57 protein-coding genes (1 of these 57 cut by a window edge) are annotated in these 56,716 nt (G+C 70.6%); 28 read left to right on the top strand and 29 right to left on the bottom strand.

The genetic code is table 11. The features are described from left to right. The 4 genes from AB0I28_RS28405 to AB0I28_RS28390 form a co-directional block, all read right to left on the bottom strand. Positions 1-90, bottom strand: partial view of a carbohydrate ABC transporter permease gene (locus AB0I28_RS28405; protein WP_357498780.1) — the 5' end (the start) only. Its footprint begins 720 nt before the window's first position; only the first 90 of its 810 coding nucleotides appear in the window; the start codon lies at positions 88-90; its stop codon lies beyond the left edge, outside the window. Positions 91-206: 116 nt separating this feature from the next. Then, positions 207-488, bottom strand: a complete 282-nt coding sequence (locus tag AB0I28_RS28400; protein ID WP_357498369.1) for a hypothetical protein — start codon at positions 486-488, stop codon at positions 207-209. After that, positions 485-1,423, bottom strand: a complete 939-nt coding sequence (locus AB0I28_RS28395) for a sugar ABC transporter permease (RefSeq protein ID WP_357498367.1) — start codon at positions 1,421-1,423, stop codon at positions 485-487. Before AB0I28_RS28395 ends, AB0I28_RS28400 begins: the two co-directional genes overlap by 4 nt. A gap of 89 nt (positions 1,424-1,512) precedes the next feature. Then, positions 1,513-2,844 (bottom strand): extracellular solute-binding protein, encoded by a 1,332-nt coding sequence (locus tag AB0I28_RS28390; protein WP_357498365.1) that lies wholly within the window; start codon positions 2,842-2,844, stop codon positions 1,513-1,515. A 379-nt stretch (positions 2,845-3,223) separates the two neighbouring features. Between AB0I28_RS28390 and AB0I28_RS28385 the strand changes: the two genes are divergently transcribed. From AB0I28_RS28385 to AB0I28_RS28350, 8 genes are all read left to right on the top strand, one after another. Then, the gene (locus AB0I28_RS28385) at positions 3,224-6,217 is read left to right on the top strand and encodes a glycoside hydrolase family 48 protein (RefSeq protein ID WP_357498363.1); all 2,994 of its coding nucleotides are present in this window, start codon (positions 3,224-3,226) and stop codon (positions 6,215-6,217) included. A 107-nt stretch (positions 6,218-6,324) separates the two neighbouring features. Next, complete coding sequence (locus AB0I28_RS28380) at positions 6,325-8,847, top strand: glycoside hydrolase family 9 protein (protein WP_357498778.1); 2,523 nt, start codon at positions 6,325-6,327, stop codon at positions 8,845-8,847. Positions 8,848-8,990: 143 nt separating this feature from the next. Beyond that, positions 8,991-9,734 (top strand): hypothetical protein, encoded by a 744-nt coding sequence (locus AB0I28_RS28375; RefSeq protein ID WP_357498361.1) that lies wholly within the window; start codon positions 8,991-8,993, stop codon positions 9,732-9,734. Then, a complete protein-coding gene (locus tag AB0I28_RS28370) occupies positions 9,694-10,128 on the top strand; it encodes an NUDIX hydrolase (protein WP_357498359.1) in 435 nt (144 codons plus the stop codon). Before AB0I28_RS28375 ends, AB0I28_RS28370 begins: the two co-directional genes overlap by 41 nt. A gap of 32 nt (positions 10,129-10,160) precedes the next feature. Beyond that, a complete protein-coding gene (locus AB0I28_RS28365; RefSeq protein WP_357498357.1) occupies positions 10,161-11,423 on the top strand; it encodes a glycosyltransferase 87 family protein in 1,263 nt (420 codons plus the stop codon). Continuing rightward, positions 11,377-11,751, top strand: a complete 375-nt coding sequence (locus AB0I28_RS28360) for a zf-TFIIB domain-containing protein (protein WP_357498355.1) — start codon at positions 11,377-11,379, stop codon at positions 11,749-11,751. Before AB0I28_RS28365 ends, AB0I28_RS28360 begins: the two co-directional genes overlap by 47 nt. Positions 11,752-11,859: 108 nt before the next feature. Next, positions 11,860-12,435: a WHG domain-containing protein gene (locus AB0I28_RS28355; RefSeq protein ID WP_357498353.1), complete on the top strand. Its 576-nt coding sequence runs from the start codon at positions 11,860-11,862 to the stop codon at positions 12,433-12,435. A gap of 114 nt (positions 12,436-12,549) precedes the next feature. Next, positions 12,550-13,323 carry an alpha/beta hydrolase gene (locus AB0I28_RS28350; protein WP_357498351.1) on the top strand — a complete coding sequence of 258 codons (774 nt, stop codon included), beginning with the start codon at positions 12,550-12,552 and terminating at the stop codon, positions 13,321-13,323. Between the two features lie 39 nt (positions 13,324-13,362). Here AB0I28_RS28350 and AB0I28_RS28345 read toward each other — a convergent pair whose 3' ends face one another. Further along, entirely contained in the window at positions 13,363-14,028 is a 666-nt protein-coding gene (locus AB0I28_RS28345) for a TetR/AcrR family transcriptional regulator (protein WP_357498349.1), read from the bottom strand. Between the two features lie 70 nt (positions 14,029-14,098). Here AB0I28_RS28345 and AB0I28_RS28340 point away from each other — a divergent pair, with 70 nt between their 5' ends. The 3 genes from AB0I28_RS28340 to AB0I28_RS28330 all read left to right on the top strand — a co-directional run bounded on the left by AB0I28_RS28340 (position 14,099) and on the right by AB0I28_RS28330 (position 15,030). Beyond that, on the top strand, positions 14,099-14,485 hold the full coding sequence (locus AB0I28_RS28340; protein WP_357498347.1) for a DUF1761 domain-containing protein: 387 nt from the start codon (positions 14,099-14,101) through the stop codon (positions 14,483-14,485). Positions 14,486-14,522: 37 nt separating this feature from the next. After that, positions 14,523-14,810 (top strand): DUF1905 domain-containing protein, encoded by a 288-nt coding sequence (locus tag AB0I28_RS28335; RefSeq protein WP_357498345.1) that lies wholly within the window; start codon positions 14,523-14,525, stop codon positions 14,808-14,810. Positions 14,811-14,907: 97 nt separating this feature from the next. Next, positions 14,908-15,030 (top strand): hypothetical protein, encoded by a 123-nt coding sequence (locus AB0I28_RS28330; protein WP_357498343.1) that lies wholly within the window; start codon positions 14,908-14,910, stop codon positions 15,028-15,030. A 57-nt stretch (positions 15,031-15,087) separates the two neighbouring features. Here the strand turns inward: AB0I28_RS28330 and AB0I28_RS28325 are convergent, their stop codons facing one another. From AB0I28_RS28325 to AB0I28_RS28315, 3 genes are all read right to left on the bottom strand, one after another. After that, positions 15,088-15,489 carry a hypothetical protein gene (locus AB0I28_RS28325; RefSeq protein WP_357498341.1) on the bottom strand — a complete coding sequence of 134 codons (402 nt, stop codon included), beginning with the start codon at positions 15,487-15,489 and terminating at the stop codon, positions 15,088-15,090. Positions 15,490-15,596: 107 nt separating this feature from the next. Continuing rightward, positions 15,597-16,379, bottom strand: coding sequence for a hypothetical protein (locus AB0I28_RS28320; RefSeq protein WP_357498339.1), 783 nt, complete (start codon positions 16,377-16,379; stop codon positions 15,597-15,599). A gap of 161 nt (positions 16,380-16,540) precedes the next feature. Continuing rightward, positions 16,541-17,746 (bottom strand): UvrD-helicase domain-containing protein, encoded by a 1,206-nt coding sequence (locus AB0I28_RS28315; protein WP_357498337.1) that lies wholly within the window; start codon positions 17,744-17,746, stop codon positions 16,541-16,543. A gap of 187 nt (positions 17,747-17,933) precedes the next feature. On the opposite strand from AB0I28_RS28315, the gene AB0I28_RS28310 reads away from it, so the two are divergent. The 4 genes from AB0I28_RS28310 to AB0I28_RS28295 are packed head-to-tail and all read left to right on the top strand — an operon-like array spanning position 17,934 to position 22,972. Continuing rightward, positions 17,934-20,090, top strand: coding sequence for a (Fe-S)-binding protein (locus tag AB0I28_RS28310; protein ID WP_357498335.1), 2,157 nt, complete (start codon positions 17,934-17,936; stop codon positions 20,088-20,090). A 9-nt stretch (positions 20,091-20,099) separates the two neighbouring features. Beyond that, positions 20,100-20,564, top strand: coding sequence for a hypothetical protein (locus AB0I28_RS28305; RefSeq protein WP_357498333.1), 465 nt, complete (start codon positions 20,100-20,102; stop codon positions 20,562-20,564). Positions 20,565-20,588: 24 nt separating this feature from the next. Continuing rightward, positions 20,589-21,944 carry a hemolysin family protein gene (locus AB0I28_RS28300; RefSeq protein WP_357498776.1) on the top strand — a complete coding sequence of 452 codons (1,356 nt, stop codon included), beginning with the start codon at positions 20,589-20,591 and terminating at the stop codon, positions 21,942-21,944. Next, the gene (locus tag AB0I28_RS28295; RefSeq protein WP_357498331.1) at positions 21,941-22,972 is read left to right on the top strand and encodes a hemolysin family protein; all 1,032 of its coding nucleotides are present in this window, start codon (positions 21,941-21,943) and stop codon (positions 22,970-22,972) included. Before AB0I28_RS28300 ends, AB0I28_RS28295 begins: the two co-directional genes overlap by 4 nt. On the opposite strand, the gene AB0I28_RS28290 is transcribed toward AB0I28_RS28295, so the two are convergent. From AB0I28_RS28290 to AB0I28_RS28235, 12 genes are all read right to left on the bottom strand, one after another. After that, the gene (locus tag AB0I28_RS28290) at positions 22,969-23,946 is read right to left on the bottom strand and encodes a hypothetical protein (RefSeq protein ID WP_357498329.1); all 978 of its coding nucleotides are present in this window, start codon (positions 23,944-23,946) and stop codon (positions 22,969-22,971) included. The two genes, AB0I28_RS28295 and AB0I28_RS28290, sit on opposite strands and share 4 nt — an antisense overlap. Positions 23,947-23,950: 4 nt before the next feature. After that, entirely contained in the window at positions 23,951-24,280 is a 330-nt protein-coding gene (locus tag AB0I28_RS28285) for a metalloregulator ArsR/SmtB family transcription factor (RefSeq protein WP_357498774.1), read from the bottom strand. Positions 24,281-24,480: 200 nt separating this feature from the next. Continuing rightward, positions 24,481-25,023 (bottom strand): orotate phosphoribosyltransferase, encoded by a 543-nt coding sequence (gene pyrE, locus AB0I28_RS28280; RefSeq protein WP_357498327.1) that lies wholly within the window; start codon positions 25,021-25,023, stop codon positions 24,481-24,483. 23 nt (positions 25,024-25,046) lie between these two features. Beyond that, the gene (locus AB0I28_RS28275) at positions 25,047-25,877 is read right to left on the bottom strand and encodes an SDR family oxidoreductase (protein ID WP_357498326.1); all 831 of its coding nucleotides are present in this window, start codon (positions 25,875-25,877) and stop codon (positions 25,047-25,049) included. Between the two features lie 89 nt (positions 25,878-25,966). Then, entirely contained in the window at positions 25,967-26,542 is a 576-nt protein-coding gene (locus AB0I28_RS28270) for a hypothetical protein (protein ID WP_357498324.1), read from the bottom strand. Between the two features lie 17 nt (positions 26,543-26,559). Then, on the bottom strand, positions 26,560-27,126 hold the full coding sequence (locus AB0I28_RS28265; RefSeq protein WP_357498322.1) for a hypothetical protein: 567 nt from the start codon (positions 27,124-27,126) through the stop codon (positions 26,560-26,562). A gap of 27 nt (positions 27,127-27,153) precedes the next feature. Next, positions 27,154-27,759 (bottom strand): hypothetical protein, encoded by a 606-nt coding sequence (locus tag AB0I28_RS28260; protein ID WP_357498320.1) that lies wholly within the window; start codon positions 27,757-27,759, stop codon positions 27,154-27,156. Further along, positions 27,756-28,391, bottom strand: a complete 636-nt coding sequence (locus AB0I28_RS28255) for a hypothetical protein (RefSeq protein WP_357498319.1) — start codon at positions 28,389-28,391, stop codon at positions 27,756-27,758. The genes AB0I28_RS28260 and AB0I28_RS28255 overlap by 4 nt, the downstream gene beginning before the upstream one ends. Before the next feature lie 81 nt (positions 28,392-28,472). After that, entirely contained in the window at positions 28,473-29,225 is a 753-nt protein-coding gene (locus AB0I28_RS28250; RefSeq protein WP_357498317.1) for a hypothetical protein, read from the bottom strand. 135 nt (positions 29,226-29,360) lie between these two features. After that, positions 29,361-29,588, bottom strand: coding sequence for a hypothetical protein (locus tag AB0I28_RS28245; protein ID WP_357498315.1), 228 nt, complete (start codon positions 29,586-29,588; stop codon positions 29,361-29,363). A gap of 81 nt (positions 29,589-29,669) precedes the next feature. Next, a complete protein-coding gene (locus AB0I28_RS28240; RefSeq protein WP_357498313.1) occupies positions 29,670-30,641 on the bottom strand; it encodes a hypothetical protein in 972 nt (323 codons plus the stop codon). Positions 30,642-31,588: 947 nt separating this feature from the next. Further along, the gene (locus tag AB0I28_RS28235; protein ID WP_357498311.1) at positions 31,589-32,350 is read right to left on the bottom strand and encodes a hypothetical protein; all 762 of its coding nucleotides are present in this window, start codon (positions 32,348-32,350) and stop codon (positions 31,589-31,591) included. A 255-nt stretch (positions 32,351-32,605) separates the two neighbouring features. Here AB0I28_RS28235 and AB0I28_RS28230 point away from each other — a divergent pair, with 255 nt between their 5' ends. From AB0I28_RS28230 to AB0I28_RS28200, 7 genes are all read left to right on the top strand, one after another. Next, on the top strand, positions 32,606-32,881 hold the full coding sequence (locus AB0I28_RS28230) for a hypothetical protein (protein WP_184790620.1): 276 nt from the start codon (positions 32,606-32,608) through the stop codon (positions 32,879-32,881). 87 nt (positions 32,882-32,968) lie between these two features. After that, positions 32,969-33,331, top strand: a complete 363-nt coding sequence (locus tag AB0I28_RS28225) for a hypothetical protein (protein ID WP_357498309.1) — start codon at positions 32,969-32,971, stop codon at positions 33,329-33,331. Positions 33,332-33,624: 293 nt separating this feature from the next. Beyond that, positions 33,625-36,825, top strand: a complete 3,201-nt coding sequence (locus tag AB0I28_RS28220; RefSeq protein WP_357498772.1) for an ATP-binding protein — start codon at positions 33,625-33,627, stop codon at positions 36,823-36,825. Next, on the top strand, positions 36,803-38,602 hold the full coding sequence (locus AB0I28_RS28215; protein WP_357498307.1) for an MFS transporter: 1,800 nt from the start codon (positions 36,803-36,805) through the stop codon (positions 38,600-38,602). Before AB0I28_RS28220 ends, AB0I28_RS28215 begins: the two co-directional genes overlap by 23 nt. A 30-nt stretch (positions 38,603-38,632) precedes the next feature. Beyond that, complete coding sequence (locus AB0I28_RS28210) at positions 38,633-39,172, top strand: hypothetical protein (protein WP_357498305.1); 540 nt, start codon at positions 38,633-38,635, stop codon at positions 39,170-39,172. Further along, entirely contained in the window at positions 39,172-40,284 is a 1,113-nt protein-coding gene (locus tag AB0I28_RS28205) for a M23 family metallopeptidase (RefSeq protein ID WP_357498303.1), read from the top strand. The genes AB0I28_RS28210 and AB0I28_RS28205 overlap by 1 nt, the downstream gene beginning before the upstream one ends. 56 nt (positions 40,285-40,340) lie before the next feature. After that, the gene (locus AB0I28_RS28200) at positions 40,341-41,228 is read left to right on the top strand and encodes a DUF2268 domain-containing putative Zn-dependent protease (protein ID WP_357498301.1); all 888 of its coding nucleotides are present in this window, start codon (positions 40,341-40,343) and stop codon (positions 41,226-41,228) included. Positions 41,229-41,511: 283 nt separating this feature from the next. Here AB0I28_RS28200 and AB0I28_RS28195 read toward each other — a convergent pair whose 3' ends face one another. Genes AB0I28_RS28195 through AB0I28_RS28175 form a run of 5 tightly spaced genes read right to left on the bottom strand, consistent with a single transcriptional unit; the run spans position 41,512 to position 45,004 of the window. After that, a complete protein-coding gene (locus tag AB0I28_RS28195) occupies positions 41,512-42,012 on the bottom strand; it encodes a hypothetical protein (RefSeq protein ID WP_357498299.1) in 501 nt (166 codons plus the stop codon). Positions 42,013-42,048: 36 nt separating this feature from the next. Beyond that, positions 42,049-42,816, bottom strand: a complete 768-nt coding sequence (locus AB0I28_RS28190) for a carbon-nitrogen hydrolase family protein (protein ID WP_357498297.1) — start codon at positions 42,814-42,816, stop codon at positions 42,049-42,051. Then, positions 42,789-43,553 carry a class I SAM-dependent methyltransferase gene (locus AB0I28_RS28185; protein WP_357498295.1) on the bottom strand — a complete coding sequence of 255 codons (765 nt, stop codon included), beginning with the start codon at positions 43,551-43,553 and terminating at the stop codon, positions 42,789-42,791. The genes AB0I28_RS28190 and AB0I28_RS28185 overlap by 28 nt, the downstream gene beginning before the upstream one ends. A 36-nt stretch (positions 43,554-43,589) precedes the next feature. Next, entirely contained in the window at positions 43,590-44,351 is a 762-nt protein-coding gene (locus AB0I28_RS28180; RefSeq protein WP_357498293.1) for an NAD(P)-binding domain-containing protein, read from the bottom strand. Next, positions 44,348-45,004 (bottom strand): GntR family transcriptional regulator, encoded by a 657-nt coding sequence (locus AB0I28_RS28175; protein WP_357498292.1) that lies wholly within the window; start codon positions 45,002-45,004, stop codon positions 44,348-44,350. Before AB0I28_RS28175 ends, AB0I28_RS28180 begins: the two co-directional genes overlap by 4 nt. 24 nt (positions 45,005-45,028) lie before the next feature. Here AB0I28_RS28175 and AB0I28_RS28170 point away from each other — a divergent pair, with 24 nt between their 5' ends. Next, positions 45,029-45,973 carry a pyridoxal-phosphate dependent enzyme gene (locus tag AB0I28_RS28170; RefSeq protein WP_357498290.1) on the top strand — a complete coding sequence of 315 codons (945 nt, stop codon included), beginning with the start codon at positions 45,029-45,031 and terminating at the stop codon, positions 45,971-45,973. 10 nt (positions 45,974-45,983) lie between these two features. On the opposite strand, the gene AB0I28_RS28165 is transcribed toward AB0I28_RS28170, so the two are convergent. Beyond that, on the bottom strand, positions 45,984-46,541 hold the full coding sequence (locus AB0I28_RS28165; protein WP_357498288.1) for a DUF664 domain-containing protein: 558 nt from the start codon (positions 46,539-46,541) through the stop codon (positions 45,984-45,986). 68 nt (positions 46,542-46,609) lie between these two features. On the opposite strand from AB0I28_RS28165, the gene AB0I28_RS28160 reads away from it, so the two are divergent. Beyond that, the gene (locus AB0I28_RS28160) at positions 46,610-47,572 is read left to right on the top strand and encodes a WYL domain-containing protein (protein ID WP_357498286.1); all 963 of its coding nucleotides are present in this window, start codon (positions 46,610-46,612) and stop codon (positions 47,570-47,572) included. On the opposite strand, the gene AB0I28_RS28155 is transcribed toward AB0I28_RS28160, so the two are convergent. Continuing rightward, positions 47,569-48,804, bottom strand: a complete 1,236-nt coding sequence (locus AB0I28_RS28155; protein WP_357498284.1) for an MFS transporter — start codon at positions 48,802-48,804, stop codon at positions 47,569-47,571. The two genes, AB0I28_RS28160 and AB0I28_RS28155, sit on opposite strands and share 4 nt — an antisense overlap. Before the next feature lie 385 nt (positions 48,805-49,189). Here AB0I28_RS28155 and AB0I28_RS28150 point away from each other — a divergent pair, with 385 nt between their 5' ends. After that, positions 49,190-49,765 (top strand): hypothetical protein, encoded by a 576-nt coding sequence (locus AB0I28_RS28150; RefSeq protein ID WP_184790613.1) that lies wholly within the window; start codon positions 49,190-49,192, stop codon positions 49,763-49,765. On the opposite strand, the gene AB0I28_RS28145 is transcribed toward AB0I28_RS28150, so the two are convergent. Beyond that, positions 49,766-50,314 carry a hypothetical protein gene (locus AB0I28_RS28145; protein WP_357498282.1) on the bottom strand — a complete coding sequence of 183 codons (549 nt, stop codon included), beginning with the start codon at positions 50,312-50,314 and terminating at the stop codon, positions 49,766-49,768. 73 nt (positions 50,315-50,387) lie between these two features. Continuing rightward, on the bottom strand, positions 50,388-51,041 hold the full coding sequence (locus tag AB0I28_RS28140; protein WP_357498280.1) for a GNAT family protein: 654 nt from the start codon (positions 51,039-51,041) through the stop codon (positions 50,388-50,390). 294 nt (positions 51,042-51,335) lie between these two features. Between AB0I28_RS28140 and AB0I28_RS28135 the strand changes: the two genes are divergently transcribed. The 3 genes from AB0I28_RS28135 to AB0I28_RS28125 all read left to right on the top strand — a co-directional run bounded on the left by AB0I28_RS28135 (position 51,336) and on the right by AB0I28_RS28125 (position 56,488). After that, entirely contained in the window at positions 51,336-51,752 is a 417-nt protein-coding gene (locus AB0I28_RS28135; protein ID WP_357498278.1) for a hypothetical protein, read from the top strand. Between the two features lie 702 nt (positions 51,753-52,454). Then, positions 52,455-54,287, top strand: coding sequence for a hypothetical protein (locus AB0I28_RS28130; RefSeq protein ID WP_357498276.1), 1,833 nt, complete (start codon positions 52,455-52,457; stop codon positions 54,285-54,287). 434 nt (positions 54,288-54,721) lie between these two features. Beyond that, entirely contained in the window at positions 54,722-56,488 is a 1,767-nt protein-coding gene (locus AB0I28_RS28125; protein WP_357498274.1) for a hypothetical protein, read from the top strand. Positions 56,489-56,716 lie beyond the last annotated feature (228 nt).

The raw sequence follows: 56,716 nt of genomic DNA, 5'->3' as shown, positions 1-56,716 counted from the left end.
CGAGGCGGTCCGGCTGGCGATGACGACCATCCAGTAGAGCGGCATCGCCGACAGGATGATCGCGGCCCCGAGCGCGATGCGCGTGAGCATCGAGGCCCGCCAGAGGTGGCGGGTGGCGCCCCCGCGCCGGAACCGCTCCGCGTCGGTGGGAGTCGGTGCCGGACTCGGGGGCTTGCCGCTGGTCGCGCGGCTGGCGATCGTGCTGGTCAACGCGGGCTCCGGTGGGTCTCGGTGGCGAAGGCGGTCGACAGACGGCGAAGCATCGCGTCGAAGCCGCGCGGAAGGGCGAGGAAACCGGGGCGCGACGGACGATCGGCCGCGCCGCCGCCACCGTCGTCGTCGCGTCCCGGAGAACCGCCGGCGGGATCCGGTCGCCGGAGCGTCACCTCCGAGAAGGGGAACCGGATCCCACCGGCCACCAACCGCGGTCCGTTCCAGGTCGCGGTGCGCCTGCGGCCGGCGGTCCCCAGCCGTGCCACGGCGCTCATCGCGACCCCCGGATGCGGTTGACGAACAGGTAGTTGATCAAAGCCACGATCAGGATCATCAGGAACAGCAGCCACGCCGCCGCGGCGGCCAGGCCGTAGTTGTTGCGCTGCCTGAAGGCCTGCACGATGTACATCGCCACCGTCTGGAACTGCCCCGCCGTACCGCCGCCGTAGAGGCCCGAGCCGAACATCGTCGGCTCCGCGAACAGCGTCAGCCCACCCATGGTGGACACGAAGACGGTGAAGATGATGATGGGCCGCAACTGCGGCACGGTGATCTGCCAGAACTGCCGCCGGGGCGAGGCGCCGTCGATCGCCGCGGCCTCGTAGAGGTCGCGCGGAATGGTCTGCATCGCCGCCAGGAAGATGATCGCGTTGTAGCCCGTCCAGCGCCAGTCGATCATCGACGAGATCGCGAACCACGACGGCAGCTTGTCGGCGCGCCAGTTGATGTTGTCCACACCGACCAGGTTCAGCAGCCAGTTGAACAGGCCGAACTCGGTCCCGTACAGGTGACTGAACACCACCGCCACGGCGACCACCGAGGTCACCATCGGCAGCAGGATCCCCAGCCGGATCGCCAGCCGAAAGCGCATCCGCTTGTTCAGCGCGCTCGCGATCGCCAGCGCCAGCAGCAGCTGCGGGATCGTCGACATCACGAAGATGCCCAGGGTGTTGCCGGTGGCGTTCCAGAAGCGCTCGTTGGTCAGCAGGAACGCGTAGTTGTCGAAACCCACCCACTCCTTCTCACCGGCCAGGCGCCAGCGGTGCAGCGACACCCAGAGCGTGAAGCCCAGCGGGAAGAGTCCGAAGACCGCGAAGAGCAGGAAGTACGGCGAGATCAGGGCGTAGGGCATGCCGCGCTGTTCGAAGCGCAGCAGCCGGCTGCGGGCCGGTTTCGGCACCGCTGGAACGGGCGGGGCGGCGGTGGTCATTGGCAGACTTGCCTTTCACGCAAGGAACGGACGTGGTACCGCCCAGCCCGCCGGAGTCGATGTCACGGCGGGCCGGGCGGCCGTATCGGTCAGCCGCCCATCTCGTCGACGACCTGCTTGCCCTGCTTGGTGAACTCGTCCCAGCCCTCGGCCTGCGTGTAGGTGCCCTCGACGATCCCGAGGATCACCTCCTCGACGACCGCGCGCACCGCCGAGTGGTACTTGCCGAAGTAGACCGGCTTGAACGACGCCACCGAGTTACCGAAGATCTCCCCGGTCGGGGCCTCGCTGAAGTAGGCGTTCGCCGCGGTCTTGACCTCGGGGTCGGTCGAACCCGACACCGAGCTCGGGAAGTTCCCGCCCTTCTTGAAGGCGCCGATCTGGCCCTGCTTGTTGGTCAGGAACTCGACCAGCTTCGCGGCCTCCTCGGGGTGCTCGCTCTGCGTCGGAACACCGAGCCAGGAACCGCCCCAGTTGCCGCTGCCGCCGGGAACCGCGGCCACGTCCCAGTTGCCCTTGTTCTCCTCACCGGAGTTGCCCTGGATAACGCCGAGCATCCACGAAGGACAGCCGATGGTGGCGAAACCGCCCGAGCGCATGCCCGCGTTCCACTCGTCGCTCCAGTTGCGCAGACCCGCGAGCAGGCCCTTGTTCTGCAGCTCCATGACGTAGTCGAAGGAGGTCTTCACCGCGGGGGTCTTGTCGAGGACGTAGCCGCCCTGCTTGTCGAAGTAGGTCAGGCCGTCGGCGACGCCCGCCTCCTGGATCATCCGCACGTTGTAGATCGTGTTCGGGCTGTCGATGAACTTGGCGTCACCGGCCTTGCCCTTGAACGACTCCCCGATCTTGGTGAACTCGTCCCAGGTCGGCCACAGGGCACTGACCTCGTCGCGATCGGTGGGCAGACCGGCCTTCTCGAAAAGGTCCTTGCGGTAGCACATGGCCATGCCGCCGACGTCGGTCCCGAGCGCGGCGAGCTTGCCGTCGGCGTCGAGGCCGAGGTTCCACTTCCACTCCGGGAAGTCCGACTTACGGGCGTCGAGGCCGTACTGGGCCAGGTCGGTCCAGTACTCGGGCAGCGCCATCAGCTCGCCGATGCCCTGCTCCTCGATGCCGACCACGTCGCCGGCGCCGCTTCCGGCCTCCAGCCACTGAAGGAGCTGCGGGCGGAACTGGTCGTCGAAGCGTTCCGACACGATCCGGTAGTCCACCTTGATGCCGGGGTTGGCGGCCTCGAACTCGGGAATCACGTCGTCGTAGGCGAACGCGGCACCGCCGCCGAAGGTGTTGAGCACGAGGGTGACGTCGCCGCCGGCGTCGCCGCCCTTGTCGTCTGAGCAGGCGACGGTTCCCGCGGCGATCGTCGCCGCGAGGGTCGCCGCGAGCAGCGCTCGCCGACTGCGGCCGAAGTTGGTCTGCATGGCTTGTTCGTCCTTTGTCGATCCGTTGCTGGGCAGGGGAAACAGCGCCTCCGACCGAGCGGCCGGGGGCGCGTCATGGATCTCATCAGGTGCGTGGGAGCGCTCCCAAACAACGTAGACCGCCGAAACGAAAAGGTAAAACCCCGAAGCCTTGATCGTTACCCTTCTGTGATTGATCCCTTAACTACCTGGGTCTTTACCAGTGGGTAGTCAAGACGCTGATTTCCGCGTAACTGACCCTTGACAGTCGCGTTACCGATCTGAAACCCTGCTGGGAGCGCTCCCACACGGACGGGCGTCAACGTCGGCCTTCGGCACCGGCTTTGGCCGCCGCGGGCGCCCGTCCGGCTAATCCCCAATCCTGTGAAGGGAACCAGCCGTGAGACGTACCCCAAAACGTGCTGGGCGCGGTGGCTTAACCGCCCGCCTGTCGCGGTTCCGCAAGTGGAGCGGAACCCGCATCATCGCGGTCATCGCCGTCATCCTCGGCACGACGACGCTGGCGGCGGCACCGGCGGCCGCAGCACCGGCCTGCGCGGTCGACTACAAGATCCTCAACCAGTGGTCCGGCGGTTTCGTCGCCGAACTCACCGTCACCAACAAGGGCGACGCGTGGAGCGGCTGGCGCCTCTCCTACGGCTTCCCCGACGCCGCACAGCGGCTCAGCAACGGCTGGAGCGCGACCTGGGCGCAGAGCGGGCAGACCGTCACCGCCGACGCCCTCGACTGGAACCGCAACCTCGCCACCGGCGCCTCGGTGACGATCGGCTTCCAGGGCACCTTCGGCACGGCCAACCCCAAGCCCACGGCCTTCTCGGTCAACGGGACCTCCTGCGGCGGCGCCGGCACGGCACCGACGGTCGCCATCACCTCCCCGGCCGACGACTCCACGTTCACCGCCGGACAGGCGATCCCGGTCGCGGCCACGGCGGCCGACGCCGACGGCACGGTCGCCGGCGTCTCGTTCTACGCCGGTAACACCCTCATCGGCACCGACAACTCCGCGCCCTACCAGGCGACCTGGTCCGGCGCGCCGGTCGGCGCGCACGTGCTGGTCGCACGGGCCACCGACAACGCCGGCAACACCGGGGCGTCGTCCCCTGTGGACATCACCGTCACCGCGAACACCGGTCCGTCCATCGTGGTCAGTCCGGCGGCGGTCAACGTCGCCGAGGGCGCCTCGGCCGCCGTCAACGTGCACCTGTCGGCGCAGCCGGCCGGCAACGTCACGGTCGCGGTCGCGCGTTCGGCCGGGGACACCAACGTGACGGCCACGCCGGCGTCGCTGACGTTCACCACGGCGACCTGGAGCGCCAACCAGGCGGTGACGCTACAGGCGGCCGAGGACGCCGACCAGGTCAACGGCACGGCCGACTTCGCCTTCACCGCGAGCGGCCACACCGCCGGGACGGTCAAGGCGACCGAGCTCGACAACGACCAGGCCCAGTACGCACAGCGCTTCCTGGACCTCTACGCGAAGATCAAGAACCCCGCCAACGGGTACTTCAGCTCGCACAACCCGCCGATCCCCTACCACTCGGTGGAGACCCTGATCGTCGAGGCGCCCGACTACGGGCACGTCACGACCTCGGAGGCCTTCAGCTACTGGCTTCTCCTGGAAGCCTCCTACGGCAGGGTCACGCAGGACTGGACGCGCTTCAACGAGGCCTGGGCCTCGATGGAGAAGTACATCATCCCGTCGGCGGCCGACCAGCCGGGCGCGGCGACCTACAACCCCTCGGACCCGGCGACCTACGCGCCCGAGTTCGACCAGCCCAGCGAGTACCCGACCCCGCTGGACAACGGCGTGGCCGTGGGCTCCGACCCGCTGATGAACGAGCTCAAGTCCGCCTACGGCAGCTCCGACATCTACGGCATGCACTGGATCCTCGACGTCGACAACCGCTACGGCTACGGGCGTTGCGGTGACGGCACGACCAGCCCGTCGTACATCAACACCTTCCAGCGCGGTCCGCAGGAGTCGGTCTGGGAGACCGTTCCGCACCCCTCGTGCGAGACCTTCACCGACGGCGGCACCAACGGCTTCCTCGACCTGTTCACCGATGACGCCGCCTACGCCAAGCAGTGGCGCTACACCAACGCCCCCGACGCCGACGCGCGCGCCGTCCAGGCCGCCTACTGGGCGCTGGAATGGGCCAAGGCGCAGGGCAAGGAGTCGTCGATCTCCTCGACGGTCGGCAAGGCCGCCAAGATGGGCGACTACCTGCGCTACTCGATGTTCGACAAGTACTTCAAGAAGATCGGCGACTGCGTCGGCCCGACCACCTGCCCGGCCGGCACCGGCCGCGACGCCTCGCACTACCTGCTGTCCTGGTACTACTCGTGGGGCGGTGCCACCGACGGCGGCTGGGCCTGGCGCATCGGGTCGAGCTACAACCACTTCGGGTACCAGAACCCGCTGGCGGCCATGGCGCTGTCGACGGTTCCCGAGCTGAAACCGAAGTCGGGCACCAACGCCGTCAACGACTGGACCGCCAGCCTCAAGCGGCAGCTCGAGTTCTACCGCTGGCTGCAGACCTCCGAGGGCGCCATCGCCGGTGGCGCGACCAACAGCTGGGCGGGCCGCTACGGCACTCCCCCGGCCGAGGTGCGGACGAACACCTTCTACGGGATGTTCTTCGACTGGCAGCCGGTCTACCACGACCCGCCGAGCAGCGAGTGGTTCGGCATGCAGGCCTGGTCGATGGGCCGGGTCGCCGAGTTCTACTACGCCACAACGGATGCCACCCTCAAGGCGCAGGCCAAGACGGTCCTCGACAAGTGGGTCGCCTGGGCCATGTCGGAGACGACGATCAACGCCGACGGCACCTACGCGGTTCCGTCGACGCTGACCTGGACCGGTGTCCCGGACAAGTGGAACGCCGCAAGCCCCGGCACCAACGCCAACCTGCACGTCGACGTGACCGCCACGACACAGGACGTCGGCGTCACCGCGGCCTACGCCAAGACCCTGACGTTCTACGCGGCGGAGTCGGGCAACACGGCGGCGGCGACGATGGCCAAGGCGCTCCTGGACGGCATGTGGAACAACTACTCCGACCCCATCGGGATCGCGCTTCCCGAGCAGCGCAAGGACTACAACCGCTTCGACGACGTGTGGTCGTCCTCCAACCAGCAGGGACTGTTCATCCCCAGCGGCTGGAGCGGAACCATGAACAACGGCGACCCGATCGCCCCCGGCTCGACCTTCGAGTCGATCCGTTCGTGGTACCACGACGATCCGCAGTGGTCGAAGGTGCAGAACTACCTCGACACCGGACAGGTGCCCGAGTTCACCTACCACCGGTTCTGGGCGCAAGCCGACATCGCGGTCGCACTGGCCGAGTACGCCCGGCTGTTCCCGTCAGCCTGACCTGATTCGCACCTTCGGGGCGCGGCGGCGAAGCCTCTCCCGCCGCCGCGCCCCCCACCCCCGAGGAGTCCGTTGTGGGTAAAGCGATCCGGCGCCTGGCCGCGGTGGTGGCCGCCGCGCTCTTAGCGTCCGTCCTGTCCGTCATCACCGGCACCGCCCCGGCACGGGCCGCCGGCGACTACAACTACGCCGAGGCACTGCAGAAGTCGCTGCTCTTCTACGAGGCGCAGCAGGCCGGCGAGCTCCCGTCGTGGAACCGGGTGGGCTGGCGCGGGGATTCGGCACCGGCGGACGGATCCGACGTCGGGCTCGACCTGACCGGCGGCTGGTTCGACGCCGGCGACCACGTGAAGTTCGGTCTCCCGATGGCGTTCTCGGCGACGATGCTCGCCTGGGGCGCCGTGGAGTACCCGCAGGCCTACACCAACTCCGGCCAGGCGACGCACCTGCGCAACAACCTGCGCTTCGTCGCCGACTACTTCGTCAAGGCGCACCCCTCGCCGAACGTCCTTTACGGACAGGTCGGCAACGGCGGCGCCGACCACGGCTGGTGGGGCCCGGCCGAGGCGATGCGGATGGCCCGCCCGGCGTACAAGATCGACGCGAGCTGCCCGGGCAGCGACCTCGCCGGTGAGACGGCGGCGGCGCTGGCGGCGATCGCGATCGTGTTCAAGCAGAGCGATCCGTCCTACTCGGCGACCCTGCTCACCCACGCGCGGCAGCTCTACACCTTCGCCGACACCTACCGCGGCAAGTACAGCGACTGCATCACCGACGCCGGCGGCTACTACCGCTCCTGGAGCGGCTACAACGACGAGCTCGTGTGGGGCGCGATCTGGCTGCACCGCGCGACCGGCGAGTCGTCCTACCTGGCCAAGGCCGAGGCGGGCTACGCCAACCTCGGAACCGAGCCGCAGCAGCCGATCAAGTCGTTCAAGTGGACGATCGCCTGGGACGACAAGAGCTACGGCGCCTACGTGCTGCTGGCGAAGCTGACCGGCAAGCAGGCCTACGTCGAGGACGCCAACCGCTGGCTCGACTACTGGACCGTCGGCGTCAACGGCGCCCGCGTCCCCTACTCTCCCGGCGGGCAGGCGGTTCTGGACACCTGGGGATCGCTGCGGTACGCGGCCAACACCGCCTTCGCGGCCCTCGTGTACGGCGACTGGACCACCGACGCCGCACGCAAGGCCCGCTACCACGACTTCGCCGTCGGGCAGATCGACTACATCCTCGGCGACAACCCCCGCAACTCCTCGTACCTCATGGGATTCGGCGCCAACCCGCCGAAGAACCCCCACCACCGCACCGCCCACGGGTCGTGGAGCGACAACATCAACGAGCCCGTGCAGTCGCGCCACAATCTCGTCGGGGCGCTCGTCGGCGGGCCATCGGCGGCCAACGACCAGTACACCGACTCGCGCGACAACTACGTCATGAACGAGGTCGCCACCGACTACAACGCCGGTTTCACCAGCGCCGTGGCCCGGCTCTACGGCGAGTACGGCGGAACACCGCTGACGAACTTCCCGGTCGCCGAGACCCCCGACGGGCCCGAGATCTACACGCAGGCCTCGGTGAACGCGGCGAGCAGCGGCTTCACCGAGATCAAGGCCTACGTCGTCAACCGCTCGGCCTGGCCCGCCCGCGCGCTGGTCGCCGGGAAGTTCCGGTACTACTTCACCCTCGACGGATCGACCACGGCCGCGCAGATCACGGTCACCGCGAACTACAACCAGTGCTCCCCGCCGACCGGCCCGACCTTGCAGGCCGGGAAGGTGTACTACGTCGAGATCGACTGCTCGTCGCGGCTGATCTCGCCGAGCGGGCAGTCCCAGCACCGGGCCGAGGTGCAGTTCCGGATCGCCAGCAGCGGCACGTGGGATCCGTCGGACGACTGGTCCTACCAGGGCGTCGCGACCACGCCGGGCACCACGCCCGTCACGGTGCAGCGGATCCCGCTCTACTCGGGCGCCGAGCGCATCTGGGGCACCGAGCCCGGCCCGTCGGCCCCCGACGCCTCGCCCCCGACCACGCCGGGCACGCCGTCGGCGTCCAATGTGGGGAGCACCGGCGCGACCCTGACGTGGGCGGCGTCCACGGATGACGTCGGCGTCACCGGTTACGACGTCTTCCGCGTCGCGGCACCGCCGGTGAAGGTCGCCTCGGTCGGCGGCACGTCGGCGATCCTCACCGGGCTGACCCCGGCGACGGCCTACCAGTTCCACGTCGTGGCGAAGGACGCGTCGGGCAAGACCTCGGCCGCGTCGGCGCCCGTCGCGGTGACCACGCTCGACGGCGGTGGCCCCTCAGGTGGCTGCACCGTGGGCTACACCGTCGTGAACCAGTGGGCCGGCGGCTTCACCGGGTCGGTGACGGTCACCAACAACGGGGCCGCCTGGACGAACTGGTCGCTGGGCTTCTCGTTCCCCAGTGGACAGTCAGTGAGCAGCGGCTGGAACGCCGCCTGGTCGCAGTCGGGGAGCGCGGTGACCGTCAGCGGTCTCGACTGGAACCGCGCGGTCGCCACGGGCGGAAGCGTCACCGCCGGATTCAACGCGACCTTCAGCGGCACGAACACCCCGCCGTCGGCCTTCACCGTCAACGGCGCGGTCTGCACTACCGGGTAGAGAGACCACCGGGCGGCGGGATCACCCCGCCGCGCTGGTGGCCCGGTGGGCGCGGCGAACGTTGGGCTAGCCGCGCCCGCCGGGCATTGTGTGTCCTCGATCCGACACGGCCGCTTTGTCGGTGTACAGGGCTTTCGACGGTCGTGCGAGCGGTGAAAGGCCCGGGCCTCGCCGATCGCGTCCTGACCGCACTGGGCAGGGCCCGCGCGCTGTACGGCGGCGGGCGGCTGCTCGCGGCCCTCGACGCGGATGTCCGCTCGTCGGCGGATCCGTCCCTGTTCGACCGCCGCTCAGCCTGGTACACCCTGCTCGACGGCCGCTCCGGCGCCGATCCGGTCGAGGATCGGCAGATCCGCTTGGCCCGCGGGATCGTCGACGCCTGCTACAACGAGATCGTCGCGGCCTCTCTGGGCGCCTCGGGAAGCGAGACGGAACTGCCCGACCGTGAGACGGCCCTGGCTGTGGCCCGCCCGGGCTCCGGGCACACCGTCGGCGCGCGGGCGACGAACCTGGTCGAAGAACCCGGCTTCGGGGAGTGGCTGACCTGGTCACGCGTCGACGCGATCATGGGCCGGATGCGGCACCTGACGCTGCCACAGTCCCGTTATCGGTACCTCGTGGGCCGCTATCGCAAGCACGTCGTGCCGCAGCGAGCCGAGGAGATGACCGGGCGGCGACAGCTGTGGGCGCACATCACGGCGGCGCCCGCGAACATGGTCGGCACGGTCGGCGGCCGCCGCCGAGCACGCCACCGCCGAGCGGCTGCACGCAGCGGGACGGCCGGCGGAACTGGCGCGCACCGGTGTCGTCTACGAGGACCAGTACCTGACCCTGCTGCGCGACGCGGTGCGCTTTCCCGACGGGACCCTGGGCACCTACATCCGTGACGTCGCGGCGGTCTCGGCGCCCGGCCAGGCGGTCCTCCCGGTAGTCGGCGGCCGGATCGTGCTGGTCGAGCACTTTCGGCACGCGGTGCGCGGCTGGAGCCTGGAGATCCCGCGCGGCTTCGGGGAAGCGGGCTTCTCGGCGGAGGAGAGCGCCCGGGTGGTGTGTCTCACTCCGTTGGGATCCCTGCACGTGGACGCGGGGATGTCGGCGGATCCGGTCTCGCTCTTCCACGCCGAGATCGACGGCGTCGGCGCGTTCGACGCGGCCGAAGGAATCGGCGCGGTGCGGCTGGCGGCGCCGGCGGAGCTCGCGGAGCTGATCTCGTCGGGAGCGGTGACCGACGGGTACACGATGGCGGCGTATCTACGGGCGTCACTGCGCGGCCTCCTCTGAGCGCCGAGCACCCCCTTGGCAGACTGGCCCCCGTGTGGAGACTCGAAACCCGGCGCGGACTACCCGTCGACCTCATCCTGTACGGCGTATCGGCACTGTTCGCCGGCTATACCGCGCTCTTCTCCACGCTGACGCCGCACCGGGTGTGGGGCGGCATCGCCTTCGGCGGCTACCTCCCGGCGGCGATGGTGACGGCGCTGCTGCTGGCGCGGCCGACGATCGCGCTGAGCAGCCGCATCTACATCGTCGCCGCGACCTACGCGGCCACGACCTTCTTCCCGCTGATCGCCGAGGCGGTGTCGCGGGCCGACGGGACGGCCGGGCGCGCGCAGGAGGAGGTGCTGGTCGTCGAGCAGTCGGGGGTCCGGCTCTTCGACCTGGGCACGCCCTACCTGGGCCGCGACGACATCGCCGCGCTGCCCGACCAGCTGCTCGGCTACAACCCCTACCAGCCGGGGATGGCGGTCTTCGGCGTCCCGCGCGCGATCCTCGGCGACGGCGCCTGGCTCGCCGACGCGCGGATCTGGTTCGCGCTGGCGACCCTGGCGGCGGTGCTGGTCGCGCTGAGGTTGCTGTACCGGGAGGGCGCGGCGACGTCGGGCCTGATCCGGGCGGCCCAGGCCGTGACGGTGCTGCCGATCTGCGCGCTGACGCTGGCGACCGGCGGCGACGACCTGCCGGTGCTCGCGCTGTCGCTGCTGGCGCTGGTCCTGGCGTCCACCGGCCGGTGGGTGTGGGCGGCGGCGGTCATCGGCGTCGCGGCGGCGCTGAAACTGCTGGCGTGGCCGATCCTCGCGGTGCTCGTGGTCTACGCGATCGTGAGCGGCCGCTGGCGGCGGTTCGTGCCCCTGGCGGTGGGAATCCCCGTCCTCGTACTGCTTCCGGCCGTGCTGGTCGACGCCGCGGCGGTCGGCGAGAACCTCATCGCCTTCCCGACCGGCCACGGGCTGGTGGAGTCGCCGGCCGCGAGTCCCTTCCCGGGGCACCTGATCGCGTCGGCGTTCGACGGCGGCCGGGTGGTCGCGTTGGTGCTGCTGGGTTGCGCGGCGGCCGGTATGGCCGTGTGGATGTGGCGGCGGCCTCCGCGCGACGGGGCCGCGGTGAGTCTGATGATCGCGGTCGGGCTGCTCGCGGCGATCTTGCTGATGCCCGCGACGCGATTCGGATATTTGTTGTATCCGGCCGCATTTGCCGTGTGGTGGATCCCACTGCGATCAATTCTCAGCGTCGACCAGGTACCGTCGTGGGATGGAGATGACCTGCCCCAAGTGCCACGGCCGGATGCGCCAGTTTGAGCGCAATGGCGTCCACATCGACCAATGCACCGAGTGTCGTGGGATCTTCCTGGACCGCGGTGAACTAGAGCACCTCATGGACGCCGAGAACCGGCTCAACGCGGCCCCGCCGCGGCCCGCCGGCGCGTCGGCTCCGCCTCCCCCGCCTCCGCCGCCCCCCGGGCAGGCGTACCCGGCGCAGCCCTACCCGCAGCACGCCCCGCCCCCCGCGCCCGGTTACGGGTACGGGCAGCCCCAGTACCGGCACGGGCGCGCCGGTTACCGGCACGGGCACCACGGGCAGCACGGGTACAAGCGCAAGAGCATCTTCCGGGAGCTGTTCGACTAGGCACCCACGTTCCGCAGACCCCCGTCCCTCTTGGGACGGGGGTTTTTCGTGTGCCCGCATCCCGCAGCCTATGTATATTAGGCGCCACCCTAGGAAGGTTAGGAAAGCATGCCCCGCGAGAGGATCACCCCCGACGCCCTGGTGTCGGCCGCCGCCGACCTCGCCGACGAGATCGGCTTCGACCACCTGACGCTGGCGGCGCTCGCGAAACGCTTCGGCGTCCGCGACGCCAGCCTCTACACCCACATCCGGGGTCTCGCCGACCTCCAGGAGCGCGTGGCACTGCTGGCGCTCGCCGAGTGGGCCGACGCCCTCGGCGGTGCCATCGCCGGGCGATCGGGCTACTCCGCCCTGTGCGCCTTCGCCGACGCCTACCGGGCGCACGCGACCGGGCATCCCGGCCGCTACGCCGCCACCCGGCACCCGGTTTCGCCCGAGCGACTCACCGAGTCGGGAGCCGCCGCGCGCATCATCGGCGTCTGCTACGCCCTCCTGCGCGGCTACGACCTCGACGAACCCGAGGCCACCGACGCGGTCCGCCTGCTGCGCAGCACCCTGCACGGCTTCAGCGACCTGGAGGCCACCGGCGGGTTCACCGCCGACCACAGCCTCGCCACCTCATGGCGGCGGGCGGTCGACATCCTCCACCACGCCCTCACCAACTGGTCGAACATCCCGCGATAGGAGAGACCCATCCACACCGCGACACTCACCCTCAACGGCACCCCCATCGACTACCGCGAACTGGGCGACGGCCCACCCCTGCTGCTCCTTCCCGGCGGCGCCGGCCACGCAGCCGTGCTCGACGCGCTCGCCGCGCGCCTCGCCGAGCGCCACCGCGTCGTGAGCATGTCGAGCCGACTGGCCTCGGCGCCGCCCGGGTCCGAGCACGGTGAGCAGAGCCCGAAGGTCTACGCCGAGGACACCGTCGGGCTCATCGAGGCTCTCTTCGACGAGCCGCCGACCGTCTTCGCGTTCAGCGCCGCCGCCATCACCACGCTCGAACTGCTGACGCGATACCCCGACCACCTGCGGCTGGCGATCGTCCACGAGCCGCCCGTGCTCGGCCTCCTGCCTGACGCCGAGCGGCAGCGCACCGCGATCGAAGCCGTCCGCACTGCCGCCCGCGCCGAAGGCCCCGGCGAGGCCGCCCGGCTCATGACCGAGATCATGACGACCCTGGCGCCCATCGCCGACGCCCCACAGCTGCGCCACCCCGGCGACTGGTTCGAGGGCTACGCGGAGACCAGCCCCGAGCCCCCGACTCCGGAACTGCTGGAGGTGTTCGCCGGACTGAGCGCGCTGCAGCCGGTGTTCCTGGAACGGATCCTCGTTCCCTTCACCACCAACGACGTCGACCTCGCGGCGCTGCGCGCGGTGGCGCCGAGGCTCGTGCCCGTCGCGGGTATCGACTCATGCGGGCAGCTGCCCTACCGCGCGGCGGCGGCGCTGGCCGTGGGGTTGGGGGTGCCGCTGACGGAGGTTCCGGGCGGGCACCTCGGGCCGGTGGAGCGGCCGGGGCAGTTCGCGGCGGCGCTGGAGACGTTGGAGGCGCTGCCGGCGGGGGGTTAGGGGTGGGCGAGCGCAGGGCGGGGCCATGGCGGCTCGCCATCACTCCCCCGCCCCGAACCTCCCCAAGAACGTCGCCACCGCCTCCGCCGCAACGGCCTCCAGCTCCCCGCCGTCCCTGCCCCCGCCGACCGTCCGGCCCCCCTGCAGCGTCAGCCGGTTCAGCGGGGCGGCGATGGCCAGCCAGGTCAGTTGCTCGGCGGCCACCGCGGCCCCATCGGCGTCGGCGACCCGCAGTTCCCCTCGATCGCCCAGCTCCCGCAGCGCCTCGGCGAGCATGTGCTGGTTGCGGTTCCAGCTTCTCTCCAAGTAGTCCGCCGCGACTTCGGGGAAGCGTTCGGCTTCGTTGGCGACCAGTTTGCGCATCTGCAGCACCGGCGGACTGAGGATTCCCGCCTGCATCACGCGAGCGAGCCTCACCAACCCTTCGGCGAGGCCGGGGGCGTCGAGGAGGGCCTGGACGTGGGGCCGCATGCGGTCGTGTCCTTGATCGACCCAGTCGCGCACGACGGCGGCGTACAGCACGTCCTTCGAGGGGTAGTGGCGGTAGAGGGTCTGCTTGGAGATCTTGGCGCCGGAGGCGACGGCGTCCATGGTGGCGCCGGCGTAGCCGCTCGCGAGGAACACCTGCCGGGCGACGGCCAGGAGCTCGGCGCCGCTGCTGCCGCCGGGGCGCCCGCGGGTGCGTGCAGCGGAGATCGGGGACATCGCCTAATAGTACTGGACAGTACGCAAAACCCAGGGTTATAGTACTGCCACGTACTAAAAAGGAGTCCCCATGATCGTCCTCGGCATCGGACTGTCCGCGGTAGCCGCCTTCGTCGCCAGCAGCGTCTACTACGCGATCGCCTCCCCGGTCGAGCGCAAGGTCCTCGGCGACAAGGCCCTCGACCGGGGCCGGCCGACGGCGTGGAAGATCCTCGCCGAGCTGGTGCGCACGACGCTCGTCGCCGCGGTCTTCGCCTGGGTCGCGGCTCAGGCCGACCGGCTGTCCCTCCCCGACGCCCTGCCGCTGGCGCTCGTGCTCTGGGCGGGTTTCCCGCTCGCCCTTCTCACCGGCTCGATCGCCTGGGAGAAGGTCGCACCGGTCACCGCCGCGATCCATGCCGGCGACTGGCTGCTCAAGCTCCTGCTCATCGCCGCCATCGTCGGCGCCCTGCACTGACCCGACCGCCGCACGCCACGAAGGGAAGTCTTCCGAGATGTCACCGACCACCGGCCCGATCGACCGCCGATTCACCGCCACCCTGCAGCAGAGCCCCGCCAAGGGCGGCTGGACCTACGTCGTCATGGACGGCTCCGCCGAGTACTTCGGCACACGCGGACGGGTGAAGGTCTCCGGAACCGTCGACGGAGTCCCCTTCACCACCTCCTTCATGGCCCTCGGCGACGGCACGCACAAGCTGCCGGTCAACGCCGAACTCCGCACCGCGATCGGCAAGAACGCCGGGGACGACGTCGACGTCCACCTGCGCGAGCGGCTCACCTGAACAGCGCGCCGGAGCCCCGCCACCGCGCCCTCACAAGCGGTAGCCTGCGCTATGGCCACTGTGGACAGCGCGCCCGACCGCACCGCCGGAGGCCGCCATGCCTGAGAACAACGCCGGCACCCCTCGCCCCGGCTGCGCCGGCCCCGTCGTCAGCGTCGCCGCCGCGATCGTCGTCGGGCTGCTCCTCGTCGCCGCTCTCGTCGTGGCGCTCGTCGACTAGGTGCACGAAAAACCGCCCGCCCCGCGAAGGGGCGAGCGGTCGTCGAAATCCGGTCCGCTAGCTGGTCACGTCCGAGCACTTCGTCGTGATGGTGCCGGCCTGCGTCGGGATGTCGCCCGCGAGCTTGGTCATCTCCTCGGCCTCCGCCGGCGTCAAGGAGGCGGGGGCGTTGGCCGCCTTCTCCTGGAGTTCGGCGAGGCGGTCGAAGTGGTCGGCGAGCGTGTTCACGGCCTCTTTGAGTTCGGCGTCACCGACGTCGGCCGCCTGTTCGCGCAGTTTGGTCGCCTGGTCCTTGAGAGCAGCGGGATCTCCGGCGATGCTGCCGATGCTCTCGGTGACGGTTCCGGTGAGGTTCGCGCAGTCCACCGCCTGTTCCGCCGCGCCACAGGCGGCCAGGGTGGGGAGGGCGAAGGCGCCCGCCGCCACGATCGTCGCGATCCGGCGCGTCATGCGGTTCATGAATCTCTCTCTTTCGGGGCTTTGTGGGTCTTCCCTGAACTCTACGGACAAGCCGTATACGAGAAACCGCCACCGCGACTTCGCGGTGGCGGTTCCTCGAAGCGGTTCTAGTCCCGGTAGATCTCGGCGCAGAGCGTCACGTCGAAGGTCTCCCCGATGGGGCTTTGGACCTTGTACCAGAACTCGGTACGGGCCGTGTCGCACTCCTTCTCGTCGTACACGCCGTCGATGCGGTCGAAGACCACGTAGACGTCCTTGCCCTCCTTGCACGACGACATCAGCTCGGCGTCGTAGCCGGAGCCGTCGTCGAGTTCGACCGCCTGGAGGCAGTCGCCTTCCTGCGCGAGGACGGGGTCGCTGGTGTCAGGGGGAGGAGTGGTCTCCTCGTCCGGCGTGGTCTCCTCGTCGGTGGGCGTCGGGGAGGCCGAAGTGCCGGTGTTGGCGGTGTTGTTGCCGTCGTCGTCGCCCTGGGAGGCGAAGAACCAGATCGCGCCGCCACCGAGGACCAGCACGACCAGGACGATGAGTCCGGCGATGAGGGGCCCGGAGCTGCTGCTCTTCTGCGGGGGCATCGGGGCGGGCGGCTGCCACGGCTGTCCGGGGGCGCCGAAGGGGGGCGCGGAGGTCGGACCGTATGGCGGCGCCGAGGCCGGTGACGGGTTGTAGGGGTCGGGCTGCCCGTAAACGGGGGGCTGACCATAAGGGTCGGGCTGCTGCACCGGCTGCCCATACGGGTCGTGCGGCGGCTGCTGGGGCTGACCATAAGGGTCTTGGGGCTGGCCATAGCCCCCTCCGGCGGGCGGCTGCTGCCCGTACGGCGGCTGCTGCTGGCCGTACGGGTCCTGCGGCTGGCCATAGCCACCACCAGGTGGCGGTCCGTACGTGGACATCTGCCGTCTCCTTCGAGGGGATCGTCTTGCGGACACGGTAACTCGTGAGGGCAAGTGTGCCATCTACCGGCGTGAATCCGCCCAGCCAGTGGGCGTGATCGTTCGGCGTCGACCGTTCTATCGACGACTATTCGATAATTCCGATACTCCCCGATACGCGGCTACAGCAGCCGCGGCTGCTCCCCTTTGGCCTGTTCATCGGGAACGTGCCCGTAGACGCGCACGAGCCCGGAGTGCATCTCCGACAGCAGCGGCGAGGGGTTTCCCACGTGGGTGAGGTAGGCGAGGTCGCGCGCCCTGGTCAGGGCGACGAAGAGCCGGCGGCGGTTGGCGGTGTCGACGGGGACCGCCTCGGCGTCGACGCCGGGCACGATGACCACCCGGAACTCGCGCCCGACGGCGTCGGCCAGGCGCAGCGAGGTGGCGCCGGTGATCTGCTTCGGGTCGCCGAACCAGAGCACGCCGATCTCAGGGGCCGGGACACCGAGGCGCGACAGCCTGGTGACTATGTCGGCGACGACGCCGGCCTCCTCGGCCTCGTCGGCGGCGGCGTAGCGCTGGACCGGCGGCGACGCGGGGGTTTCCCGCCGGACCGGCTGGAGCAGGCGCGAGCGGGCGACCGCGACCGGCGAGACGAGCAGCCCGGCGGTCGCCAGGATCGTCTCCAGGCTGCGGTAGTTGCGGGTCAGCCGGAACACGCGCGTGTCGGTGTGCTCGGTGGTGAAGCGTTCGAGCAGGTCGGGCTGTCCCTCGGTGAGGGTCTGGTCGGCGTCGCCGGTGGCCGAGACGAGCTGCCCGTCGCCGCCGAGCTCGCGCAGCTGGCCGTACTCGGCCTCGGTGAAGTCGTGGAGGTCGTCGACGAACAGGTGCCGCCACGGCTCGGCGCCGGCCAGCGCGCCCAGCGGAGCGGCGGTGACCTCCTTGGCGCGTTCGCCGAGGAGTGCGGCGAGACGGGTGCGCAGTTCCGCCGCGGCGCGAGGGCTGCGGGTGACCGCGACGCACTCGCGCGCGGGCACGTCGAGGTCGGCGATGAGGTAGGCGATGCGATGGGTGAGGGTGTGGGTCTTGCCCGTGCCGGGACCGGCGTTGATGAGCAGCGGCCCGGGCGGGGCGGAGGCGGCGACGCGCTGCATCATGTCGAGCCGGTCGAGCAGACCGGTGCCGACCTCCTCCATGCCCGACAGCGGTGGCCCGACGGGCGCGGCCACCGAGCGCTGCGGCATGAGGACCGGGTCGGGCACGGGAGCGTAGGTGATCTCCGGCCGCGATCGGCGCGCCGGACTGCGCCGTCTGCGTACGACCCGCGCGCCCTCGGGCAGGGCGAACAGGCCGTCTGGTTCGTTGGTGCCGGCGGCAACGGGTTCCACAGGCAAATCCTGCCATTACCAAGGCGCCCAAGTGGACAAGGAGCCGACGACGCGAGAACGATCCTCGTCACCTTCGGCATGAAATACCGCACCGCGGGAGAGGATAAGGTGCGCACGGCGCCTGAACACCTACGCTACTGGCGGGTAACATGAGTCGCGCCCCACAGCCTCACCGAGGAGGACCCGGATGGACGCCCTGAACATCGTGGCGCTGGCGATCGTGGCGGTGGTCAGCGCGGCCGCCGTCGTGATGGTGGTTCGCACGGCACTGCGCATGGTCGCCGTCATCCGCCTCGGCGCGAGCGACAAGACCCGCACCGACCGTGCCGGCAAGCGCGTCGCGACCATGGTGAAGGAAACCCTCGGGCACACCCGCATGCTCCAGTGGGGTGTCGTCGGCGCGGCGCACTGGTTCGTCTTCATCGCCTTCGGCGCGCTCCTGCCGACCCTGGTCGAGGCCTACATCCAGGTCGTCGACCCCGAAGCCGCGATTCCGTGGTTCTCGCACTGGCCGGTGTGGACACTCGCCTCGGAGCTCATCGCCATCACGATGCTCATCGGCATCCTGACGCTCATCGTCATCCGCCAGTTGAACCTGCCCTCCCGGCGCCCCAAGTCCCGGTTCGAGGGCTCGCGGATGTGGCAGGCGTACTACGTCGAGATCACCATCGTCGCCATCGGAGTGTGCGAGTTCCTGCTGCGCTCGCTGGTGATCGCCGAGGGCGCCGACATTCCCGCGTGGGCCTCGCCGATCGGGTACGGCCTGTCGAAGCTCTACACCGCCGGCGACGGGGTCCTGGCCGCGATCACCATCGTCGCCATGGTCAAGATCCTCGTCTCGATGGCGTGGTTCATGGTCATCGCCCGCAACATCACCATGGGCGTGGCGTGGCACCGCTTCACCGCGTTCTTCAACATCTACTTCAAGCGCGACCCCGAGAGCGTGGCCCTCGGCGCGCTCAAGCCGATGACGGTCAACGGCGAGAAGCTCGACTTCGAGACCGCCGACCCCGAGAAGGACCCCTTCGGCGTCGGGCAGGTCGAGCAGTTCACCTGGAAGGGCCTGCTCGACTTCACCACCTGCACCGAGTGCGGCCGCTGCCAGTCGCAGTGCCCTGCCTGGAACACCGACAAGCCGCTCTCCCCGAAGCTGCTCATCATGAATCTGCGGGAGCACGCCTACGCCAAGGCCCCGTACCTGATGGCCGGCGGCGGCAAGGACGCCCTCGGCGAGGAGACCGCCACCGCCGATCAGCTCGCCGGCGTGAACGTGCTGGCCATGGCCGAGGCCGAGCGCCCCCTGGTCGGACCGGTCGCCGACGGCGGGGTCATCGACCCCGACGTCCTGTGGTCCTGCACGACCTGCGGCGCCTGCGTCGAGCAGTGCCCGGTCGACATCGAGCACGTCGACCACATCATCGACATGCGCCGCCACCAGGTGATGATCGAGTCGGCCTTCCCCGCCGAGGCCGGCACGATGCTGCGCAACCTGGAGACCAAGGGAAACCCCTGGGGCGCCAACCCCAACACCCGCGACGACTGGACCAAGGGCCTCGACTTCGAGGTGCCCCGCGTCGACGACCCCAGCACCGAATGGGACTACCTGTTCTGGGTCGGCTGCGCCGGAGCCTTCGACGACCGCGCCAAGAAGACCACCCGCGCGGTGGCCACGCTGCTGCACGAAGCGGGCGTCAAGTTCGCCATCCTCGGCAAGGGCGAGGGCTGCACCGGCGACCCGGCCCGCCGCATCGGCAACGAGTTCCTCTTCACGATGCTCGCCGAGGCCAACGTCGAGACACTGAACGAGCTGGGCCTCAACGAGTCGACCAGCACCAAGATCGTGGCGACCTGCCCGCACTGCCTCAACTCGCTGGGCAACGAGTACGGCCAGCTCGGCGGGCACTACGACGTCGTCCACCACACGCAGCTGCTGGCGACCCTCGTCGCCGACGGGAAACTCACCCCGGTGTCCAAGGTCGACGGTGGCGTCACCTACCACGACCCCTGCTACCTCGGCCGCCACAACCGCATCTTCACCCCGCCCCGCGAGGTCCTCGGCGCCGTCGCCGAGGAAGGCCTCACCGAGATGCCCCGCAACGCCGAACGCTCCTTCTGCTGCGGCGCCGGCGGCGCTCGCATGTGGATGGAGGAGACCATCGGCACGCGCATCAATATCAACCGCACCGAAGAGGCCCTCGACACCGGCGCGCGCACCATCGCCGTCGGCTGCCCCTTCTGCGCCACGATGCTGGGCGACGGCGTCAACGCCAAGGAGGCGTCCGAACGGGTCGAAGTCGTCGACGTGGCACAGGTGCTCTTGCGTACGGTGCGTGGGGCTGATTAACCTTCCGCTGTGGCCGACGCGGGAAAGAAACCCTTCTGGCGAACCAAGAAGGGGCTGCTCATCATCGGCGCCCTCATCATCGCCGCCGTGCTCTACTCGCGTGCGAACGCACCGAAGTTCCCGCCCGACGCCGACTGCGGAACACCGAAGATCCACATCCTCGACAAGCGCGTCGACATCGGCAAGGACGTCCTGTGGGTCGTCACCGGCCCCGACGGCGGCCAGTACTCGCTCACCCTCGGCGTGGCCAAGCTCGAACGCGGCACGCCCTCGTCGATGAAGGTCGAGAAGGCCGAGGAGGACGCCGGCAAGAAGGCCGCCATCCTCGGCGACAACCTCGTCATCACGGGTTGCCGGATCGCCGGGCAGGTCCCCATGGCGCTGCCGTACGGTGAGTACACCCTGCGACTGTGGGACACCACGGGCGCGGACCCGGTGCAGGTCGCCGAGACGACCATCACCAGCCGTGGATAAGCCCCGCCGCAAGAGGTGGTCCCGATAGACGAGCCGTGGCTCACCGCGATACCCCTGCTGGTCTTCGTGCTGCTCACCGTGGGAAACGCGTTCTTCGTCGCCGCCGAGTACTCCCTCGTCACCGTTGACCGCCCCTCCATCGAGGCCGCCGCCGAAGCCGGCGACCGGCGCTCGCGCTCGGTGTCGGCGGCGCTGCGCAGGCTCTCCTTCCAGCTCTCGGGCGCGCAGCTCGGCATCACCATCACCGCGCTGCTCACCGGTTACCTGGCCCAGCCCGCCCTCGCGCGGCTCCTCGAACCCGTCCTCGGTTTCCTCGGCGACGCCGGCCCAGCCGTGGCCTCGGGTCTGGCCATCGTCATCGCCATGCTCGTCTCGACCGTCTTCGGCGAGCTCGTCCCGAAGAACGCGGCCCTGGCGCGGCCCATGCCGATCGCGCGCGCGACGGCCGGCCCGCAGCGGATCTTCTCGCTGGTCTTCGGCTGGCTCATCACGATCCTCAACGGCAGCGCGAACTGGCTGGTCCGCCGGATGGGCATCGAGCCGCAGGAGGAACTGGCGACGGCCCGCAGCCGCCATGAGCTCGGCCTGCTCGCGGTCACCTCCGCTCGCGCGGGCACGCTGTCGCCGGAGATGGCGCGGCTACTGCGGCGCACGGTCCGCTTCAACGAGAAGCGCGCCGCCGAGGCGATGACCCCGCGCGTCGACGTCGAGGCGCTCAACGCCGAGGCGACCGTCGCCGACATGCTCGCCTCGGTCGCCGAGACCGGGCACAGCCGCTTCCCCGTCTACCTCGACACTCTCGACAACGTCGTGGGCGTCGTGGCGGTCAACGACGTCTTGTCGGTGCCCCCGTCCGACCGGGCGACGACGCTGGTGCGGGCCGTGGCGCGCGAACCGGTGTTCGTGCCCGAGCACCTCGATCTCGACAGCCTCCTGGCACGGCTGCACGAGATGGGCAGCGACATCGCGGTCGTCGTCGACGAGTACGGCGGGACCGACGGCGTGGTCACCATCGAGGACCTGGTGGAGGAACTCGTCGGGGAGATCGCCGACGAGCACGACTTCGACGAGCACGACACCGTCGACGACGCCGACACCGACGTCGACAACTATCTGTCGTCCTCGGCCGAGCCCTACGAGGTCGACGGCGTGCTCCGCGCCGACGAACTGGCCGAGCAGACCGGTTTCCGGATGCCCGACGGCCCCTACGAGACCCTCGCCGGTTTCCTGATGTCCTCCCTCGGGCACATCCCCGAAGCCGGGGAGGCCCTGGAGCACGAGGGCTGGGAGTTCCACGTCGTCGAGGTCGAGCGCCACCGCATCGAGCGGGTCGTGGTCGTCCCGCCGCCCGACACCGACGGCGAAGGCGAGGACTCGTGAGCCTCGTCCTGACCGCCGTTCTGCTGCTGGGCAACGCGTTCTTCGTCGGCGCCGAGTTCGCGCTGATCGCCTCGCGCCGCACCGCGCTGGAGGCCCACGCCGACTCCCGCCGGGTGCGGTGGGCGCTGTCGGCGATGGGGCAGCTCCCGTTGATGATCGCCGGCGTCCAGCTCGGCATCACGATCTGCACGCTGGGCCTGGGCGCCGTCGCCGAACCGGCGATCGCGCACCTCCTGGAGCCCCTCGCGCACGCCGTCGGGCTGCCGGAGGACTTCGTGCACCCCGTCGCGCTGATCATCGCGCTGACCTTCGTGACCTACATGCACACCGTGTTCGGCGAGATGGTCCCGAAGAACCTGGCGCTGGCCGGACCCGAGAAGGCCGTGGTCTGGCTCGGGCCGCCGATGCTGGCCTTCTGCGCCGCCACGCGCCCGCTGCTGCTGGCGATGAAGGCGCTGTCGTCGTGGATCCTGAAACTGTTCAAGATCGAGGCGGCCGAGGCCGTCAAGAACACCTACACCGTCGACGAGTTCGCCGGGCTCATCAGCGAGTCGCAGGCCGGCGGCCTGCTGGAGGAGAGCGACGGCGCGCGGCTGTCGGCGGCCATCGAGCTCGGCCAGCGCCACGCCAGCGACGCCATGCGGCCCTGGGCGGGCGTCACGACCATCACCGACGACACCACCAACGAGAAACTTGAGGAGCTTGCCTGCGCGTCAGGGCTCTCGCGTTTCCCGGTGATCGCGCGTCAGGGCCGGCGCATCCGCGGGTTCATCCACATCAAGGACGTCATCGGCGTCGACCCCGCCGACCGCGCCCGGGCGATCGATCCGGGCCGGATCCGGCCGCTTCCGGCGGTGCCGCCCGACAAGAGCCTCGGCGACCTGCTGCTCCAGATGCGGCGCGCGGCCGTGCACATCGTGCTCGTCGCCGACTCCGGTTCCCCGGTGGGCATCGTGACCCTCGACGACATCCTCGCCGCCCTCATGGGCCGCCAGGACGTGCGCGGCGGGTCACCGGACAAGCCCTAGTCCCTCTCGTTCAGGGCCGCCGTGACCGCCGCCGTGGTGAGCACCGGCTGGTACTCGTCGGGCGGGAGCAGTCCCAGCCCGGTGAGGCGGGCGAGGTTCTCCTCGTCGTCGAGGACCGCCAGGAACTTCTCGGCGGCCTGGCTGAGCAGGCCGGACAGGTCGGCGCGCATCGCGTAGGGGAAGTCGAGACCGGTGACGGCCGGCGTGGTCTCCAGCAGGACCCACGGCTCGTCGGGGTGGGCGGCGTTGTGGGCGTCGACGTCGAGGCGCGACATCGGGATCGCCTTGTAGCCCTTGGGGAACTTCCCGGGCGCGAGCTTCTCGTCGACCTTCACCGCGGTGGCCGCGCCGACGTTGTCGAAGGCCGCCAAGGCCGCCAGCGCCGCCACGTCACGCCGGGGGTCGCCCACGCACACGGGCAGCTTCTCGGGATCCCAGGCGTCCAGGGCCAGGCTCGGGAAGAAGCTCTCGGCGTCGCCGTGGGCGGCGGCCAGGCCGATGGGGCTGAACGCGACCGACGGCTGGTGGGCGCCCAGGATGGCGCCACCGCCGTCGACCGCGCCGTCGACGCGCAGGCTCCACGCCCGCGACTCCGGCACCCACACGTGCGGCAGCGCGGCCGCGGGCGCCGACTCCTCGCCCGTGCCGATGTCGATCTCGCCGCCGCGTGCCTTGACCAGGGCCTCGGCCACGGCGGCGGAGTCGACCTCGGTGACGGTCACCGAGACACAGGTGGAGTTGACGCGCAGGTCGCCGCGCTTGAGTGAACCGGCGACGTCGCGCAGGGCGGGCGCGACGGGCGGTGCTGCGGCGACCTCCAGGTCGAGGATTTCGGAACATTCTTGCGCGCGGTCGATGACGACCCGCAGGGCGAACCCGGTCAGGGGGACGAGCAGGGCGAGCAGGGCGCAGCCGATGAGGATGCGCCTGGTCCTGCGTCCTAGTCGCGGGGGGCGACGGTGCCGGATCGCCATAGGCTCACCTGCGGCGGGGGGCCAGGCTTCCCCCACGGCTCTGGCGACGCTGCTTGGGGGGCGTTATGGAACCGGCGATGATGGTGAGCGCCTCCGGCACGAGCCGGAAGTACGCCCACACACCGCGTTTGTCGCGTTCCAGAAGCCCGGCGTCGGTGAGGATGCGCAGGTGGTGGCTGATCGTGGGCTGCGAGAGTCCGAGCGGTTCGGTCAGTTCGCAGACGCACGCCTCTCCCGCGGGAGAGGCCTGGATGAGGCTGATCAGCCGGAGCCTGTTGGCGTCGGCGAGCGCTTTCAAGACCGAGGCGAGCCGCTCGGCCTCGGGATGCTCCATGGGTTCACCGTCTAGCGGTGATGTGGAATAGGTGGTGTCGACGATCGCGCGTGGCACGGGTGTTTTCCTTTCACCATCTCTGTCGATCGCGCCAGCGGCCTCCCCACCGTGAGGATGGTGGGGATGGCCGTTAATGGCGACAAATGGCCCAGTATGAACGTGTTCTGAGTTGGGGATTGATCGAAGAGGGGTGTTCGGGTCTACAGTCCGAGATCGTCGAGGTCGTACGCGGCCCGGTAGGGCAGTCCGGCGGCCTCCACGGCCTCCCGGGCTCCCCGGTCCACGATGACGGCGACGCCGACGATCTCGGCGCCGGCTTCGCGCAGCGCGTCGACCGCGGTGAGCACGCTGCCGCCCGTGGTGGAGGTGTCCTCGACGGCGAGTACCTTGCGTCCGGACACGTCCGGACCCTCGATGCGCCGTTGCAGGCCGTGCGTCTTCTCGCTCTTGCGCACCACGAACGCGTCCAGGGGGGTGAGCCTGGACGGCGTGGCGTTCGCCGCGTGGAGCATCGCGCCGGCCACGGGGTCGGCGCCGAGGGTGAGACCGCCGACGGCGTCGTAGTCCCAGTCGGCGGTCAACTCGTTCATCACCGCGCCGACCAGCGGCGCGGCGGCATGGTGCAGGGTCACACGGCGAAGGTCGATGTAGTAGTCGGCCTCACGCCCACTGGAAAGCACCACACGGCCTCGCACCACGGCGAGGTCGTGGATGAGGGTGCGCAGCTGGTCGCGCTCTGACATGCCTGACAGGGTACGTGGCGTGGTCAGTCGATTCCGCCGCGCCCCGACCGCTTCTGCAGGCGCCCGGCCAGCCGATACAGCAGGGATCTCGGCGCGTGTCTGACCACTTCGGACACAATGCGGTACCGGGCGGTGGGCACGCTGACGAGTCGGGAGCGGTCCAGATCGCGCAGCGCGGCCGCGACGACGTCGTCGGCGTCGAGCCATAGAGGGTCGGGAATGCCGGTGGTCTCGATGCCCGCGCGCTGGTGGAATTCGGTGCGCACGTAGCCGGGGCACAGGGCCATGACCCGCACGCCCTTCCCTTGCACCGCTTGGCCGATGGACTCCGAGAAGTTGGTGACGTAGGCCTTGGAGGCGTTGTAGGTGGAGCCCGGTCCGATGGGCCCGAAGCCGGCCACGGAGGAGACGTTGACGACCGCGCCCCAACCTCTGTCCATCATGGACGGTACGGCGGCGTGGGTGAGGCGGAGGACGGCCCGCACGTTCAGCCGCAACTGGCGTTCCTCGTCGTCGACGGGTGAGCCGAGGAAGCCGCGCGCCAAGCCCATGCCGGCGTTGTTGACGAGGAAGTCGACCCGGCGCGCCGCGTCGGATACCCGACCCTCCACGACTTCGCAGCCCTTGTCGTCGACGAGGTCGGCGGCGAGGGCCTCGACCTCGACACCGTAAGTCTCGTGCAGGAGTTCGGCCGCGTCGGTGAGGCGTTCGGCGTCCCTGGCGACCAGGACGAGGTCGTAGCCGTCGGCGGCGAGCCGGCGCGCGAAGGCGGCGCCGATGCCGGCGGTGGCGCCGGTGATCAGAGCCCGGCGGGCCCCGGGGTGGGCCGCTGGCCCGAAGATGGCGGATTCCATGGCCTCACTGTGTCATTGGCCGATCGCGGCCGACGGGTCAGGTCGGCTGGTCGGGGGCCGTGAGCTGGGCGATGATCACCCGCGCGGGCTCAGGTGGCCGCCGGGACGCCCTTGCGGGCGGCTTCGGGCACGGCGCGGAACCACTGGTTGGCCGGCGGGGTCGCCAGCAGCACGATGATCGCCAGGTAGGCCGCGAAGGTCAGCGCCTGCACGACCACGTTCGCCCCCGACCACCAGCCGGGCGTCGCCGCGTCGAGGGCCTGTTCGACGCGCTGCGCGGTGGCGGCGTCGGCGCCGTAGCCGCTCGGTGAGCCCTCGCCGACGAGCCCGCAGACCCCGCACAGGACGAGCGGCCCGGCGACCGCCCAGGTGCACGTGCGGGCCCAGCGCCTGCCGGCGAGGTAGAAGCGGGCGAGGGCGGCGAAGGCCAGCGAGCACAGCAGCCACAGGCCGATCACGGTGTAGGAGGCAAGGCGGGTGGTGAACACCGCCGTCTCGCGCTGGGCCTCCATGGGGAACTCCTCGGCGAGCGCGTCGGGGAGTACGGCGAGGAGTCTGCCGGTGAGCAGGACGCTGAGGACGGCCCCGGCGAGCGCGAGCGCGGCGGTGGCGTACTGGACGCGGGCCGCGACGGTCACCACCGTCGGCTGCAATATGGGGCGCATCGCCCCAAACTAGTACATCACGACCACTGGGTCGGGTAGTTCTGCGCGGGGTAGGCGGTTTTCGCGGCGCGGACGGCGGCGAACCAGGCGGCGGCTCGGCCGGTCGCCAGCATGATCACGATGACCACGTTGGCGATCAGGACGAGGCCCGTGACGATGGCCAGGATCGCGAAGTAGCCGGGGCCCAGCGAGTAGTTGTAGGCGTAGTCGCTGAGCTGACTGCTGACCGTCGCGCTGGAGATGACCGAGAAGCCGTCGCACAGGGCGGCGGCCCCGGCGACGCAGAACACGGCGACGCGCGGGCCGTGCTGGCCGCGCAGGACGAAGACCGCCAGCACGCCGACGGCGATGTGCAGCATCGGGCCGAGGCAGCCGGCGAAGGCGGGACCCACGCTCTGGGAACTCATGTGGCCGGCGTCGGAGACGAGGCTGATCATCATCAGCACGCCGATGAACCCGATGGCGAACATCAAGACCGCGGCGGTCAGCACCTGCGAGGGCCGCTCGGGCACGACTTGCCGGCCGGACGCCTGATAGGCGGCGTGCTGGTACGGGTTGGCGGGCCCTTGGGGCGGGTAGGTCACGGGTGGGCTCCCGGTTGCTGGGGTGGGTCAGCGCGGAACCGCGAAGCCTCCACCGCCGGTCGGCGGCTGCCGACGGGTGAAGTGCTCCCCCGACGCCGGCAGCACGAACAGGAAACCGGCCGGCGTGAAGGCGACGATGCCGAGCACGTTGTGCGCCAAGGTATACGAGGCGTACCAGTCGGGCAGGGCGGCCGTGACGTCCTCGGTGTCGACGGCCGAAACGGCGGTGTCGGCGGTCAGCGCCAGGATGTTCTGGAGCGCGCCGCCGTAGACCACGCACAGGATCGACACCGCCAGCAGGAGGCCGCACAGGCCGAGCGCGACCCAGTAGCCCATCGGGCGGCCGCGCAGCAGGCTCGCACCGGCGACCGCCGACACGGCGGCCAGCAGCAGCCAGATGAGCCCGAGGCCCACGACGGTGGCCGTGACCTGGACGTCGAGGCGGTCGCCGGTCGCCTGAAGCTCGGCGCGCAGGGCGTCGGGAAGACCGATCGCGGCGGCACCCGACACCAGCGCCCACAACGCGGTCAGCGCCGCACCGGCGAAGAAGAAGGCCGCGGCCAGGCGCACCGTCGCCGGTGGCCGGCCGCGGCCGTCGGGGATCCCGAAGCCCCCGCTGGGGATCTCGGTCACAGCTTCCCCGGCGGCTCGTAGGGCAGGTAGATCTGCGGCTGCACGGACTGGCGCGCCGGCCGGAAGTACTCGTGCGCGGCCGGGAGCAGCAGCAGGATGACCACGGCGGCGTACATGCCGGTCGAGACGATGTTCTGGATCACCGAGTAGGCCGTGAACCAGCCCGGCATCAGCGACTGGACGTCGATCTCCTGCGCCCAGGCGTATTCGCCCCCGCCGGTGGTGTTGCTCGTCGTCAGCGTGCTCTGCAGGCCGGAGGTCAGGACGCTGAACAGGCCGCAGAGGACCGCGATGCCGCCGAGGATCCAGGTCGTGATGCGCACGCCGTTGACACCCCGCAGGGTCCAGATGCCCAGCAGCGCGAAGGCCCCCGGCCAGATCAGCAGGCAGAAGTAGACCACGCCCATGGTGATCGCCATGAGGTTGGCGAACTCCTCGGCCTCGGCGGCGCTCGGCGCGCCGGAGGACAAGAACGCCTCGGACAGCTCCGGGATCAGCGACTTGGCGACCAGGTAGCTGACGATCGCGTTGACCAGGGCGAACGCGAAGACCGCGAACTGGAGGTAACCCGCGATGGAGACGACGCCCGGGCGTGGCGGCTTGGCGGGTACGGCGAACTGTGGGGCGGCCACGGGGCACCTTTCGGCGTGGGGCGAACATGACGGAGGCGGCGCCTTGACGGCGCCGCCTCGAAGTTACGGGGTCCGCGCCGGTTACGCCATACCGGCGGCGCGGGCGGACTTGTGCGCGTTGAACCAGTCCTTCGACGGTCCCATCGCCAGCGTGACGATGATGCCGATGCCGCAACCGATCAGCAGGATGCTGAAGATCAGGTTGAGGGTCATGTACCAGCTCGGGTAGGCCGACACCAGGGTGTCGGAGCTGCTCAGCGCCGCGTTGGAGATCAGGCCGATGCCCCAGCACGCGAGGAAGATGCCGTAGAGCACGAAAGCGGCGATCCGGGCGCCGTTGCGGCCCCGCAGCACGCCGAGCGCGATGGCCGTGAAGCCCGCCGCGACGATGATGTAGATGACCGCGCTGATGATCGAGAAGGACGGCACGCTGCCGACCACATCGCCCATCGCCACGAAGGACAGGATGCCGCTCAGGAACGACAGCGCCACCGTGGCCATGATCAGCATCGCCGCGATCGTCACGATCTGCGGACGCTCGCCGGGAGGCTGCACCTGCCCGAAGGCGGGCTGGCCGTAACCGGGCTGCTGGCCGTAGGCGGGCTGACCGTAGGCGGGCTGCTGCTGGCCGTACGGCGCACCCGAGGCGGGCTGCTGGCCGTACGGGTCGGGCTGGCCGTAAGGGGCCGGTGACTGCGGCTGGCCGTAGGGAGCACCTGAAGCGGGCTGCTGGCCATACGGGGCACCCGACGCCGGCTGCTGGCCGTAAGGGTCAGGTTGCTGCCCGTACGGATTCTGCTGCCCGCCGGGAGGCTGCTGTGGTGGATAGGTCATGACGGGTGTCCTCTTTCCGTACAGGGTCGATCGAGCGCCCACCATACCTTCGCAGTGCGACAAGGGGGCGTTTCCGACCGCAACGCACGCCGAGGGAGACCGTACTGTGACCTTTCGGCCGCCCAGGGCGACCGTTCAGGCGCGACCGTCACGCTCGTCGAGGGCGGCACCGAGCAGTCCGTACTGCTCGGCCGCGGCCTCGCGCAGCCAGCCGGGATCGACATCGGTGCCCTCGGGGCGGATGCCGGTGTGAATGCGGTCGTAGGCGATCTCGCTGAGCAGGACCGACACCTCTTCGAGCAGGGCCGGCGCCAGCGGTGGCCGGGAGTCGGGACGGGACGCGTCACGCGGGATGTCGTTCATGCCGCCGTCACTCTCCTCAAGCCACGATCGGCTAACTCGGCGTCACACCAGTATGCCCCAGGCGCAAGGGGGCGCCAACTCTCACCGGCTCGCCCTGGCGTCGGATTCGGGCAACTGCGCGCGCACATAACGCGTCAGCCGCTCCATCAGCGCACGGTTCCCGATCACCTGGAAACCCTTGCCCCCCAGCAGTTCCGGCAGGACCTGGCGCAGGGCACCGCCGACGGTCGCGCCGTCGGCGACCAGCGCCGCGCAGTCACCGATCAACCGGTCGGTGTAGTCACGGACCAGGCCCGGATCGGGCGGATCGATGGTGAGCCGGCCGTCGCCGGTCGAGGGGCCCTGTTCGAGGCTGACCGTGTCGATCCGCCGCCGCCGGCCCAGCGGACGCTCCACATACGCCTCGTACCAGGACATGCGCTCACCCTCGACCGAGACGTGACCGCTGCGCGCGCGCATCACGGCCAGGACCAGCAGGATGTCGTCGTGCAGGGCGGCGAGGCGGCTCGGCCCGTGCTGGGTCTCGCCGGTGACCTCGGCCTTCTCGGCCAGCCAGCGGCGGTAGGGCCAGATGTCGGCCGGTACCGGTCCGTGGAAACCGACGTAGGCGAGGATCAGCCGCGCCAGATGGCGCTCCCAGTCCGTCGCGCACGCCCCGTAGATGCGGCCGACGACACCACGGGAGTCGGTGCGCGCCAGTGCGCCGACCTCCACCCGCATACGCCGAAACCGGTCCAGCATCAGGCATTCGGCGACACGGAAGGCCCACCCGTCGGGGTCGGCGACCGAGTCGCGGTGGTCGTCGAAACGGCGGCACGTCAGGCACAGGATCTCGCCGTGCTCACTGACGCACTCGGCGCAGGTCGCCGACGCGGTCGTGCCGCGCGGGTCGTCGGGAGAGTAGGGGGCGATCTGGGTCGGGCACCACCACTCCACGCCTTGCGTGCGGTGGAGCGCGTGCCGCAGCGGTGCGGTGGCGTGCCAGACGACGCGCGCGAACTGCGGGTACCAGGCGGCCGAAGTCGCCCGGCGAGCATTGTCCAAACGGGACATCGCGACCTCCGGGAATCACTTTTGGGGAAGGGAGGTGCGGGCGACGCTGCCCAGAGGGTCGAAGCGGTGTGCGCGCGGGTGGTGCGGGGTGACGAGGGGTGGTGGGCGCGGTGCGCCGGTGGGCGCGGGTGGTGCTGCGCTGCGCTGCACTGTGCTGCCGGGGTGTGGGAGCGCCGATGCTTCGGACCCGGAAGGGTGGAACTTAGGGGTCGTTAAGGTGGTGGGTCTCCAGCATGCCAAGATCCATAGAGGACAGTCCAGAGGGTTGGGTTGTTTTTTGGGGTTTGGGTTTGGGTTTGGGTTCGGGTTCGGCCCTGGGGTTCGGGTTCGGGTTCGGCTTGGGGCCGGGACAGGGCCGGGGGACGCGTCGGGTCGGGTTCCGCGCGTCGGGCGCCGCTGCCGGACTCCGGCGCCTGCGCCTGCGCCTGCGCCTGCGCCTGCGCACGTATCTATCTGTGTTCACCGCCCTCCTGCCCGCGGCCCGCGGCTCGCGGCTCGCGGCTCGCGGCTCGCGGCTCGCGGCGGGCACGGTATCGCCCAACACCCCCACCAACCTGCCATCGGCCATCGGCCCTCGGCCACCGGCACCGGCACCGGCACCAGGCAGGGCAACCGAGCACCGAGCCGGAGCACCGAGCCGGCGCCCAGTCCGGAACCGGCCATCCCGCAGCCCTCACCCGGCCTCACACTCCGAGCTCACACTCCGAGCTCACACTCCGAACCCACAGCCCGGCCCACGCCCCAACTCCACTCCGGACCCACGCCCGAGCCCCGCCGCCCCACCTAGGGTGTGTCCTGGTGGTCTTGTGGGTGCGAGGCGGGGCTCGTTTTTCTTCTGGCAAGCCGTTCTTTCGCCCTGGTACCGGTGTTGTACCTGGGCGAAAGAACGGTGCCGCCAGGGGGAAAACGAGTCCGCCGCAGCCCCGCAGTGATCACCAGGACACGCCCTAGTCCATCGGCCACACGCTGATCTCGATCGACCCCGCCAGCCTCAACGGCTCCCGCACCGACCCGTACGGCGCCAGCGCGAAGTCCGCCAGCCTCACCAGCCGCCGCCCCTCGTCCTCGGGCGTGTCGATGTCGATCACCAGCAGGAAATTCCCATCGGCGTCCTGGTACACCCACCCCGGTTCGGCGTCGGCGGGGATCGCCAGTTCAGGCTCGTCCCAGGGCCGGATCCGATCGCGAGAGGTTGACGCGTAAGGGATCGAGGAGGTGGGCAGGGACGTATTGTGGGGCCCGGTAGCCGTTGGAGAGGGCTCGTTGGTGGCACCCGTGATGGAAGTAGTGGCAGGCTGGGCTTGTGGCGCAGCCACAATGTCACTGCGTCCTGCGATCATGGGAGGAGACTCCCCACGGGGTGTGATCGCGATGTACGCGGGAGATGGCGTTGAGATGAGGGCTTTAAGCTCGACCTGGGAGGCGAGGCGGACGGCGATGCCGGCCGCGATCGCACACAGGAGCACGCCCGCGCCCACCACCCCGAAGATCCACATGAGGCCTTCGGTGGGGGCGAGGGTCGCGGCGGCGGCGCCCGCGGCGCCGATGAAGATCGTGCCGGCGACGATGCCGGCGAGCGCCGGTCCCCGGCCCATCTTGGGGCGGCGGGCCGAAGGCCATTTCGCGGAGGCCCGGGCTATGCCGAGCTGCACCGCGGAAAGACCCGTCAGGACTATGCCCACGACGACCAGCGCGCCGGCCAGGATCACTGTCCGTTCCATCGGTGCACCTCCTCGAACTTCGAGGCTATGCGATGAACACCGATCCCGCCCGTCGCGAAACTCCGAGCGGCCCCGATGCTCCACTCACGACACCTGGGCCACGTACAGTCCGATATACGACAGAGCGGTGATTGTGGAGCGTTTCGCCATGCGTAATGAAACCCATCGTCACGGCGGACCACCATATTGTGAGGTTCACGTGCAACTTGACCAGGCGCGAGAGATCGAAGGAGGCGCGGACCGATGCTGAGGACGGCACTGCACGACATCGCGCCGATGCTCGCCGGGGCTGAGGCGGACATCAACACCAAGGGAGTCATCGACTTCTTCCTCAGCAAGATCGCCCCGATCCTGCTGGGCGTGCTGGGGCTGATCTTCATCGGCCGCGCGAACAAGGGAGAGATCTCCAAGGTCATGACATCGTCGGCGATCGCGATCGTCGGCCTGGCCTTCATCGCCGGAGCGGTCACGCTGGTGTTCCTCGGTGGAACCCTCGTCGACCTGTTCTTCACCGACTAGAAGGCTCAGCGAGCGGCGCCGCAGGGCGTCGACGGGGTACGCGTTTGGGAAGGACGCGGACCTTGGGAACGACGGCAGGAGTTGGCATTGAGGCTACGTACGGACGATGACATCTATCGTGCGCGGCTGCTCTACCTGGGGCCGCCTGGATACACGCTGCCCATTCACCTGCCGTACGCACAATATGGAGTGTTCGCGGCGTGCCTCGCCCTCTACATGTTCTTGTACTGGGCCTTCTTCCAGGACGTGAATCTCTTTCCAGCCTGGGAGATCGCGCTGGCCATGGTGACCACCTCGCTGATCTTCCGCAACGTCGATCCCGACCGCCCTGCCAGGGCGGTGCTGCGCACGGTCGTCACCGACTGGCGCTCGACCCGGGAACCGAATCAAGAACAGCGCGACCAGCGCCTCGTCGCGCGTGCCGTGCGCATCCGTGAGGTTGTCCAGTGACTGAACCCCAACGCCCCGACGACGAGCGGTCCGGCAACGGCTCCCCGCAGGGACAGAAGGGTCCCATCGCGGTCTTCCGCGCGCCGAAGAAGCCGCGCGGGGAGGGCACCGAGAAGGACTCGCGGATCGCCGAGGCCCTCGACGGTGAGGAGCCGCCGCAGCCGGTGCCCCCGCGCCCCGCGGGCGCCGTGACGCCCCCTCCGCCTCCGCGCGAGCGCACGAGGCGCCCGGACTGGCCGACCGAGCCGCTCGACACCGCCATCGCCGACGCCGTGTTCGGCCCGCGCGTGCCCATGGTCGCCGAGGAGCCCTCCCAGCGGCCCCCGGAGCGTCCTTCGGAGGCCCGCGCGACCGAGCAGCCGAGCAGCGAGGCGCAAAAGGAGCGCGAGGTCCAGACCGCGCGCAACGAGCAGCGCGGCCGGGAAGAGCAGCGTCGCGCCGACCAGCGCGGCCGCGAGGTGCAGCGCCGCCAGGCGCAGGCCGAGCAGCGGGCCGCCCAACAGCCCGCCAGGCAGCCCGCCCAGCAGCCCGAGCAGAAGCCCGCGCCCCCGCGCGCGCCGGAGCGCCAGGCGCCGCCCGTCGCCCAGCAGCGGACCCAGGAGCCGGCCCGCCCGGTCGCCCCGCCGCGTCCGCCGGTGATGAAGCCGCCGCCGCCCGGGCCGCCCGCCGCGCCCTTTGCGCAGCCCCCGGCCCCTCCCGTGCAGGCCGCTCCCCCGGCCGTGCCGGGACGCCAGCTCGAACCGATGCCGCAGCGTCTGCCGGTCCCGCAGCAGGAGTACGACCCGAGGCTGCGCACCGCGCCGCCCGGGACGCGCCCGGCCGAACCGCGCCCACTGTCCAAAAAGGAGCAGAAGCAGGCCGAGAAGGAGGCCAAGCGCGCGCAGCTGTTCCGGCAGTCGAAGCCGCCCCGCTTCAAGGACCGCAGCCCGGTGCAGGAGCTCGCGCTCACCGAGATCGCCGGGCACCTGACCTTCACGCCGATCTCGGTGACGGCCTGGTACCGGCTGCCCGAGGTCCGCTGGGCCTTCCGGCCCGACACCGAGCGCGAGGCGCTGATCTCGGCGATCGCCGAGCAGTACTCGGGCATGGCCGGCTTCCGGCTGCACCTGCGCCGCACCAACCGGCCCTTCCCGGCCGCCGACTGGGCGCGCACGGTCGACCGCAACACCGCGCGACCGCTGCCGACCGTCCCGGGAGCCAACAGCTGGGCCGACCACCTCGTCGCCGCCCAGCAGCACCTGCACGACATGAGCCACGCCGAGGGCCAGACCTACCTCGGGATCAGCTTCGCGCGCCGGACGCTGGCCGACACCGTCGGCGAGCGCTTCAACCGGCTTCGCGGGCGCGGGACGCTCGACGTCGAACGCCGTCGTCTCGACCGGATGACCGAGCAGTTCGACGAGGTCCTCGGCGCCTACGGCGTTCGCGGGCGGCGCGTGACGCCGCACGAGCTGGAGTGGCTGATCTACCGCTCGGTGGCGCTGGGCGCCTCACCGCCGGAGGAGCTGTCGCCGGTGTCGGACACCGGTTGGGCGCCGGGCGATCTGCTGGCGCTGACCGAGCAGATCGAGCGGTACCGGACGCCGTACGGGTCGACCGTGAAGCTCGTCAACCGCCTGACCGGCGAGGAGACGCACACCGCGATCCTCACCGTCGGGCGCATGGAGGAGCTGGAGATCCCGGAGCGGCACGAGCCGTGGCTGCACTTCCACGAGCGACTGCCGTGGCCGATGGAGATCTCGTCGCGGGTCGACGTCCTCGGTCCGGGTGAGGCCTTCCGGAACCTGGAGCACCGGCTGCGGATGATCCGTTCGCAGCAGCACGACTACGACGAGCACTCGATGGACGCGCCGCCGGAGCTGGAACGTCTGGCGCAGCGTGCCCTGGGAGTCGGCGACGAGATGACCACCGGTCTGCCCACCGACGCCTCCCGAATCCATGGTTGGCACCGGATCGCGGTGTCGGCGGCCTCGCGCGAGGAGTGCCTGGAGCGCGCTCGGCGGCTGATCAAGATGTACGGCCGCGAGATGCGCATCTCCCTGCAGCACCCGAAGAACCAGGACTGGCTGGCCCGTGAGTTCATTCCGGGCGAGCCGATCGCCAACACCGGATACGTGCGGCGCATGCCGGTGCGGTTGTTCGCCGCGGCGCTGCCGCAGGCGGCGTCCACTGTGGGCGATCGACGCGGCGACCTGATCGGCCGCACGTCGGGCACCTGCCGGCGTCCGGTGTTCCTCGACCTCCACTTCCCCATGGAGGTAAGGGAAAGGTCCGGTCTGGCGGTCTTCGTCGCCGAGCCCGGCGGTGGTAAGTCCACATTGCTCGGCGCACTCGGCTACCTCGCCGCCCGCCGCGGCGTCCAGGTCACGCTCCTCGACCCGTCCGGGCCGCTGGCGCGACTGTGCGAGATGCCCGAGCTCAAGCCCTACGCGAGGGTCATCAACCTCACCGGCCAGCAGTCGGGGACCCTGGCGCCCTACGCGCTGATCCCCACGCCCCGCCGCGAGCACTGGGGCGAGGGCCCGGAGGCCGACCGCGACTTCGAGATCGCGGTGTCCAACGCGCGCGCCGAGCGGCGCATGCTCGTCCAGGACATCTGCTCGATGCTCGTACCGCCCCAGGTCGCGCGTGAGGCGGGAACAGCCCGGCTCCTGCGGCACGCCGCGCGGGCCGTCCCGGCCGAGGAGACCAGCACCCTCGAAGACGTCGTCGACGTCCTCCAGGACGAAGGCGACGAGGGCGCCGAACTGGCCGCGCTGCTCCTCGACACCGCCGAGATGCCGCTGGCGATGCTGTTCTTCGGCTCCCCGCCGCCCGACACGCTCGGCGACGAGGCCGCCCTGACCGTCATCACCATGGCCGGGCTGCGCCTGCCCGACCTCAAGATCGAGCGCGAGTACTGGTCGGCCGAGGAAGCCCTCGCCCTGCCGATGCTGCACACCGCGCACCGCCTTGCCGTCCGACGCTGCTACGGCGGCGACATCAACCGCCGCAAGCTCGTCGGCCTCGACGAGGCCCACTTCATGGAGGGCTGGCGCTCCGGGCGCTCCTTCCTCGTGCGCCTCGCGCGCGACTCCCGAAAGTGGAACCTCGCCGCCCTGGTCGCCTCCCAGAACCCCAAGGACATCCTCGGCCTCGACGTACAGAACCTGGTCTCCACCGTCTTCGTCGGCCGCATCGCCGAAGACGCCGAAATCGCGCAGGAGGCCCTCCGCCTTCTGCGGGTACCCACCGATGTCGGATACGAGCAAACCCTTGCCGCACTGTCCTCTGTGGACGCATCATCGGCGGAAAGGTTGCCGTACCGGGAGTTCATCATGCGCGACGTCGACGGACGGGTCCAGCGGATCCGCGCCGACATCTCCTACGCCGCGCGCCTGCTGGAGTTCCTGGACACCACTCCCGGTGTTCCCGGACCGGTCGGTGGCGCCGCCGCCGGCGGACCTCACGCGAAGTCCATGGTGGAGGGTGATGGGAATGTGGCGCGTCGGTAAACACAAGCTCGCCGCGGCGGTGCTCGCCGTGGGCGTCGCCGCGCTCGCGGTGATGTTCGTGCCCGGGATCGCCGGAGCCGAGGAGGAGGATCCCAAGGACCCGAGCGGCAAGTGCGCGCTCTCGGTCTGGCAGGAGGATCCCGTCGGCTGCGCCAACGCTTTGCCACCGGTCCCCAAGGACGCCTGCAAGGAGACGCCGGCGCCCAGCGCGCCCGACTCCGGCCTGGCGGGCTGGTTCTCCAGCGACCCCAAGCTCCCCACCGAGACCGAGGCGGGCTTCTACAGCACCTACGGGTACGCCGGCTATCAGGCCAGGCTGTACGACGTCGGCTGCCTGGGCGGCACACCCGTCGACAGCTATACCGGCGCCAACAGCATCGCCGGCGGCGAGTTCATGATCGCCACCGGCATCACCGGCGCGTCCAACGCGCTGCGCGAGTGGGCCTGGCAGCCCGCCGACGCGTGGAGCTGGTCGGACAACCTCGTCAAGACGGCCACGCAGGCGGTCTACGAGAAGGTCTTCAGCGTCTTCGGCATCATCACCGTCGGCGTCGTCGGCCTCTACCTGATCTGGCGCTCGCGGCAGGCGGAGATGTCCTCGGCGATGACGACCGTCGGCTGGGCGGTGTTCATGCTCGTGCTGGTCACGGCGGTCGCGAAGTGGCCGACGGAGTCGGCGCAGGTCGCCGACGGCGCCATGACGACCGCGCTGACCACGGTGAACAACGCCGTCGGGCCGCCGAGCGCCTGCGACGACGCCACCGAGCCGTGCGTCGACGAGCGGCCGGCGGCGGTGCGGGCGTCCGACACCGTCACGGAGAACCTGCTCTACAACAACTGGCTGCGGGCGACGCTGGGCTCGGCCGACAGCGAGGCGGCGAAGTTCTACGGCGAGGCGCTCTACGAGACGACGGCCTTCAGCTGGCAGGAGATCGAAGAGGTCCGCGCCGACCCCTCCCGCCGCACGACGCTCGCCGAGGAGAAGGCGGCCCGCTGGCGCGCCATCGCCGGTGAGATCCAGCGCTCCTATCCCGAGGAGTACGAGCACCTTCAGGGCGTGCGCGGCTGGGAGCGTGTCGGAGCCGGCTTCCTGGCGATCCTGTCGGCACTGTTGTTCGCGCTGTTCGACATCACCGCCAGCATCCTGATCATTCTCGGCTTCCTGCTGATCCGCTGGGCGATCATCGCCCTGCCGATCATCGGCACCATCGCGATCCTGCGGCCGGCCGGCGGCGGGTTCAAACGGCTGATCAACATCGTGCTGTCGGCGGTCATCAACGTGATCGTCTTCGGGGTCGCGGCCGCGGTGTATCTGTTCGCCGTCGACCAGATCCTCTCCAGCGCACTGGCTCCGTGGCTGCAGATCCTGCTCATCGCCCTGACCGGCGCGGCGGCGTGGATGCTGCTGCGCCCATACCGGCGCATGCTCTCGCTCGGCGGCGGCGGTTCCATGAGCGACTCGTTCTGGGGCAGCAGCAAGAAGAAAGAGGAGCACGTCAAGATCATCGAGCGCGGCGGTTCGCGCGGCGCCATCACCGCGCGCGAGGAACGGCCCGAGACGCGGGCCGAGGAGTCGCGCGCCGATGCCGTCGAAGAGTCCGGGTCGAGCAGTTCCGACCGGCCCGAGGTGCGCCGAGATCCCACGCCCACACCGCGAGCCGGCGGCGGACCCGGAGTGGCCGTGTACCGGCCGTCGGGTGCCCGCACGTCCTCGACCGTGACCAACTACGAGCCGGCGGACAGACCGCACACCTACTCGGGCTCGCGGCCCGACTAGACCCACCCCGATCGAAGAGCAGGACCTCGCATGCGCCGGATCACCCGACTGCTGTTCACCCGCTACGGAATCGTCGGCGCCATCGTCCTGATCGTCGTCGTGGTGCTCACCGTCAGCCGGGCGATCAACGGCCCCGGCGACAGCGGGAGCGCGGGCAACAACGTGGCCGGCGACGAGACCTCGTCGCCGGTGCAGGTGCCCGACGACGGGGTCGTCCATTCGAGCGGATTGCCGACAGCTCCGCAGGAGCCGGCGCTCACCGAAGGCGCCGAGGACCTCCTCTCCGTCGCCGGTGACTTCGCTCAGAAATGGGCACAACCCGGGAAAAGCGCCCAGAAATGGCACGACTCGCTGGGGCCTTTGTCCACCGAGGAGCTGAAAGTCCAGCTCGCCGGCGTCGACCCGATCTCGGTGCCCACGAACGAACTCCTGGGTGAGCCGGAGCTGTCGTTTCAGCGAGGCGACCTCGCGGAGGTGACAGTGAGCGCTGTTGGTGGCACACTGCGATTGAGTCTGACGGTCACCAATGGACAGTGGCTGGTCAGCGGCATCGACTGGGAGCGAGGCTGATGCCAGCGGGATCCGTGCGCCGACGGGGACGCGTCATCGCCTGGGTGGCGAGCGCGACGACCCTGGTCCTGTGCTGCGCGGGAACCCTGGTGTTCACGTTCTTCTCGGGTCAGCCCGATTCGGATGCGATCAACCTGGTCGGTTGCGGCACCACGAATGCGATCAATGTGGACGGTGAGCTGCCCTCGGTCGGCAATCTCAACGAGGAGCAGCGCTACCACGCCGCGGTGATCATCAAGGTGGGGCAGGACAAGCAGATTCCGCCGCGCGGCTGGGTGATCGCGATCGCCACGGCGATGCAGGAGTCGACGCTGCACAACTACGGCCACCTCGGCGACGCCAACGACCACGACTCGCTCGGGTTGTTCCAGCAGCGGCCGAGCATGGGCTGGGGCACGCCCGCGCAGATCCTGGATCCGGAGTACTCGGCGGGGCGGTTCTACGGCAAGCTCAAGACGATCGAGGGCTGGGAGAAGTTGCCGCTGACCATTGCCGCGCAACGGGTCCAGGTCTCGGCCTTCCCCGACGCCTACGCCAAGTGGGAGCCGCTGGCGACCGACGTCGTCAACGTTCTCACCGACGGTGCCGCTCGCGCGGCCGTCGGCGCCAACGCCGGGACCTGCGCCAACGTCGGCGAGATCTCGGCCTCGGGCTGGACCGCCCCCGTCCAGGAGGGCATCGTTTCGGGCTACCGGACCGCCGAGCGTCCCACCCACGACGGTGTCGACCTCGGTTCGCCGCGCGGGACGGTCATCCACGCGGCGTCGGCCGGTGTGGTGTCGCTGATGATGTGCAACGCCTCCTACCCCGGCGGCGGGGCGTACTCGTGCGACGTGGACGGTTCGCCGTCGATCATGGGCTGCGGTTGGTATGTGGAGATCACGCACGCTGCCGGTGTGGTGACGCGCTACTGCCACATGGTCAAGCAGCCCGACGTGTTCGTGGGGCAGAAGGTCGTCGCGGGGCAGCCCATCGGCATCGTCGGCACCTCGGGCAACTCCTCGGGGCCGCACCTGCACTTCGAGGTGCACCTCAACAACGACACGAGTTCGTCGGGGGCGACCGACCCGGGTGCGTTCATGCAGCTGCGTGGGGCGCCTTTGCAGGGGTGAGGGCCGGGTCAGCCCGACTTGCCCCTGACGCGACGTCAGGTCTTAGCGTCGTGGGCATGACGATCACCGTTCTCGACACCCACGCCGGCATGCGCCGTGTCCTGACCGCGCCCGCCGATGACCGCGCCGAAATCCTGCGCGAGATGCTCGAACCCGCCAAGGGCATGTACCGCTACTTCCCCGGCGAGGTCGACCTGGTCGCCTTCCATGGGCGTTCGGCGGGTTTCCCCTTCGACCGCGACGAGACCCGATGCCTTGAGGCGCTGGACACGCTCGCCTCGGCGGATGCCTGGGGGCGCGTCCAGAAGGCCCTCGACGACGCCGTCGAGGCGCAGCTCGCGGCGACACCCGGCGTGAACGTCCCCGACATCACCGTGCTGCTCCTGCTCGGCAACCCCGACGACGAGGTCTTCATGACCCACGGGCTCGGCGTGACGGGCAACGGCAGCGTCCCGGGCTACATCACGATCACCGTGTGGCCGACGCCGGAGAACGTGGAACGGCTGGAGGCCACCGCCGTGCACGAGCTCAACCACAACCTCCGCTACAGCCCCGGCGGGGCGGTGTGGGACCCGGCGACCGTCAACGTCGGTGAGCACGTCGTGTCGGAAGGGCTCGCCGACGCCTTCGCGCGCGGGCTTTACGGCGACGAGCTGGGCTACACGCGCATCGGTGTGCCGCATCTCGGTGACGACGCGGTCTTCGCGAAGGTCGTGACCGGTCTTGAGGTGACGGGCATGCACAACTTCTCGTCCTGGGTCCACGGGGACGCCATCGCCGCGAGCTACGGCGGCACGCCGGTCGGGCTGCCCACCGGCGCCGGATACGCCGCCGGGAACCGGATCGTCGACGCCTACCTCGCCGCGACGGGCAAGTCGGCGGCCCAGGCGCTGCACGACGACAGCACGACGATCATCGCCACCGCCCTCGGCCGGGAGGACTAGGGGCCACCGGGGCCGGGGCCGGCGAAGCGCGCCGGGCGGGGCCCCAAGACCTAGCCGGTTCCGCGCGGCCAATGCCCCGCGGGCACGGGAGGCCCGGCCCGCAGCCCAGGCGTAGGACCGGGTCCAGGGACGGAGTCCTTGGCGGGGTTTGGGGCGGAGCCCCAGCAGGGTCCAGGGACGGAGTCCTTGGTGGGGGTCTGGGGGCGAAGCCACCCAGCGGGGGTGCTGGGGGCGGAGCCCTCAGCCGGTTCTAACGCGAGGAACCCGCGGCGGGATCACCGCCTCAAAACCCGCCCCGCCACGCCTCGATCACCACCGCCTTCTCCTCCCGGTAAGTGTCGGGGTCCGACCGCACCCAGTCCTCCCCGCGCCGGATCCGGTGGAACCGGAAGGTTCCACTCGTCACGCCGACGACCACCACACAACGCAGCGGCACCGGCGGATCCAACTCCATCGCCAGACGGCAGACCGCCACCCCGAACGCCGCGCCCTGGCGGAGCAGCACCACCTGCTCGTCCTCGGCGATCGAGGGTTCACTGCCCTCGGAAAACGCCACGGGAACCTCGTCATCCAAGTGGAAGTAGTTGACGAAGCACTCCCAGCCGGTCAGAGTCCCCGACCTCCCCGGCGGCGCCTCCGCCCACCGCGCCCCACCGTTCCAGACCACCACGTCGCCGCGCACCTCGATGCCCTCGGCGACCATGGCGCGCAAACCGGGCGTGAGCCCTTCCTCCGACACCAGCCCACCCGCCGGCCCCAACGCGGCCACGGCTGTCTCACTCATCCGGATGGTCAGCATCCGGCGATGGTCTCAAAGCCTTTACTCGCAAGGAACAGACCCCACCACCACCCCGGCCACCCCCACCGGAACCCGCCCCACGACCACCCCCTGCGGGTCCATGACACTCGTCGGCCCCCACCCCACGCGCGTCTCGTCCCGCTCGCCGGTCACGTCCGCCGACACCAGCCACATCCCCGTCTCCCGCGCGCGTTCGGCGCGGATGGCGTGGTGCCGCTCCTTCCAGTCCAGCGCTGCGGCGCGGGGCATCATGTTCTGCGCCGGCACCAGCAGCAGCCGCGCGCCCTGCGCCGCGATCGGCGCCGCCGCCTCGGGAAACCGGGTGTCGAAGCAGATGTTCACGCCGAACCTGACCCCTCGCAGCACGAACGTGGGGTATTCCTCGCCCTTCGTGAACAGGGCCTCGCCGGGCACCAGGTGCGTCTTGCGATACACCCCCACCAGCTCGCCCCGGCTCACGACGACCGCCGAGTTGAAGTACCGGCCGCCCGACTCCTCGATGACCCCGAACACGAGGGTCTGCTCGATCCGCGCCAGCCGCCGCAGCACACCGGCGAACCGCGCCGACCCCAGCCCGACGGCGTGCTCCCGCACGTGCCGCTCCTCCACCAGATACCCCTGGAGGAAGCACTCCGGGAACAGCAGCAGGTCGGCATCGGCCCGCCCCGCGAACTCCTCGACGCAGCGCAGCGCCCCCTCGACGTCGCCGAGGATCTCCGGCGTCTGGCAGGCGCCGACCCGCAAGCTCGCGCCGAGGCCCGTCACGACCGCCGAAGCCTCAGCACGCACGTCAGCATCGGCAGCGTGAACTCGCCCTCGGCCGTCTCCGGCCGGCTCGCGAGGTAGTCGCGGATACCGCCGAGCGCGGCCGTCCGCTTCTCCTCGCGCATCACCAGCATCCCCGCGCGGGTGGCCAGCGTCGCGACGAGCGAGTCGGCGGTCCGGGTATGCCCGTGCGGGAACTCGGCCAGTTCGGGCGACGAGAACCAGGCGGCCGCGCCGGCGTGCAACGCGGCCGTCTCGCCGCGCCAGGCGTCGGGGGTGTCGCGGGGGCCGATGGCGGCGCTCCCGGCGACTCGCGCGAGCCCGGCGACCCACTCGACACGGTCGTCGAGGACGTTCCACAGCCCGGCGAGGACTCCGCCGACAGCGCTCACCCGGGCCATCTCGGGTCCCGCGACGGCCATGTCGAACCAGTGCATCGCGTTGCCCGCCACGACCGCGTCGACGGAGGCGTCCGGCAGCGGGATCCCCTCCGCATCACCGTTCAGGGCGCGCACGCCGGGCAGCCCGCGGCGCAGCTCGGCGAGCATCTCCTCGTCCGGCTCGACCGCGACAACGTCGGCGCCGACCGCGAGGAGCGACCCGCTCAGCTTCCCGGTCCCGGCCCCGAGGTCGAGGACCCGCGATCCGGGCGCCGGTTCGAGCGCCCACCGCACGGCCGCCGGCGCGTAGTCCGGCCGGTGTTCGGCGTAGGCGAGCGCCGCGGCGCCGAAGGAGGAACGGAGCTGCTCGTCTGCATCCACGCGGCCACGGTACCCATGGGACGACGGGGATTCCACTCAGCGAAGGTCGGCGAGCAGGTCGTCGAGGGCCCGCTCCAGGGCGGCGGCGTTGGCGGCGTCGAACCAGGTCGTGCGGACGCGTTCGTTGTTCCCGCCGGGGGTCTCGTGGTCGGCGGCGAGCTGCCGCAGGGTCCGGGTCCGGTCGCCAAGGGAGCGGCCGACGCCTTCGAAGAGGCTGCGGACATAGCGCTCGGCGCCGCCGGGATCGACGCCGTGGCCGGCGATCCACGACGTGAGGGTCGCGAGGTAGGCGTAGTGGGCGGTGAGCGTCCCGGTGAGCGCGGAGAAGGCGTCGAAGGTCGCCTCGTCGGCGACGGGCAGCACGCCGCCCAGGCTCTCGAAGAGCGCGTCGACGACCGGGTGGGACGGGCAGGTCACGGTGATCGACGCGCGCTCGCGAACGGCGGGCAGGGGGATGGCCCGCACGAGAGGCGCGTCGGTGGCCAGCTGCGCGCGCAGTTCGCGCTCGCCGACGCCGGCCATCACGTTGACGACGATCTTGTCCCCGCCGACGCGCAGGCCCTCCAGCGCCTCGCGCCGGTGCTCGCGGCGGACGGCGACGAAGACGATGTCGGAGCGGTCGACGACCTCTTGGTTGCCGGCGCAGACGCGCGCGGTGTCGTGGCGCTCGGCCAGTTCGGCGGCAGTGCGCGCTCCTCGCGGCGACAGGAACACCTCGGGCGCCTTGCCGGGTCCGCCGCACAGGCCCGCCACGAGGGCGCGGCCGATCTCGCCGACTCCGATGATGCCGATCCTCACTCGCCGCCCCCTGTGTTCAGCCAGTTCAGGACCATTGCGCGCGAGCCCTCCCAGTTGCGGTCGATGTGCCCGGCGGCGGCCGCGAGGTCGCCGGCGTCGAGCGCGGCGAGGATGCGTTCGTGCACCGGCGCGGAGTGGGTCTCGCGGTCGCCGTCGCGCATGTAGGTCAGCTCGTAGCGCGCGACCCGCACGCGCAGGCCGTGGATCATGCCGCGCAGGCTGACGTTCGGGCACGCCGACACGATCGCCTCGTGGAAGGCGGTGTCCAGCCGCCACCGTTCGACGGGGTCGTCGGCGGCGAGCAGTTCGGCGTCGAGGGCTCGCAGCCCGGCGAGGTCGAGGGCGCCCGGCGGCGAGGTCGACACCGCCAGCCGCTCCAGCGCGGCCAGGATCGGGTACAGCTCGGCGGCCTCGGCGGGGCTCAGCGGCCGCAGGCTGAAACCGCGCGCGGGCGTGGAGTCGAGCACGTCCTCGGCCTCCAGTCGCAGCAGCGCCTCCCGCACGGGCGTGCGCGAAACGCCCAGCGAGCGGCTCAGCTCCGCCTCGGTGATCGTCTGCCCCGGCGTGAGTTTCCCGGTCGCCACCAGGTCGACGACCCGCTGGTAGACGGCGGCGCGCAGCGGCGCGGGGCGTTCGATCGGATCGGCTCCCATGCGCACATCGTATACGATGCGCACATGAGTGCCAACGACCTCTCCCTCGACCGCATCGCCCGCGCCGCCACCGTCATCGACCGCAGGTTCCGCGACACGCCCCAGTACACCGACCCCCTGCTCTCGGCCGCGCTGGACCGCCCGGTGCTGGTCAAGGTCGAGACCGCCAACCCGCTGCGCAGCTTCAAAGGACGCGGCGCCGAGTTCCTGGTGCACGAACTGCCGGGCAGGCCGACGATCGTCTGCGCCTCCTCGGGCAACTTCGGCCAGGGCATCGCCTACGCAGGGCGGAGCCGCGGACTGCCGGTGCACGTGTTCTCCACCCGCACCGCCAACCCCGTCAAGCTCGCCAGGCTGCGCGCGCTCGACGCCGCGGTCACCCTGGTCGACGGCGACGGCCACGACGCCAAACAGGCCGCGCGCGACCACGCCCGGCAGCACCCCGGCACCGTGTTCGCCGAGGACGGGAGCGAGCCCGCCATCGCCGAAGGCGCCGGCACGATCGCCGTCGAACTGCTGCGCACCGAGACTCCCGACACCGTCGTGCTCCCCGTCGGCGACGGCAGCCTGATCGCCGGCGTGGCCCGCTGGGTCAAACACGCCGCGCCGACCACGCGGGTCGTGGGAGTCGGCGTCACGGGAGCACCGGCCCTCGCCGACAGCCTCCGCGCCGGCCGCGTCGTCGCCGGAGGGCCCGTCGACACCATCGCCGAGGGCATCGCCATCAGGGTGCCGGTCCCCCGGTCGGTGGAGCGACTGCGCGGCCTGGTCGACGAGATGGTGCTCGTCGAGGACGCCGACCTGCTCGGCGCGATGCGGCTGATCGCCGACACCCTCGGCATCCTGGTCGAACCCGCCGGCGCGGCCGGCATCGCCGCGATCGCGCGCCACGGCCTCGGCGAGCGCCCGGCGACCGTGCTGACCGGCGCCAACCCGCGCCCCGAACTGGCGCGGGCGGCGCTCGCCTGACGGTCGTGCGTCACTGCGGCGGGTCCTCCCCGACCAGCCCGTCGATCGCCTCGCGAAGCAGGTCGGCGTGCCCGACGTGCCGGGCGTACTCGTCGTGCAGGTCGACGATGATCCGGCGCAGGTTCGGCGCGGTGCCGTGCTCGTCGGTGCGGTACTTCGCCGGCTGGTCGAGCCCGCCGTCGGCGAGCGCCTTGGCCATCGCGGCTCGGGAGCGCTCGACGGTGCCTTTCCAGAGGGCGTAGAGCTCCGCGGGGGTGTCGTCGGCGGCGCTGCGCCATGCCCAGTCGGGGTCGGTCGCGGCTTCGGGCGCGTCGAGGGGCGGTCCGGGGGGCTTGCCGGAGAAGTCGAGGGTGTAGAGCTCCTCGACGAGCGCGAGGTGTTTGAGCAGGCCGGCGAGGGTGAGCGTGGAGGGCGGCTGCGTGCGGCGGAGGGCGTCGGCGTCGAGGCCGCCGCTCTTCCAGGCGAACTGGGCGCGGGAGCGGTCGAGGGCGAACAGCAGCATCTCGGTCTCGCCGGCGGTCATGGACGGTTCGTCGATGTGGGTGCTCAAGGCCGTGTCATCGGTCATGGGGTGGACTCTAGGATCGGTTCCGGACGTTCCGCGACCGGTTCTGCGAGCGCGGAGAGAGGAGTGCCGTGGAATCCGGTCTGAGCCCCACCGCGCGGGCGCTGCTGACGCTCGAACTCGTGCAGGGCGATCCGGGCATCACCGCCGACCGCCTCGCCGCCAAGCTCGGCGTCTCCGAGCGCGCGGCCCGCCGCTACGTCGGGATCCTGCGCGAGGCGGGCATCCCGATCGAGTCGGTCCGGGGCCCCTACGGCGGCTACCGCGTCGGGCGAGGGCTGCGGCTGCCGCCGCTGACCTTCGGCGCGGCCGAGGCCCTCGGACTGGTCATGGCGGTCCTCGACGGCCATCACGACGCCGGTGACGCCACGAGCCTCGTCGGCGGGGCCCTGGCCAAGATCGTGCGAGCCCTCCCCGAGCCGGTCGCCGCGCAGGCCGAGGCCGTCCGGCGCTCGACAGCGCCCGCACCCGACCGCTCCGCCGCGCGTCCCGACCCCACGACCACGACCTCGCTGGTCCACGCCTGCTCGCAGTGCAGACGCGTCCGCGTGCGGTACCGCTCGGAGGCCGGGTCCGAATGGGACGCCGAGGTCGACCCGTGGGCCGTGATCGTGCGGCACGGGCGCTGGTACCTGCTGTGCTGGTCGCACACCTCCGACGGCCGCCGCGCCTACCGCGTCGACCGGATCCACGCCGTCGAGCTGCTCGCCGAGGGCTTCGAGCCCCCGGCCGAGCTCGATCCGGTCGCGGTCCTGGAGGAGCACCTGTCGGTGGGCTGGGAGTACACCGCCGAGGTGATCGTCGAGGCGCCGCTGGAGGCGGTGTCCCGGTACATCCCGCGCTCTCTGGGACGACTCGAAGCGCTCGACGACGGCACGTGCCGGCTGACCGGGACGACCAGCAATCCGTGGTGGTACGCCGGGCGCCTCACCGCGCTTCCGGCGCCGTTTCGGATCCTCGGCGGGCCCGAGATCCGCCGCACCGCCCGCGCTCTCGGGCGGCGACTGCTCGACGCGGCGGGGGACGAGCCCTAACCGGCGGGCGCGGGCTCGTTCGACATCGTCGACAGCCCGCGCACCGACGGCCACGCCAGCGGCACCAGCGCCGCGACGAAGAACAGGGCGCCGCCGATGATCGCGACGGACTTCTCGCCCGCGGCGGACACGGCCGGGCCCACCAGGAGCTGGCCGATCGGGATCGCCACGAAGGAGCCGAGGGCGTCGTAGGACGTCACCCGCGACAGGACGTTCTCCGGGATGTGCTGCTGAATCGAGGTCGCCCACGCGATGGCGAAGACCTCCATCCCGAGGCCCCCGATGAACGCGCCGACCGAGAGCCACAGGATCGAGGGCTCGAAGCCGAGCACGAAGAGCGGCACGGCGGCGAAGGAGATCGACACCAGCCCGAGCGCCAGCAGCCGCCTGACGACCAGGCGGTACATGACGATGCTCATGACCAGCAGGCCGGCGGCGTGCACGCTGAGCACCAGTCCCCAGCCCTGCGAGCCGATCGTGCGCTCGGCGATGCGCGGGCCGAGCACCGACCACACCGCGACCGAGACGCAGTTGATGATCCCGAAGGAGGCCACCACCGTCCAGACCCAGCTGCGGGAACGAAACTCCCGCCAGCCTTCGCGCAAGTCGGCCCAGGTGCCCGAACCGGTCTTGCGCAAGGTCTTCGGCAGACGCACGCGGGTCAGGCAGAAGGCGGCGACGAAATAGGTCGCCGCGTCGATCGCGATGGCCCAGCCGCCCCCGACGCCGGCGACGAGCAGGCCCGCGACGGCCGGGCCGGCGACGGTCACGGCGTTGCGGGAGGAGCCGAGCAGCGAGTTCGCGCGCTGCGCCTGGGATTTGGCGACGATCTCGGGGACGATGCCCATCATCGCCGGGAGCGTCAGCGCGGCCGAGGCGCCGTTGACGAACTCCAGGGCCATGATCGCCGGCAGGTGGTAGGAGTCGGTGAGGAAGAGGACGGCCACGGCGCCCTGCGCGACGCCGGCGCCGAGGTTGGCGCACAGCAGGACGACGCGGCGCGGGAAGCGGTCGGCGATGACCCCGCCGAACAGCAGGAACACCACCAGCGGCACGCTCTCGGCGGCGAGCACCAGGCCGAGGTCGTCGGGGCGGCCCTCCTGGAGGACGGCGAAGGCGAGGGCGACCGAGACCATCGAGGTGCCCAGCAGGGACACGACGCGGCCGGTGAAGAACCAGCGGAAGGCCGGCAGCGCCCAGGGCGAGGCGCCGGAGTTGATCTCGGGGGGCATGGCGCAGGAGTCTAGGGCTTGTCCGGTCAGCCCTGCGGAGACCCACCGGACAAGCCCTGGGTGCAGGTGAGCGGCACCGCGAACGATCCTGTCGGGCCCGCGGGTGAGGGTCCCGGAACTTTCCGTCCACGATGGACTCGGTTTGCCTCTGAAACCTGCCTATGCTGTATTCACGCCCCAGAAAGACCGCATGCCGAAGTCCATCACGCATCGTCACGAGCGTCCCGGCCGGATCCTCATCACGGAAAAGACCGGACGAACACGCAAGTGACCGCAGGGACTACGACTCACTGAATACAAGCGGCAGAACACCCAACCGTACGGTTGACGTATCCTGCCCGGCTGGGGCATCTGTCACTGTTCGTGGTCATGCGAGGATTGTCGGGTGCACGACGAGAAGTTCACCGTTCGCTCACCGATACCGCTGGTGCCAAGTCCCGCGGTGTCGGTCGACGAGCTGCGCGGAGAGCGCGTGATCGTCGGCAGCCCCGGATCCGGCTGGCGCTACGACCTGCGCGCCGACGACAAGGTCTTCCGCGGCGACCAGGCCTTCGTGCCGATCCTCACCGAGGCGGACTTCTACCGCGCCGAGGACGAGGGCGTCGAGGTCTTCGCGCCGCTGGTGCCCATCGAACGCGTCTGGATCGAGCAGCCCGGCTTCCCCGAGAACAAGATCATCCACGACATCGGCACGGTCCTCGATCGCCTGGTGCGCCTGGAGACCCCGCCGATACGGCGCCCGATGCCGGCCAGCGAGGTCGCCGGCCTCAACGGCCGCAGGCTCGCCCAGTCCATTCCGGACGGTGAGCGGCGCGGCCTGCGTGCGGCCAGCGAACCCTACGAAGACCGCGGCGACATCTGCCTGCGGGTCTGCGAGGAGGCCGCGTGGTACCGGTGGTCGCGCACGGGCGAGACACCGCGCACGGAGAAGGTGGAGATCCACCTGCTCTGGGTGGAGTAGTCAGGAACCGCTGGGCACCGGTCGCGGGATCTCGGTGCGGTTGTAGCCGCAGATCCACCAGCCGCCGTCCTCGAACAACGACAGCTCCCAGTCCCAGCCGATCACCGCGCCGAAGTCGACCGTCATGCGCACGACGGCGCGGCCGTCGGCGTCGCTGACGGCGTTCTTGGTGAGCTTGGGCGGCTCGGGACCGTACTGCGTCTCCAGGGCGGCCCACTCGGCGCGCAGCGCGACCGGGTCCGGGAGCCCTTGCGCGCCACAGCTTCCCTCGGGCGCCTCCTTGACGAAGGCCTGCGTCGGATCGACGTCGCCGCGCCCGTACGCCTGGCCGAAGAAGGCGCGGGCGGTGGCCTCCGGGTCGGCGTTGGTGCCCTGGCGGGCGTCGTCCTCGGTCAGCGCCGGAACCTGCATCACCACCCAGCCGATCGCGGCGAGCACGACCCAGACCGCGATCCAGGCCCCGGCCAGCGATCCGACGCGTTTCCAGTTGCGAGGCGGGTCGGCGTAGGGGTCGCCCGGGTCGGCGGGGCGGGTCGCGGTGGTGGCCATCACCCGCCCATAATCCCCTACTTCCCCCGGGTCCGCGCAACCCGACACGTGCCGGTGTCCACACGGGACGGTCTCAGCCGGTCACGCCGAAGAGGGAGAGGCAGGGTTCGACGCCGCTGATCTCGACCGGCGGCAGGGTCGCGGCGGTCTTCTCCCAGTCCTCGCGCGAAAGGCGCATCCGCTGGGAGACGATCGTCTCGCCGTCGCGGTTGTCGCGTGAGAGGCCGTCGCGCCGGTAGCCGAGTTTGAGGGAGACGCCCATCGAGGGCTCGTTGTCGAGGAAGGCCATCGTGGTGGCGTACTCGCCGCCGAGGTGGCCGAAGACGAGGTGGAGGGCGGCGGCGCGCATCTCGGTGCCGTAGCCGCGACGGTGGTGCTCCTTGCCGAGCCAGGAGCCGCTGGTGATCTCGCGCAGGACCGCGAAGTCCTTGGCGCGCACGTCCTGGCAGCCGATCGGGCGGCCGTCGGCGAAGGCGACGAGTTCGAGCTGCCAGGAGTCGGGCCGCCAGGAGCCCAGGCGGGCCCAGTGGCGTTGGACGACGCCGCGGGCGACCTCCTCGGGCGGCATGGAGGTCCACTCGGTCAGGAAGGGGCGTACGCCGGGTTCGTGGACGCCGGCGGCGGCGACGTCGGCCAGCTCGGCGAGTTCGTTCTCGTCGGGGAGGCGCAGTTCGAGGCGTTCGGTGCGCACGGTGAGGCCGCGCAGGGGCCAGTGTCGATTCAGCATCACGCGGATTATCACCGTCGGCGCATCACGGCGCACCGGGTTATCGCGCGCGGTGGGGGCGAAAGTCCCTGTCGAAGGCGCGGGTCGCGGCCCTAGCCTGGGTCTCCCGACGGTTCGGAACGCTCGGGAACCGGCGCGTGGGGGCGCCGACGCGCGATCGAGTGCGAATTTCGTGTCTCGATGCCCGGTGGAGTACTCATGTACGCAACGACGTCTGCTTGCCAACGCATGTTGATGCGTTCGTCGCACAGCATGTCCGTTAGCCGGGGCCTTCTCTGTCCTAATCTGGCGACCATGATGTACATCGTCGATGTTCGTCTCCGCCAACCCGCCGGGACGCCACCCCTCGACGTGCCCCAGCAACATGGGGTGGCCCGCATCCTGCACGCTCCCCTCCGGCGGTATCTCGACCGCGAACACCAGCTGCTGACCGAGCGAAGGCCTCGTCCACTCCTGCGAATACGCCCGCACCCCAACGGGGTGCACCTGTTGATGCACATCCACGCGCCCTCGCGCGCCGAGGCCGAGGACCGCGCCTTTGCGATCGCCACCCTGGCGGTCGCCGAGGGGATGCTGCTGCTGGACTGGGACATCTCGTGCAGCCGGGTGCAACCGCGGCAGACGCGGTCGTGGCACTGCCCGACACCGCATTTATGCACCGATGATTCCTCGCCGGGCGGATATTCCTCTGTGCAATTAAATGACGGTTAGCGACCGGTATCGGCGACGCCAGGATATCGCCTCGAACGCGCTCTTCGGGTTACCGGTGCGCAATCGTCGTGCCCGCATTTCCGAGCCGACCGGATGCTATGAGTTTGGTCCGAATTCAGGCAATATTTCTGACGGGTACCCGACAGTTCAGCCCAACCGTGCGCCAAGATCGGTGATTCTGGGCCACGGTGCGATCACGGTTCGTCCGTGAGGGGGCGGCGCCCGGATGCCTTCTTTCCCGGTCGCCGCCTCTACCTTGGGGATCTTTCCCGGCGACGCCGTACGCATTCTCCGACGCGACGCCGACCACCATTGTCGCGGCGGCCGAAATCGCGACAGCGACACGCCGATGCGACCCCCACTGCGCCCATTGAGAATTTCACCGACCGAGCGAGGCCCATGACCACGCCGACGCGGCCGCCCCGCCGCGACTTTCCCAAGGCAGGACACCGCACCCCACCCGCGACGGCCTTCCCGACCACCGAGTGAGCGGACCGTTCCCGACCCCCGCAAACGGGAACGCATTGTGTCGAAGACCCCCCGAACACGTGACCGCCCGATAAACGCAAGTTGCGTTCGTAGGTCACAAGATCGTCACGACGAAATGCATTCACGCAGCTCAATCCGGTGAAGCGCGTCAAATCCATCGAACAGCGCCTATCGCGGACGCTGTTACGACTCGGCGCCCGTTACGGTATGGGAATGCGTTACCCGGTCGAGGTGCGGCTGTCCCAGCCCCAGGCGCGCCCCCGCATGGATTCGTTGCAGCAGGTCGGCGCCGAATCCCTGCTGCGCTTGAACCTGTGGCAGCTCATGACGACCGAGGGACTCACCGGCAAAGGCACCGACGGTGAACTTCACATCACCGACCTCCACGTGTGCACCAAACCCGCCGGCGCCCACGTCATCGTGCCTCTCGACACCCTCAGCCTCACCGAGGCCGAGCGCCTCACCGCGACCATGGTCCGGCACACCCTCGACGCCTCGGTCCTGCTCGCCGACTGGGAGATCGTCCACTGCGGCGTGAAACTCGACGAGACCCTGCTGGGCGCCGCGCCCGAACGACCCGACTGCGGCGGCAGCCCGCTCAGCGTCGAACCGGCCCCGCCGGAGCGCCCGCCGACACCGCCGGACGTCATGCGCCAGCGACTGGTGGTCGCCTCGCTGCGCCCATCGCCGTTCCCCCTGCACGCCTTCGGCTTCGATCCGGCCGATCCGTCCGGTGTGGACGAGTCGACGGCCCGGCTGGCGGCCGGGGCGATCCAGGACATCGCCTTCCGGGCCACCAGACACGTCCTGCGCGACCATCGCTCGCTGAGCCTCAGCAGGCTCGCCGACCTCGACGAGATGGGCGTCTACGGCCTTCTCCCGGCCGCCTACCGCCGTCGCTACGACGCGTCCTTCAGCAACTGGATGGTCATCACCGTCATCGACATGGCCGGGCGCCTCGGCCGTCTCGAATGGACCCCGCCGGCCAACCTCGCCGAGGCCCTCGCGCTGCACATCATCATCGCCACGGCCCAGCGCAAGATCCTGCACGAGAAGCTGACGGCAGAGGCGCGCGTCGAACCGGCCTTCCGCGCCCTGCGCGCGTTCGCCTTCGACAACGACGACCACGAGCGGCTCTACACCTCCGCCGGAGACGAGGGCCTCGACCCGGTCTTCGAGCACATGGACGTGGCGCCCGGCGGGCTCGTCAGCTGGTTCGCGCCCGGCCGCTACGGCCACCCGTACTTCATCGCCCAGCTCGGCGACCGGCCCACCGTCTTCGACGAGGCAGCCGACAACGACGACGACTACAACGACGCCCAGTTGCGCGCCGAACTCGACCTCGATCCCGCGAACCTGTTCACGCTCACCGATCTGGCCGCCGTCGGCATCGTGGAGGGCACCTGGCAGGCGACCTCGCCGGCCGTGCAGCCCGAGGTCCCCATCAGCAAGGGCGACCTGTGGCGGGTCCTGTGCTACCACCGGCACTCCGCGCAGCGCTGGTTTCGCAGCTGGTGCGCCAAACTCGGCCTCGACGCGAACTCGACGGTCGCCGACCTCGCCGCGGTCCACGGCGGCGACCTTCGCGAGCCGCTGCAGGCCTTCGGCGGCTGGCTCACCGACCCCACCCGGTCCCTCCCCAGTGGACACACGATCGGGCAGCTCGCCGGCACCTCCCACGGCGTCTTCTGTGACATCGTCGCGCACAACCTCTCGACGATCGTCGAGCACAACCGCTCGGGCGGCCTGCGGCACGGCCTGCTCGTCGCCGCGGCGCGCGGTGGACTGTCCCGCAACCGCTACGGCACCCCCGGCTGGCCGTCCACAGTGGATCTCGTGGCGCCGATGCTGACCGAGCCCAACCATCCCGACTGGGGCCCGCACGCCGCCGCCCACGGCGGCATCGCCGCACTGCTGCCGGTCTACGCCGACAACGAGTTCAGCGTCGTGCGCGACACGCTGACCGCCAAGCCCTGGCGGGTCGACTCGGCGACCGCCGACTGCGTGGTCACGGCGCTGCTGACCAAGCTCGCCGCCACGCACTAGGGCTTGTCCGGTGGGTCTTGTGGATGCGAGGCGGAGCTCATTTTTCTTCTGGCCAGACGTTTTGCGGCCCTAGGGCGTGTCCTGGTGGTCTTGTGGGTGCGAGGCGGGGCTCGTTTTTCTTCTGGCAAGCCGTTCTTTCGCCCTGGTACCGGTGTTGTACCTGGGCGAAGGAACGGTGCCGCCAGGGGGAGAACGAGTCCGCCGCAGCCCCGCAGTGATCACCCGGACACGCCCTAGTACCGGTGTTGTACTCGGGCCGTGAAACGGCGCCGCCAGAAGGAGAATGAGCCCGCCGCAGCCCCGCGGTGATCCACCGGACACGCCCTGAACCCGGTTCAGCGGTCAAGGGTCCGGCCTCGCGCCGGGCGTCACGATAGGCGGCCCGCGGCGTTAGACAGGGTGTCCGCCATCGCGACTCGAAGGACGTGGCGTTCATGGACTACGCCCTGCACGTGCACCTCTCCCCACCGGACGGCCGGGCCCGGCTCACCCCCCTCGAATGCGAGGGCGCGCACAGACTCCTGCGCGAGGGCCTGGAGCACTGCCTGTCCGCCGACCGCGATCCGGGCGGCGGACTGGAGATCAGCGTCGAGCCCTATGTCACCCACATCGACGTGCGCCTGGTCGCGGGCTCCCTCGCCGGAGCCGAGGCCTGTCTGCAACGCGGTGTCGCGCAGGCCCTCGAACGCTCCCGGCTGCTCACCGACTGGCACGTCTCCAGCTGCGAGGTCACCCTCGATCCCGGCCTCGACGAGGCCCTCGGCTTCGACGACGAGCCCGAGGTCGAGCGCTACTCCGCCTTCGTCACCGACGGGCCGGCCGCCCGGCTGCGCGCCGAAGCCGCCAAGGTCACCGCCTTCGGGCCCGAGATCTTCGGCCCCGACACCGATCCCGACGACTCCGCCCTGGTCGCCGGGGCGCTGATCGGCTCCGCCGAGCTGTTCATCGACATCCTCTGCGAGGACCTGTCGATCCTGGTCCGCGCCGGCCGCAGACCCGTCGACACCGGCCAGCTCTACGTCCTGTCGCTGCTGCCGGAGCACTACCGGCACCGCTACGACCTGGACTTCGCGCGCTCGTTCCTGGCCGCCGCCATGAAGGTCACCGACCGGCTGGCGGCCCAGGAGTGGACTCCGCCGGGCTCGCTGGCCGAGGCGCTGGCGCTCAGCCTGATGATCGAGAGCAGCGAGGAGGTGCTGCGGCCGCTGGAGTCGGTGCCCTTCGCGCGACTGCGCCCGCTGCTGGCGACCCTGCGGTTTCGGCTGCTGTCCGACCTCGACCACGAGACGCTCTACGAGATCCCCGAAGGCCACGACGGCGATCCGGTCTTCGCGCACCTTCGGCTCAGCCGGGGCGTCCGCGACTGGTTCTCGCCGCGCACCGGTGGCACGGTCCACCCCTACCGTCAGCTGCCCGAGGTCTACGCCCCGCACGAGCACGACGCCGACTGCGCACCGCCGGAGGAGGAGGTGCGCCGGGTGCTCAACGAGAAGGTCGGCATCGACCCGGACCGTCTGTCCGATGTGCTCAATCTGGCCGCGATCGGCCTCACCGACGCGATGTGGACGCACGGCCCGGCGATGCGCTGGTACGCCCAGCGGCGGCTCACCGACGGCGAACTGCTCCGCACGACGATGCACACCGCCCACCACATCCGGGAGGCGCTGCACGGCTGGCGGGCGGAGCTGGGGCTGTCCCGGACGGCGACGACGGCGCGCCTGGCGTCGCTGGCGCCCGAGGCGGGTCGCTTCGTGTCCCGGATCGGCTGCTGGCTCACCGATCCCCACCGTCTGTTGTCCACTGGGGACACGCTCGGCTTCGTGGCCGCCGCCGACCACGACGAGGCCGTCGACCACGTCGCGGGGGTTCTGGGCGGCTTCCTGCGCCAGGTCGACGATCTGGGACTGGCCAGGACGCTGCTGACCACGGCCATGCAGTCGGGGCTGACCCGCTACCACTGGTGGGGGGCGCCGGGGTGGCCCGAGCAGGTCGACCGCATCCTCGCCCTCGTCGGCGATCCCGGGCGGCGCGAATGGGGCCCCGACGGCCGGCTCACCTCGGGTCTGCCGCCCCGGCCGTCGCTTCTGGACAGTGAGGTGACCCGGGTGGCGCTGCTGCACCGGCCCTGGACCCTCGGTCCGGAGGCGGCCGAGTGGTGCGCCCGCGCGGCGCACCTCGCCGATCCCGAGGACGGGCTGTAGACGCGACCGGCCCCCGACACGACTGTGGCGGGCGCCCGGTCTGATCTCTCAGACCGGACGCCCGCCGCCCCCTGCCCTGTCGGTGTGTTCGTCACTCCCCAGGGACGTTCGTATCAGCGAAACGCGTCGCTCGTGTTAGCTGGCGTAGGGGTTGATGGGGGTTCCGGGGACGGTGCCGGGGCCGTCGGCCACCGAAGCGTCGCCGTAGGTCACCTGGTCGAGGGAACC

Source organism: Phytomonospora sp. NPDC050363, assembly GCF_040655735.1.
GTDB lineage: Bacteria > Actinomycetota > Actinomycetes > Mycobacteriales > Micromonosporaceae > Phytomonospora.
Note: the sequence above shows the minus strand (reverse complement) of the source record. Positions and strands in the feature narration are given on the sequence as shown.

Bases quoted from the DNA above. Each gene is read 5' to 3' on its own strand.
- AB0I28_RS28400 (WP_357498369.1), bottom strand. From the start codon at position 488: ATGAGCGCCGTGGCACGGCTGGGGACCGCCGGCCGCAGGCGCACCGCG.
- AB0I28_RS28395 (WP_357498367.1), bottom strand. From the start codon at position 1,423: ATGACCACCGCCGCCCCGCCCGTTCCAGCGGTGCCGAAACCGGCCCGC.
- AB0I28_RS28390 (WP_357498365.1), bottom strand. From the start codon at position 2,844: ATGCAGACCAACTTCGGCCGCAGTCGGCGAGCGCTGCTCGCGGCGACC.
- AB0I28_RS28360 (WP_357498355.1), top strand. From the start codon at position 11,377: ATGGAGATGACCTGCCCCAAGTGCCACGGCCGGATGCGCCAGTTTGAG.
- AB0I28_RS28355 (WP_357498353.1), top strand. From the start codon at position 11,860: ATGCCCCGCGAGAGGATCACCCCCGACGCCCTGGTGTCGGCCGCCGCC.
- AB0I28_RS28345 (WP_357498349.1), bottom strand. From the start codon at position 14,028: ATGTCCCCGATCTCCGCTGCACGCACCCGCGGGCGCCCCGGCGGCAGC.
- AB0I28_RS28340 (WP_357498347.1), top strand. From the start codon at position 14,099: ATGATCGTCCTCGGCATCGGACTGTCCGCGGTAGCCGCCTTCGTCGCC.
- AB0I28_RS28335 (WP_357498345.1), top strand. From the start codon at position 14,523: ATGTCACCGACCACCGGCCCGATCGACCGCCGATTCACCGCCACCCTG.
- AB0I28_RS28330 (WP_357498343.1), top strand. From the start codon at position 14,908: ATGCCTGAGAACAACGCCGGCACCCCTCGCCCCGGCTGCGCCGGCCCC.
- AB0I28_RS28325 (WP_357498341.1), bottom strand. From the start codon at position 15,489: ATGAACCGCATGACGCGCCGGATCGCGACGATCGTGGCGGCGGGCGCC.
- AB0I28_RS28320 (WP_357498339.1), bottom strand. From the start codon at position 16,379: ATGTCCACGTACGGACCGCCACCTGGTGGTGGCTATGGCCAGCCGCAG.
- AB0I28_RS28310 (WP_357498335.1), top strand. From the start codon at position 17,934: ATGGACGCCCTGAACATCGTGGCGCTGGCGATCGTGGCGGTGGTCAGC.
- AB0I28_RS28290 (WP_357498329.1), bottom strand. From the start codon at position 23,946: ATGGCGATCCGGCACCGTCGCCCCCCGCGACTAGGACGCAGGACCAGG.
- AB0I28_RS28285 (WP_357498774.1), bottom strand. From the start codon at position 24,280: ATGGAGCATCCCGAGGCCGAGCGGCTCGCCTCGGTCTTGAAAGCGCTC.
- pyrE (WP_357498327.1), bottom strand. From the start codon at position 25,023: ATGTCAGAGCGCGACCAGCTGCGCACCCTCATCCACGACCTCGCCGTG.
- AB0I28_RS28275 (WP_357498326.1), bottom strand. From the start codon at position 25,877: ATGGAATCCGCCATCTTCGGGCCAGCGGCCCACCCCGGGGCCCGCCGG.
- AB0I28_RS28270 (WP_357498324.1), bottom strand. From the start codon at position 26,542: ATGCGCCCCATATTGCAGCCGACGGTGGTGACCGTCGCGGCCCGCGTC.
- AB0I28_RS28250 (WP_357498317.1), bottom strand. From the start codon at position 29,225: ATGACCTATCCACCACAGCAGCCTCCCGGCGGGCAGCAGAATCCGTAC.
- AB0I28_RS28245 (WP_357498315.1), bottom strand. From the start codon at position 29,588: ATGAACGACATCCCGCGTGACGCGTCCCGTCCCGACTCCCGGCCACCG.
- AB0I28_RS28240 (WP_357498313.1), bottom strand. From the start codon at position 30,641: ATGTCCCGTTTGGACAATGCTCGCCGGGCGACTTCGGCCGCCTGGTAC.
- AB0I28_RS28230 (WP_184790620.1), top strand. From the start codon at position 32,606: ATGCTGAGGACGGCACTGCACGACATCGCGCCGATGCTCGCCGGGGCT.
- AB0I28_RS28220 (WP_357498772.1), top strand. From the start codon at position 33,625: ATGGTCGCCGAGGAGCCCTCCCAGCGGCCCCCGGAGCGTCCTTCGGAG.
- AB0I28_RS28215 (WP_357498307.1), top strand. From the start codon at position 36,803: ATGGGAATGTGGCGCGTCGGTAAACACAAGCTCGCCGCGGCGGTGCTC.
- AB0I28_RS28210 (WP_357498305.1), top strand. From the start codon at position 38,633: ATGCGCCGGATCACCCGACTGCTGTTCACCCGCTACGGAATCGTCGGC.
- AB0I28_RS28205 (WP_357498303.1), top strand. From the start codon at position 39,172: ATGCCAGCGGGATCCGTGCGCCGACGGGGACGCGTCATCGCCTGGGTG.
- AB0I28_RS28200 (WP_357498301.1), top strand. From the start codon at position 40,341: ATGACGATCACCGTTCTCGACACCCACGCCGGCATGCGCCGTGTCCTG.
- AB0I28_RS28195 (WP_357498299.1), bottom strand. From the start codon at position 42,012: ATGAGTGAGACAGCCGTGGCCGCGTTGGGGCCGGCGGGTGGGCTGGTG.
- AB0I28_RS28175 (WP_357498292.1), bottom strand. From the start codon at position 45,004: ATGGGAGCCGATCCGATCGAACGCCCCGCGCCGCTGCGCGCCGCCGTC.
- AB0I28_RS28170 (WP_357498290.1), top strand. From the start codon at position 45,029: ATGAGTGCCAACGACCTCTCCCTCGACCGCATCGCCCGCGCCGCCACC.
- AB0I28_RS28165 (WP_357498288.1), bottom strand. From the start codon at position 46,541: ATGACCGATGACACGGCCTTGAGCACCCACATCGACGAACCGTCCATG.
- AB0I28_RS28155 (WP_357498284.1), bottom strand. From the start codon at position 48,804: ATGCCCCCCGAGATCAACTCCGGCGCCTCGCCCTGGGCGCTGCCGGCC.
- AB0I28_RS28145 (WP_357498282.1), bottom strand. From the start codon at position 50,314: ATGGCCACCACCGCGACCCGCCCCGCCGACCCGGGCGACCCCTACGCC.
- AB0I28_RS28140 (WP_357498280.1), bottom strand. From the start codon at position 51,041: ATGCTGAATCGACACTGGCCCCTGCGCGGCCTCACCGTGCGCACCGAA.
- AB0I28_RS28135 (WP_357498278.1), top strand. From the start codon at position 51,336: ATGATGTACATCGTCGATGTTCGTCTCCGCCAACCCGCCGGGACGCCA.
- AB0I28_RS28130 (WP_357498276.1), top strand. From the start codon at position 52,455: ATGCGTTACCCGGTCGAGGTGCGGCTGTCCCAGCCCCAGGCGCGCCCC.
- AB0I28_RS28125 (WP_357498274.1), top strand. From the start codon at position 54,722: ATGGACTACGCCCTGCACGTGCACCTCTCCCCACCGGACGGCCGGGCC.